This is a genomic window from Desulforhopalus sp. (genome assembly GCA_030247675.1).
Taxonomy (GTDB): Bacteria; Desulfobacterota; Desulfobulbia; order Desulfobulbales; family Desulfocapsaceae; genus Desulforhopalus_A.
Window position 1 is genome coordinate 115,343 of the sequence record JAOTRX010000007.1, and the last position, 57,671, is coordinate 173,013.

54 protein-coding genes (2 of these 54 running past the window's edge) are annotated in these 57,671 nt (G+C 49.6%); 32 read left to right on the forward strand and 22 right to left on the reverse strand.

The annotated features are described in order from the left end of the window. The 4 genes in view from OEL83_15300 to rlmB are tightly spaced (at most 57 nt apart) and all read left to right on the forward strand, a layout consistent with a single transcriptional unit that may run on beyond the window. Positions 1-160, forward strand: partial view of a YicC family protein gene (locus OEL83_15300; GenBank protein ID MDK9708408.1) — the 3' end only. It extends 722 nt beyond the left edge of the window; only the last 160 of its 882 coding nucleotides appear in the window; its start codon lies beyond the left edge, outside the window; its stop codon occupies positions 158-160. A gap of 57 nt (positions 161-217) precedes the next feature. Beyond that, a complete protein-coding gene (locus tag OEL83_15305) occupies positions 218-517 on the forward strand; it encodes a DUF370 domain-containing protein (GenBank protein MDK9708409.1) in 300 nt (99 codons plus the stop codon). Beyond that, on the forward strand, positions 514-1,128 hold the full coding sequence (gene gmk, locus OEL83_15310) for a guanylate kinase (GenBank protein MDK9708410.1): 615 nt from the start codon (positions 514-516) through the stop codon (positions 1,126-1,128). The genes OEL83_15305 and gmk overlap by 4 nt, the downstream gene beginning before the upstream one ends. Beyond that, positions 1,125-1,955 carry a 23S rRNA (guanosine(2251)-2'-O)-methyltransferase RlmB gene (gene rlmB, locus OEL83_15315; GenBank protein ID MDK9708411.1) on the forward strand — a complete coding sequence of 277 codons (831 nt, stop codon included), beginning with the start codon at positions 1,125-1,127 and terminating at the stop codon, positions 1,953-1,955. Before gmk ends, rlmB begins: the two co-directional genes overlap by 4 nt. 141 nt (positions 1,956-2,096) lie before the next feature. Here the strand turns inward: rlmB and OEL83_15320 are convergent, their stop codons facing one another. Next, positions 2,097-2,969, reverse strand: coding sequence for a TIGR02285 family protein (locus OEL83_15320; GenBank protein ID MDK9708412.1), 873 nt, complete (start codon positions 2,967-2,969; stop codon positions 2,097-2,099). Between the two features lie 62 nt (positions 2,970-3,031). After that, the gene (locus tag OEL83_15325; GenBank protein ID MDK9708413.1) at positions 3,032-5,143 is read right to left on the reverse strand and encodes a response regulator; all 2,112 of its coding nucleotides are present in this window, start codon (positions 5,141-5,143) and stop codon (positions 3,032-3,034) included. Positions 5,144-5,307: 164 nt separating this feature from the next. Here OEL83_15325 and OEL83_15330 point away from each other — a divergent pair, with 164 nt between their 5' ends. Beyond that, positions 5,308-6,258: a DUF523 and DUF1722 domain-containing protein gene (locus OEL83_15330; protein MDK9708414.1), complete on the forward strand. Its 951-nt coding sequence runs from the start codon at positions 5,308-5,310 to the stop codon at positions 6,256-6,258. A gap of 96 nt (positions 6,259-6,354) precedes the next feature. On the opposite strand, the gene rpsA is transcribed toward OEL83_15330, so the two are convergent. The 4 genes from rpsA to murI form a co-directional block, all read right to left on the reverse strand. Next, positions 6,355-7,557 (reverse strand): 30S ribosomal protein S1, encoded by a 1,203-nt coding sequence (rpsA, locus tag OEL83_15335; GenBank protein MDK9708415.1) that lies wholly within the window; start codon positions 7,555-7,557, stop codon positions 6,355-6,357. Between the two features lie 282 nt (positions 7,558-7,839). Beyond that, positions 7,840-9,645 carry a RiPP maturation radical SAM C-methyltransferase gene (locus OEL83_15340; protein MDK9708416.1) on the reverse strand — a complete coding sequence of 602 codons (1,806 nt, stop codon included), beginning with the start codon at positions 9,643-9,645 and terminating at the stop codon, positions 7,840-7,842. Between the two features lies 1 nt (position 9,646). After that, the gene (locus OEL83_15345; protein ID MDK9708417.1) at positions 9,647-10,351 is read right to left on the reverse strand and encodes an outer membrane lipoprotein carrier protein LolA; all 705 of its coding nucleotides are present in this window, start codon (positions 10,349-10,351) and stop codon (positions 9,647-9,649) included. A 7-nt stretch (positions 10,352-10,358) separates the two neighbouring features. Continuing rightward, positions 10,359-11,141 carry a glutamate racemase gene (murI, locus tag OEL83_15350; GenBank protein MDK9708418.1) on the reverse strand — a complete coding sequence of 261 codons (783 nt, stop codon included), beginning with the start codon at positions 11,139-11,141 and terminating at the stop codon, positions 10,359-10,361. Positions 11,142-11,454: 313 nt separating this feature from the next. On the opposite strand from murI, the gene OEL83_15355 reads away from it, so the two are divergent. Further along, a complete protein-coding gene (locus OEL83_15355; GenBank protein ID MDK9708419.1) occupies positions 11,455-11,733 on the forward strand; it encodes a zinc ribbon domain-containing protein in 279 nt (92 codons plus the stop codon). Between the two features lie 13 nt (positions 11,734-11,746). Here OEL83_15355 and queA read toward each other — a convergent pair whose 3' ends face one another. Continuing rightward, positions 11,747-12,832, reverse strand: coding sequence for a tRNA preQ1(34) S-adenosylmethionine ribosyltransferase-isomerase QueA (gene queA, locus OEL83_15360; GenBank protein ID MDK9708420.1), 1,086 nt, complete (start codon positions 12,830-12,832; stop codon positions 11,747-11,749). 224 nt (positions 12,833-13,056) lie between these two features. Here queA and mqnB point away from each other — a divergent pair, with 224 nt between their 5' ends. Genes mqnB through OEL83_15375 form a run of 3 tightly spaced genes read left to right on the forward strand, consistent with a single transcriptional unit; the run spans position 13,057 to position 15,523 of the window. After that, positions 13,057-13,719, forward strand: a complete 663-nt coding sequence (gene mqnB / locus OEL83_15365; GenBank protein MDK9708421.1) for a futalosine hydrolase — start codon at positions 13,057-13,059, stop codon at positions 13,717-13,719. After that, positions 13,716-14,561 (forward strand): 1,4-dihydroxy-6-naphthoate synthase, encoded by an 846-nt coding sequence (locus tag OEL83_15370; GenBank protein MDK9708422.1) that lies wholly within the window; start codon positions 13,716-13,718, stop codon positions 14,559-14,561. The genes mqnB and OEL83_15370 overlap by 4 nt, the downstream gene beginning before the upstream one ends. Continuing rightward, entirely contained in the window at positions 14,558-15,523 is a 966-nt protein-coding gene (locus tag OEL83_15375; GenBank protein ID MDK9708423.1) for a molybdenum cofactor guanylyltransferase, read from the forward strand. Before OEL83_15370 ends, OEL83_15375 begins: the two co-directional genes overlap by 4 nt. Positions 15,524-15,574: 51 nt before the next feature. On the opposite strand, the gene OEL83_15380 is transcribed toward OEL83_15375, so the two are convergent. Further along, entirely contained in the window at positions 15,575-15,973 is a 399-nt protein-coding gene (locus OEL83_15380; protein MDK9708424.1) for a transcriptional regulator, read from the reverse strand. A 304-nt stretch (positions 15,974-16,277) separates the two neighbouring features. On the opposite strand from OEL83_15380, the gene OEL83_15385 reads away from it, so the two are divergent. The 3 genes from OEL83_15385 (at position 16,278) to amrS (ending at position 21,249) form a co-directional block, all read left to right on the forward strand. Then, positions 16,278-19,325 carry a phosphoenolpyruvate synthase/pyruvate phosphate dikinase gene (locus OEL83_15385; GenBank protein ID MDK9708425.1) on the forward strand — a complete coding sequence of 1,016 codons (3,048 nt, stop codon included), beginning with the start codon at positions 16,278-16,280 and terminating at the stop codon, positions 19,323-19,325. 91 nt (positions 19,326-19,416) lie between these two features. After that, positions 19,417-20,172 carry an arginyltransferase gene (locus tag OEL83_15390; GenBank protein ID MDK9708426.1) on the forward strand — a complete coding sequence of 252 codons (756 nt, stop codon included), beginning with the start codon at positions 19,417-19,419 and terminating at the stop codon, positions 20,170-20,172. Positions 20,173-20,211: 39 nt separating this feature from the next. Then, positions 20,212-21,249 (forward strand): AmmeMemoRadiSam system radical SAM enzyme, encoded by a 1,038-nt coding sequence (gene amrS, locus OEL83_15395; GenBank protein MDK9708427.1) that lies wholly within the window; start codon positions 20,212-20,214, stop codon positions 21,247-21,249. A 9-nt stretch (positions 21,250-21,258) separates the two neighbouring features. Here the strand turns inward: amrS and OEL83_15400 are convergent, their stop codons facing one another. From OEL83_15400 to OEL83_15410, 3 genes are all read right to left on the reverse strand, one after another. Further along, complete coding sequence (locus tag OEL83_15400) at positions 21,259-22,119, reverse strand: hypothetical protein (protein ID MDK9708428.1); 861 nt, start codon at positions 22,117-22,119, stop codon at positions 21,259-21,261. A 280-nt stretch (positions 22,120-22,399) separates the two neighbouring features. Further along, complete coding sequence (locus OEL83_15405; protein ID MDK9708429.1) at positions 22,400-22,741, reverse strand: PilZ domain-containing protein; 342 nt, start codon at positions 22,739-22,741, stop codon at positions 22,400-22,402. Between the two features lie 183 nt (positions 22,742-22,924). After that, a complete protein-coding gene (locus tag OEL83_15410) occupies positions 22,925-24,259 on the reverse strand; it encodes a replication-associated recombination protein A (GenBank protein ID MDK9708430.1) in 1,335 nt (444 codons plus the stop codon). A 1,211-nt stretch (positions 24,260-25,470) separates the two neighbouring features. Here OEL83_15410 and OEL83_15415 point away from each other — a divergent pair. The 6 genes from OEL83_15415 to OEL83_15440 all read left to right on the forward strand — a co-directional run bounded on the left by OEL83_15415 (position 25,471) and on the right by OEL83_15440 (position 30,996). Beyond that, positions 25,471-26,877 carry a hypothetical protein gene (locus OEL83_15415; protein ID MDK9708431.1) on the forward strand — a complete coding sequence of 469 codons (1,407 nt, stop codon included), beginning with the start codon at positions 25,471-25,473 and terminating at the stop codon, positions 26,875-26,877. Between the two features lie 145 nt (positions 26,878-27,022). After that, positions 27,023-27,376, forward strand: coding sequence for a hypothetical protein (locus OEL83_15420; GenBank protein MDK9708432.1), 354 nt, complete (start codon positions 27,023-27,025; stop codon positions 27,374-27,376). A 54-nt stretch (positions 27,377-27,430) separates the two neighbouring features. Next, positions 27,431-28,939, forward strand: a complete 1,509-nt coding sequence (locus OEL83_15425) for a hypothetical protein (protein MDK9708433.1) — start codon at positions 27,431-27,433, stop codon at positions 28,937-28,939. 134 nt (positions 28,940-29,073) lie between these two features. Next, positions 29,074-29,853, forward strand: a complete 780-nt coding sequence (locus OEL83_15430; protein ID MDK9708434.1) for a hypothetical protein — start codon at positions 29,074-29,076, stop codon at positions 29,851-29,853. Positions 29,854-29,912: 59 nt separating this feature from the next. Beyond that, entirely contained in the window at positions 29,913-30,272 is a 360-nt protein-coding gene (locus tag OEL83_15435) for a hypothetical protein (protein MDK9708435.1), read from the forward strand. Continuing rightward, the gene (locus OEL83_15440; GenBank protein ID MDK9708436.1) at positions 30,238-30,996 is read left to right on the forward strand and encodes a DUF2807 domain-containing protein; all 759 of its coding nucleotides are present in this window, start codon (positions 30,238-30,240) and stop codon (positions 30,994-30,996) included. The genes OEL83_15435 and OEL83_15440 overlap by 35 nt, the downstream gene beginning before the upstream one ends. 87 nt (positions 30,997-31,083) lie before the next feature. Here OEL83_15440 and OEL83_15445 read toward each other — a convergent pair whose 3' ends face one another. Both OEL83_15445 and OEL83_15450 read right to left on the reverse strand, forming a co-directional pair. Further along, on the reverse strand, positions 31,084-31,506 hold the full coding sequence (locus OEL83_15445) for a hypothetical protein (protein ID MDK9708437.1): 423 nt from the start codon (positions 31,504-31,506) through the stop codon (positions 31,084-31,086). Between the two features lie 312 nt (positions 31,507-31,818). After that, positions 31,819-32,568, reverse strand: coding sequence for an SPOR domain-containing protein (locus OEL83_15450; GenBank protein MDK9708438.1), 750 nt, complete (start codon positions 32,566-32,568; stop codon positions 31,819-31,821). A gap of 587 nt (positions 32,569-33,155) precedes the next feature. On the opposite strand from OEL83_15450, the gene OEL83_15455 reads away from it, so the two are divergent. Next, entirely contained in the window at positions 33,156-33,848 is a 693-nt protein-coding gene (locus OEL83_15455) for a glycosyltransferase family 2 protein (protein MDK9708439.1), read from the forward strand. A 1-nt stretch (position 33,849) separates the two neighbouring features. Beyond that, complete coding sequence (locus tag OEL83_15460) at positions 33,850-35,292, forward strand: sugar phosphate nucleotidyltransferase (GenBank protein ID MDK9708440.1); 1,443 nt, start codon at positions 33,850-33,852, stop codon at positions 35,290-35,292. A gap of 83 nt (positions 35,293-35,375) precedes the next feature. On the opposite strand, the gene OEL83_15465 is transcribed toward OEL83_15460, so the two are convergent. After that, entirely contained in the window at positions 35,376-36,062 is a 687-nt protein-coding gene (locus OEL83_15465; GenBank protein ID MDK9708441.1) for a YggS family pyridoxal phosphate-dependent enzyme, read from the reverse strand. Then, positions 36,059-36,898, reverse strand: a complete 840-nt coding sequence (locus OEL83_15470) for a TatD family hydrolase (protein ID MDK9708442.1) — start codon at positions 36,896-36,898, stop codon at positions 36,059-36,061. Before OEL83_15470 ends, OEL83_15465 begins: the two co-directional genes overlap by 4 nt. A gap of 403 nt (positions 36,899-37,301) precedes the next feature. Here OEL83_15470 and OEL83_15475 point away from each other — a divergent pair, with 403 nt between their 5' ends. The 3 genes from OEL83_15475 to OEL83_15485 all read left to right on the forward strand — a co-directional run bounded on the left by OEL83_15475 (position 37,302) and on the right by OEL83_15485 (position 41,644). Next, complete coding sequence (locus OEL83_15475) at positions 37,302-37,700, forward strand: roadblock/LC7 domain-containing protein (GenBank protein MDK9708443.1); 399 nt, start codon at positions 37,302-37,304, stop codon at positions 37,698-37,700. 92 nt (positions 37,701-37,792) lie between these two features. Then, on the forward strand, positions 37,793-38,398 hold the full coding sequence (locus OEL83_15480) for a GTPase domain-containing protein (GenBank protein MDK9708444.1): 606 nt from the start codon (positions 37,793-37,795) through the stop codon (positions 38,396-38,398). A 12-nt stretch (positions 38,399-38,410) separates the two neighbouring features. Then, entirely contained in the window at positions 38,411-41,644 is a 3,234-nt protein-coding gene (locus OEL83_15485; protein ID MDK9708445.1) for a hypothetical protein, read from the forward strand. Positions 41,645-41,867: 223 nt separating this feature from the next. Here OEL83_15485 and coaD read toward each other — a convergent pair whose 3' ends face one another. The 7 genes from coaD to OEL83_15520 all read right to left on the reverse strand — a co-directional run bounded on the left by coaD (position 41,868) and on the right by OEL83_15520 (position 49,161). Beyond that, entirely contained in the window at positions 41,868-42,371 is a 504-nt protein-coding gene (coaD, locus tag OEL83_15490) for a pantetheine-phosphate adenylyltransferase (protein MDK9708446.1), read from the reverse strand. A gap of 55 nt (positions 42,372-42,426) precedes the next feature. After that, positions 42,427-43,008 carry a 16S rRNA (guanine(966)-N(2))-methyltransferase RsmD gene (gene rsmD / locus OEL83_15495; GenBank protein MDK9708447.1) on the reverse strand — a complete coding sequence of 194 codons (582 nt, stop codon included), beginning with the start codon at positions 43,006-43,008 and terminating at the stop codon, positions 42,427-42,429. Positions 43,009-43,038: 30 nt separating this feature from the next. Continuing rightward, positions 43,039-43,683 (reverse strand): phosphatidylserine decarboxylase family protein, encoded by a 645-nt coding sequence (locus tag OEL83_15500; protein MDK9708448.1) that lies wholly within the window; start codon positions 43,681-43,683, stop codon positions 43,039-43,041. 34 nt (positions 43,684-43,717) lie between these two features. Next, positions 43,718-44,203: an acetolactate synthase small subunit gene (gene ilvN / locus OEL83_15505; protein MDK9708449.1), complete on the reverse strand. Its 486-nt coding sequence runs from the start codon at positions 44,201-44,203 to the stop codon at positions 43,718-43,720. A gap of 147 nt (positions 44,204-44,350) precedes the next feature. Then, positions 44,351-46,051, reverse strand: a complete 1,701-nt coding sequence (ilvB, locus tag OEL83_15510; protein ID MDK9708450.1) for a biosynthetic-type acetolactate synthase large subunit — start codon at positions 46,049-46,051, stop codon at positions 44,351-44,353. 187 nt (positions 46,052-46,238) lie between these two features. Further along, on the reverse strand, positions 46,239-47,660 hold the full coding sequence (locus tag OEL83_15515; protein MDK9708451.1) for a DEAD/DEAH box helicase: 1,422 nt from the start codon (positions 47,658-47,660) through the stop codon (positions 46,239-46,241). A gap of 211 nt (positions 47,661-47,871) precedes the next feature. Continuing rightward, on the reverse strand, positions 47,872-49,161 hold the full coding sequence (locus OEL83_15520) for a 4Fe-4S binding protein (protein ID MDK9708452.1): 1,290 nt from the start codon (positions 49,159-49,161) through the stop codon (positions 47,872-47,874). Between the two features lie 450 nt (positions 49,162-49,611). Here OEL83_15520 and leuA point away from each other — a divergent pair, with 450 nt between their 5' ends. The 9 genes from leuA to gspM all read left to right on the forward strand — a co-directional run. After that, a complete protein-coding gene (leuA, locus tag OEL83_15525) occupies positions 49,612-51,288 on the forward strand; it encodes a 2-isopropylmalate synthase (protein MDK9708453.1) in 1,677 nt (558 codons plus the stop codon). Between the two features lie 111 nt (positions 51,289-51,399). Next, positions 51,400-52,623 carry a type II secretion system inner membrane protein GspF gene (gene gspF / locus OEL83_15530; GenBank protein ID MDK9708454.1) on the forward strand — a complete coding sequence of 408 codons (1,224 nt, stop codon included), beginning with the start codon at positions 51,400-51,402 and terminating at the stop codon, positions 52,621-52,623. Between the two features lie 181 nt (positions 52,624-52,804). Beyond that, positions 52,805-53,260 carry a type II secretion system major pseudopilin GspG gene (gene gspG / locus OEL83_15535; protein ID MDK9708455.1) on the forward strand — a complete coding sequence of 152 codons (456 nt, stop codon included), beginning with the start codon at positions 52,805-52,807 and terminating at the stop codon, positions 53,258-53,260. A gap of 2 nt (positions 53,261-53,262) precedes the next feature. Beyond that, entirely contained in the window at positions 53,263-53,796 is a 534-nt protein-coding gene (locus OEL83_15540; GenBank protein ID MDK9708456.1) for a prepilin-type N-terminal cleavage/methylation domain-containing protein, read from the forward strand. A 10-nt stretch (positions 53,797-53,806) separates the two neighbouring features. Continuing rightward, a complete protein-coding gene (locus tag OEL83_15545) occupies positions 53,807-54,238 on the forward strand; it encodes a prepilin-type N-terminal cleavage/methylation domain-containing protein (protein MDK9708457.1) in 432 nt (143 codons plus the stop codon). Then, complete coding sequence (locus OEL83_15550; protein MDK9708458.1) at positions 54,216-54,920, forward strand: prepilin-type N-terminal cleavage/methylation domain-containing protein; 705 nt, start codon at positions 54,216-54,218, stop codon at positions 54,918-54,920. The genes OEL83_15545 and OEL83_15550 overlap by 23 nt, the downstream gene beginning before the upstream one ends. 10 nt (positions 54,921-54,930) lie before the next feature. Further along, positions 54,931-56,016, forward strand: coding sequence for a type II secretion system minor pseudopilin GspK (gene gspK / locus OEL83_15555; GenBank protein ID MDK9708459.1), 1,086 nt, complete (start codon positions 54,931-54,933; stop codon positions 56,014-56,016). Positions 56,017-56,021: 5 nt separating this feature from the next. After that, positions 56,022-57,437 carry a type II secretion system protein GspL gene (gene gspL / locus OEL83_15560; GenBank protein MDK9708460.1) on the forward strand — a complete coding sequence of 472 codons (1,416 nt, stop codon included), beginning with the start codon at positions 56,022-56,024 and terminating at the stop codon, positions 57,435-57,437. Positions 57,438-57,440: 3 nt separating this feature from the next. Then, on the forward strand, positions 57,441-57,671 hold the beginning of the coding sequence (gene gspM, locus OEL83_15565) for a type II secretion system protein GspM (protein ID MDK9708461.1). Its footprint extends 357 nt past the window's final position; 231 of the gene's 588 nt are visible here — the first part of the coding sequence; its start codon is at positions 57,441-57,443; its stop codon lies off the right edge, out of view.

Consider the following 57,671-nt stretch of genomic DNA (forward strand, 5'->3'; position numbering starts at 1 on the left):
TGGCGGCGTGGGAAGAAAGCTCGATTTTCTCATCCAGGAATTTCTTCGGGAGGTTAATACCCTCGCCTCGAAGATTACCGATGCAGCGATTGCCCATCTCACTGTAGACCTGAAAAGCGAGTTGGAAAAAATGCGTGAACAAGTTCAGAACATCGAATAGTCAATTATTTTTTGAGGCTCTGCCGGGCTTTGTCATGATCAAACGAAGTGGTGAAACATGCAGCTGTTGAATGTTGGGTTTGGCAATACGGTGATGGTCGAGAGAATTATCGCTGTTATTAACACTGGTTCCTCGCCCGCTCGCAAGTTGAAGGAAACAGCCAAAAAAGATGGGAAACTGGTGGATGTAACCGAGGGGCGGAGGACGAGGTCGATCATTGTTATGGACTCAAATCATGTTGTTCTGTCGTCGGTCCAACCTGACACTATTAGCCAGCGGTTGATGGCCATGAATCCTGGCTATCATCTCGATGAATATTATGGTCATCAAAAGCCCCAATCTGGAGAGCCCCTATGACCGCCGGAAGATTGTTCGTTATCTCAGCGCCTTCGGGTGCCGGGAAAACCACCCTGTTGAAGCGGGTCATGGCACGGCTTGGCGGGCTGTCTTTTTCGGTATCCCACACCACTCGGGCCCCTCGCCCGGGAGAGCGAGACGGTATAGATTATCATTTCGTATCAAAGGTGGAATTCGTGGATATGATCGCTCAGGGACACTTTCTTGAACATGCAGAGGTCCATGGCAACCTTTATGGCACGAGCAAAGAGGCCATCGACCGGCAACGCATCGCCTGTATTGATGTCATTCTTGACATTGATGTGCAGGGCGCGGCGATACTGCGGCGAAGCAGCCAGCTTGCCGCAACGCATATCTTCATTTCTCCGCCAAGCCTCAAGGAACTTGAGAAACGATTGCGGGGCAGAGGGACGGAAAATGAAGACGTGATCGCCATTCGCCTTGACAATGCTCGTATCGAATTGCAGTCTATCAAGGAATACGAGTACCTGGTGATCAACGATCGATTGGATGAAGCAGTCGATCTCCTTGCTTCGATCATTGTGGCGGAACGCGCGAGAGCCCACCGGTATCCCTCCGGACAGCCAATAGGTGATATTGCGACAGCATGAAAAGACAGGAAAAGGAAAAATTTTCCCCAGGGGAAAAACGAATTCGCTTAAGTGACGATCTGCTGTGGGGCGTTCACCCGATTTTCGAGAGCCTTGAGAAAGAACCCGAGCGGATCACCGAGATTATTCTGCAGAAGGATAAGCGGGGCGGGAAAATCGAATCAATCGTCGAAATGGCCCGCCAAAGAGGCATTAAACTGAGCTTTACTGAATCGTTAAAGCTCACGGGTGAGGGCAGTTCGGAAATTCGCCATCAGGGGGTGTTGGCGAGGATGAGTGAAACTCCGCTCGCCGACTTTGCCAGCTTTCTTGGTGAGATGGCAGAGAAAATCGCTGCAGGACAACCGGTGCGATTGATGGTCTGCGACTCACTTCAGGATCCGCATAATCTTGGAGCGATAATCCGCTCAGCGCTGGCCTCCGGTGCTGCCGGAGTGATTGTTACTCGTGAACGTTCGGCGCCTCTTGGCGGGACTGCGGCAAAGGCTTCGGCCGGAGCAATGGCCCACATCGCCATCTGCCAGGTGACAAATTTGGTTGCTGCCTTGAAGGATTTGAAAAAGGCCGGTTTTTGGATATATGGGGCGGTAAAAGACAGTGATGCTCAATCCCTATATGCCACTGACCTTACCGGCCCAACCTGCCTGGTTGTCGGCAGTGAGGGGAAGGGTATCAGGCCCTTGGTCAAAAAAGAGTGCGACGTGCTCATCTCCATTCCCATGACTGGTACCCTTGATTCTCTCAATAGTTCTGTTGCAGCTGCGGTGATTCTCTTTGAGGCATTACGGCAAACCCTCGGCAAATCCTCTTCTGCCGCTATCCGCTAAATAGGTTTGCAAATTGTTCCGCGGCACCGCCAATCGCAATCATGGCGTCGTCGTTTATCTGCATACGTAGCAAACCCCTGCCAATCCCACACCAATGCATCCGTCAACAATGAGCCAGCCTGGTGCACCCAGTCTGGATTGTTATTCGGTTAAAGACAAAAAGACCTCTTCATAGAGCTTTCGATAGCCTTCAATGCTGCTTGGGTCAAGCCATCTTTCATAGGCCGCCCGGTAGATTTCCGTTGGCCGCTGGGCCAGGAGCACCTGGTTGATTGACTTGATGACGGTTTCTCCCCAGGCGTTTTTTGAGCAGGCAACGTAGCTGAGAGACGCCTCGGGGTTGGCCTGATTTTCTTCAACGGAAAGTGTCATGATCTCGTCGCGAATACCCATGGTTTCCGCAAGATACATCGCTTCCTCGGGCAATCCCGGCAGGGCGTCGATACGGCCGGCCAGCAGCATTTTAAAGAGATTCAACGACAATTCCGGGCTCTCATAACTAAAGGTATTCTTGCTATTGCTATAGGTTTTCAACGAGCTATCAAAGGCCATGCCGTACGACCGGTTGGGTGAACGGCCAATGACCAGGGTGTTTTTCTGGAGAATCTTTGCGAGGTTGACCATCTTCTGTCCACCAAATGCCTCATATCTGTTTTTATGAATGATCAGCACCGGTGGCAGGGTAAACACACTGGGAATCGAATAATAGGCGAATTCCAGCCGTTCCGGGGTTTTGTACATGCCGACACTGCACGCTTTTTCGCCTTGCTTCCACTGCTGGTAATGGCGGGATATATTGGCCTTCATGTGGGTATGATGGTATTGCGGCAGGTTTGCTATCAGTATTTCGGTTATGACATCTTCATACCCTTGCCCTTTGAGATCTCCGTCGTGAATGAAAAAGGGCGGGGCAACAGCTTCCATCCAGGCGAGCGGGTCCTGGGCCTTTAATCCTTGTGGGTCCAAAAAAGCAAAAAAGAGCAATGAGATTGCAATAATAGAGTTTTTCAACATGGCCACGGGCTACCTCCAACTGAGATGACAAAAGAGGGAAGGGACGAATACCAGTTAAGAATTCAAGATGGAGATTGTGTTAAAATATTTTTTATTGCAGAGCCAATGGTTTCAATGGTGTACGGTTTCGAGATAAAGCCGCCTGCCCCCATTGCCAGTGTTGCCCTGACGTCATCATCTTCGGCAAAACCGCTGACTACCAATGCCTTTTGCTGTGGATGAATCTGCAAGATTTTCTCATATGTTACACGACCGTTCTGGCCGGGTGACATGATCATGTCGAGAACAAGAAGATCAGCGCTATGGGTTCCAAGATACTGCACAGCCTCTTCTCCGGAGGGCTTGACGACGACTTGATAATTCAAGGAGGTGAGGATTTCCTGAGCTATTGCCCGCTGTTGAGGTTCATCATCAACTACCAGAACACTTTCGCCGGCACCCTTGAAAATTAGCAATTCGGGTTTTGCAATAAACGCAGTCTCCGGCTTGTCGACGGCGGGGATGTAGATCTCAAAGGTAGTCCCTTGGCAATCACTAACGACATTTATCACCCCACCATGATCCTTCATGGTGTTCCATACCACAGCCAGGCCAAGCCCGGTACCGCTTCGCCCCATGACTTTCTTGGTATAAAAGGGTTCAAAAATGTGCTCAAGTTCATGGGGAGAGATGCCCGAACCGGAATCGGCAATGACGATGGTGATATACCTCCCTTCAGGGAGCAAGGACTTGTCCGCTGGGGGCAGCGGGTTTCTTTTTGTAGAAGAATTTTTCAACTCGCTAATATTTCCCCGTTTATGAGAAATCTGGGTGTGATTACGTGTGGTTATTGAAAGTGTACCCTTTCCTTGAATTGCCTCCATGCCATTGGTAATAAGATTCATCAAACATTTTCTGATATGGATGGGAGAACAACATATATTGAGGATATCGTCTGCCAGCGACTTGTTGATATCCACGAGCGGGAAGCGAATTCGCAGTTGATGAAAATCGTGGGATGCCAGGTAGTCGGTGATGAGGGTGTTGATGTTGACCGATTCCTTTGTGGCGGCAACGCCTCTGGCAACGGTCAGGAGATCAGCGACGACTTCCGCTGCATCCAGGCCGGCCTTGCGGATGGATTCGAGCGGGCGGCGCATCCGATTGTCTTTGTCCATGTCAAGGAGGAGCAATTCCGGGTAACTGATGATTCCTGAAAGTATATTGTTCAGGTCGTGCGCGACCCCTCCGGCCATAAGACCAATTACCTTCATCTTTTGGTCCCGGAGCAGTTGCTCTTCCAGGCGGCGCCGTTCGGTGATATCGATAATTACAAAACGCGCTCCGATTATCTTATCGTCATTTATGATCGGCGTTGAGCGGATGAGTATTGGAAAGGCACGGTTTCTCGGGTCGATAGCGGTAAATTCCTGCAGCCCAGGAGATTGGTTGGTCAGGGTCGCCTGGAAATATTGGCGGGCCTTGTTTTGGTCTTCATCGGCAATACATTGGAGCAGGGGTGCTGGATCTTCTGTGGCCTCCGGGAGCTTCAGTCGCTCTTTCGCGAGCTTATTGCAGTATTGAAGCGTGCCGTTAATGTCGGTTTCCAGGACCATTTCCGGGAGCAGATTGACCAGGTCGTGAAAACGACGCTCGCTTTCCTGTAAGCTTTTTGTCCGTTCCTGAATTTGCTCGGCGAGAAACTTGCTATTGAAAAATAGATAGATGGTAAATGTCGAAGCAAGTAAAAGCAGAAGAAGGAAGACCAGGATATTGAGGAGCGGGAAGATTACCCTGACATACTGCCGGCCATGAAGGGTGCCGATCGTTTGTTGTTCATGGAGAATATCTTCAACGAGATCTTTTTGGCCGATGAGACCAAAATTATACAGAGCTGATGAAATGCCATTCAAGGGTGGGCTGGCTACACGCAGGAATTCCTCTTCACCGGGAATGGAGATGTTGAGATACTGGTAATTGTTGGCCTTGATCGCTAGCTCAAGATAGGCCTTCGCACCGGCACGGTTGAGAGCCCAGGTGTCGTTGGCTATAATAATTGCGTGGGTTTGAAATTGTTTTCGATCGAGTTCGGCGTCGCGTTTAATATAAGCGAGGGAGATGGACGAAAACGCAACCAGAAAGATGATGGAAATGAGCACATAACGACAGATTTTACTGCGTATGGGATGTATCATCACGATTCGCTGGTTATTGTGAGCCGGTCTGCTGGCGCCGGAAGAAACCAGGGACCGGGTTGTGGAGTAAAGTGTCAGAAAAAGTATCCTTGAGCCAGGCATCAATGTCAAGTTTGTTTTTAAGAATAATTAAGCCGTATTAGCCTTGCAACGGATGGAGAAAAATGGAAGAGACGATCAAACTTGGAATCAGTTCTTGCCTACTTGGTCATAAGGTACGGTATGATGGTGGTCATCAGCACGATAGATTTCTCACCGACACCCTCGGCCAATATGTTCAGTATGTGCCGGTTTGCCCTGAGGTGGAGTGCGGACTTCCCATACCAAGAGAAACGCTGCGGTTGGTTGGAGATCCTGATGCTCCCCGGCTGGTAACCTCGAGAGGTGGCGAAGACTGCACCCAGCGGATGAAGACTTGGGCATCCGGCCGCTTAGAGGAGCTTGAAAAAGAGGAGTTGGACGGTTTTATCTTCAAACGCATGTCGCCCAGCAGCGGTATGGAACGGGTGAAAGTGTATTCCGAAGAGGGCATGCCGAGCAAACAGGGAGTGGGGATTTTTGCCAGAGCCTTTATGGAGCATTTTCCCAATTTGCCGGTAGAAGAAGATGGCCGTTTACACGATCCGGTGCTGCGGGAAAACTTCATTCAGCGGATCTTTGTCCACAAACGCTGGAAAACCTTGTTGGCGACGACGAGAAAGAGGGGTGGGCTGGTTGATTTTCATACCTCCCATAAATATCTCATCCTTTCGCACAGCGAGAAGGATTACCGGGAAATGGGGCGGCTTGTGGCGAGGGCCAAAGACATTCCCGATAAAGAACTTTTTGCCCGTTATGAAGAGATGTTGATGGCAGCCTTGCAGAAAAAGAGCACGATTAAAAAACACGTCAACGTGCTCACGCATATCTTTGGCTATTTCAAGAAAAATCTTGCTCCAGACGAAAAGCAGCTGGTGCTGGAGGTCCTCGAACAGTACCACCAGGGTCTTCTCCCCCTGATTGTGCCGATGACGTTGATGAATTTCTTCGTCAAGAAGTTCAAGGATGAGTATCTGGCCAAGCAGCGCTATCTAAACCCGCATCCCTTGCAGCTCAAGCTTCTCAATCACGCCTGAGCTCTGGATAACCAAGGAACGCTGTACCCTCATGAAATCCCTGTCGCAAGAGATCGGGGCAATTCATGAGGGTAGGTATGCGACTGTCGGGGAGGGCTATTTTTTCTTCTCGGCAATCTTTGCTTTCAATAGGGCACCCAGGCTTCCAACCTCACTTGCCGATTTCTTCTTTTTCGCCTCGACAATAAAGGCTTTATATTCGGTGCGCTCTTCTTCGTCTTTATTCTCTGGAGATACATAGTCGACTGGGATGAGACTTATACGTTTCTCGGCAAGAGCGATGCTGTCGATTTTCACCTCAATATTCTGGCCGACCTCCATGACCTCCCGGGGATGGTTGATTCGCCGTCCGCCGCCGAGTTTTGAGATGTGAAGCAGGCCGTCAATTCCTGCAGCCAGGGTAATAAAGGCACCAAACTGTGCCAGTCGTGCCACCGTGCCCACGTGGATTGATCCTTCCGGGAAGCTCTTTATGCCTTCGACCCATGGGTCGGCCATGGTTTCCTTGTAGCTGAGGGAGATACGGTCGTTTTCCCAATCGAGTTTCTTGATGACAACCTGGACCTTCTGGCCGACACTGAAATATTCATCGACCTTTTCCACCCGGCTCCAGCCTATTTCAGAAATAGGGATGAGGCCATCGACACCACCGAGGTCGACAAAGGCACCAAAGTCCCTGATCGAGCTGATAACGCCTTCAACGGTCTGCCCCTCTTTGAGGGTTTCCTGCAGTTTTTCCCGGACCTCCTGCCGTTCTGCTTCTTGAATGGCCCGGGCCGACAGTACGATGTTTTTGCCGTTTTCCTCAAATCTGGTGATGAGGAACTTCATATGGGTTTCCAGATAGGTTTTGGCTGCATCCTCGACCCGGCGCAGGCCCATCTGGGAATATGGGCAGAAGCCGCGGACATTGCCGCCGAGGGTGACTTCGAAGCCGCCTTTTATTTCCGCCTTAACAAACCCCTCAACCGGAATGGCAATTTGGAAAGCCTCGGCTAGATGGCTGTTGCTCGAACCGCCGCCAATAGAGGTGGTGAAAAGCTGTTCGGAGGATTTAGAGCGCAGGAAATAAACATCAATGACATCACCGATTTTATGAGTAAAATTACCCTCACCGTCGCGGATTTCCGAACTATTGATAACCCCCTCGCTTTTGCTGCCCACGTCGAGAAAAGTTGACTCATTGTTTATCCCGACTATGGTGGCTTTAATTTTCTGTCCGGGAGTCAGGTGCCTGATTTTTTTGGTTTCTTCTGCTTTGAACAGATCTTCAAAGCTTTCACTGAGTGTATCTGTCATGTCATTCCATTAACAAAACTGCGATTTACGGTTGCTGTCAGGCAGGAACCCGACACCTTCACCAGGATGGAGCGGCAATATTGCTCAGGTAATCGGCATTTGCCTCATGGTAGCTTCCGATGCCCTGAAGGCTTGGAGTACCTCGGGACCCAAAAACCATCACCCCGCACACCTTGCATCTTCTGGCCGCCAATGTCAAGAACAGCGTAGCGTGTCTGAGATCGACCCCCCTTGTTCCTATTTATAAAATACAAGGCAATCAACCATTTTCCTCTTTTCTGTCTAGTGGTTGGGGAGATGGATCGCCAGCGATATAACCTGATCACCTTCGCGAAACATCAGTCTTTTGTCGGCCATATCCCACAGAAATTTGTCAAGGGCCGGCTTGGTAATGTTTGGGAAAGCCGTGCAAATTGCCGATATGTTGTGCGGCGCACTACAAAACAGGTAGATTCTTCGTGATATCCCGCGGAGACGGTGCTGGAGACACGGGCCGGTCAATTGTTCTTGTGAGATGATCAGAAAATCACCACCATCACGGTAATAAAGCGGCGGCAGGGCCAGGTTTCTCCTGCCTTCGTGGAAGGTCTGCCATTTTTTAAGCTTTTTAATAACCGGTTTCCAAAGCTGGCGCTGTCGTCCCCTGTCTCCACGGTAGCCATTGGTGATCATGGTCATACCGCGCAGGATGTTTTCGGGGAAAAGATTGCGGTTTTTGCCATGGGGGGTTATCGCCTTGATTGAGAAATCGCGTGGTCTTTGGTGGATGGGCGAGCCATAGCCTAGGAAAAATGCTGCCGCCTGCAGAGGGGCGAAGGGGAGGACGAAGTCGAGATTGTAGAGGGTTTCGGCTATTTCCTCGGGGGTGGAGCCGGGAAACTCAGTGATGATGTTGCCCTCAAGGTGTATTCCACTGCTGCAGCATATTTTCATGGCAGCTATCGTATCCATTACCGTGGTGCCTTTTGCCATCTTTTTCAGAAGAGATACCGACAGGGCTTCAATACCCACCTGGACGGTTCGCAGTCCACCACTGCGGTACAGGGCCAGGCGCTCCTGGTTGGTGATTCCCCTGATTTCTGCGAAGAAATCGAGATCCATTAGGCCGGCGGCGATGCTTGTGAAGAAACGGTCTGCCTGACGTGGCGGCAGGGCATTATCGGCAAAGGCAAATTGCAGGCAGCCGTGGGTTTTGGCAAGAGATTGTACCTCCTCCTTCATCCTGTCATCGTCTTTTGTCCGGTAATCCGGCCATTGGAGATTAAGATTGCAGAAGGAACAGCGATTCCACCAGCAGCCACGGGAGAACTCGATGGGCAGCACCGGAATAAACACCTGGTCAGGGAAAAGCTCGCGAACTTCCTGGAAATAGGGCGAAAAATTGGGAATTGGCAGATCATTGAGGACTATTTTTTTTGACGAAACGGCGGGCAATCCCAGCGGCTGGCGGCTGAGAATTTCTTTTGCCAGGGTTTTCTCCTGGCCGTCAAGGTAGCGGCAGAGATGGAGGAGAGATACCTCGCCTTCGCCATCTATGAGATAATCAATATCCCCGAATCTCTCGAAAAGTGATGTGCCGACGGCACCGGAGCACGAGGATCCGCCAAAGACGATTGGCAGATGCGGAACCCTCTCCTTGAGTTTTGCGGCACAGTACAACGAAGGCAGGGTCTGGAAGAAACACACGGACATGCCGACCATTCTATAAGAGTGCCAGTCGGTCGTTGCGAGCCATTTTGCCGTACTGTCGGTAACCAGTTCAATTAATTCCTCGAAGTCCGCTATTTCCCGGTGCTTTTTTCCGATACTTTGGTGAAAGAGGTGTTTTGCCTTGCCACCCATTTCGGGAAAGACAAGTGGCGCAAAGAGTGCCTCGCCTGCCCATCCGGAACGGGCAATGAGCGTGTAGGTGTCGATGCCAATGGCCTTAGCGAGGTGGAGGTAGGGATGAAAACAGTCAGCAGTGCAGGTTGATTTCTCTTCCAGGTAAGCCTTCAGTGTGGCCAGTTGCAGGGACGGCCGATTAAATATCGGCCAGGGCATGGAAACAAGGGCAAGCCTGAATGGGGTGGATGTGTCACCGGTCATCTTATTGGCGGATGATCTCTGTTCCCGGCGGAGGGGCAAAGGTGAAGATGGCCTCGATTTCCTGCTGGGTCTTGTCGGTCATTGCTGTATCAACCTCAATGTCACTGAGATTTAGGACGGTGAGGGTGCCGAAATGATCACGGATCTTGATGCGGCGGATAAGTGAGCTTGCAGACACATAGAGATGGATATCCTGAACCTGGGAGTGCTGTGTCTTTGGAATAATCTTGATGACCTTGAATTCCATCTCGTTGGTGGATTGCTCATCCTCGTTGGCAGGACGGATGTGAAAATCCCGTGCGATATTCCCCCTGCCGGTAAAAAAGGCATAGGTTAGGTCGGTTTCAAGCTGTTCGGCCGGACTGATGATAAGTTGTTTGAGGTTGGCGAAATACATGGAAAAAGTAGTGCCGTCACTGATCAGTACCTGGTGTTCGGGGCTGGTGTAGTCCCAGCGCATCCGGGCCTTGCCGTTATCCTTCAAAAAGACCGCCCGGCCGGATCCCTGGCGCGGCCGTCCTGTCATTTCGCCTTGGATATCCTGGTAGAAATTAAAATTGAGACTCTTCATGGCGTCATAGCGAACCTGTAGCCGTGCGGCAATATCCTCGGGATATTCAACAGGTGGTGCCTCGGCACGAACCATGGTGGTTGTGAAGGTTGCAATCAGGATAATAAGCTGGGTCAGGCGAGCAAGCATTGCCATTGGGTCCTTATACGGGTTGAAGGGCAATTGGACGGTGAAAAATCTGCTCAGCAATAGACTGAGCCGATTCGGTGAGATCGGTGACAAAATATCTGTTTTGGGCCGGATTGTGGGTCATGTCCGGCAATAGTATTGCCTCATCTGCAAGATATCGTAGGAGATATTCTGCAACTGCGACGGAGGAATCGATAAGGCATACTTTCTTGCCGATCCTGGGTTGGATCAGATGTTTAAGGAGCGGATAGTGGGTGCAGCCGAGCACCAGGGTGTCAATCTGCTGGTCTTTCAGGGTATGCAGATAACGACGGAGGATCATCTTCGTTTCCCGTTTGCTGACCCAGCCCTCTTCGACGAGGGGGACGAGCAGGGGACAAGCGGTAGAGCAGACTTTATGTCCAGGATTCTGTGCGAGGATCTTGGTTTCGTAGACACCGCTGCGAATGGTGGCGCGGGTGCCAATGATCCCGATCCTGCCGTTTCGGGAATGGGCAAGAGCTTGTTCGACCGCCGGGCTGATGACCTCGATGATTGGCACGGTGAATTCCTGGCGGAGACGGTCGGTCGCAACGCTTGAGGCGGTATTACAGGCGATGATGATCAATTTCGCACCGTTATCCAGCAGAAATCGCGTGTTTTCTATGGAGTAGTCGATAATGGTCCTGGCACTCTTGGTGCCGTATGGGGTGCGGGCAATATCTCCCAGGTAGAGCAGGGGATAGTTCGGCAAAAGCTGTTCAACGGCCCGGGCTACGGTCATGCCGCCGACGCCTGAATCAAAAATACCAATCATGAAAATTTTAGAGTGTTAAGGTGGGTCCGGCTGCGGAGTGGACATGCAGTAGTCGGCAAAGGGCAACAAAGATAACGCGACAAACATAACAGAAAACCGGGAAGACAACAAGCGGACAGCAGCAAGGGAATGCGGGAGATGGGTGTTTATAATACCGGTTGTTGTCTTACAATATATTGACAGATGATTTCATGAGAATTATTTTGCCTCCATCTCGCAAGGGATGGGAGTGGTTCTGAACACCGTGATTGGCGGGTATGTTCAGTTATATACAAGAGATAGCCAATTATTTAGCGCAATAGGTGGATAGGATATGCCAGTTTACGAATACGAATGCAAGGAATGCAACAAGGTTTTCGAAGTTCAACAGAAGATGGCCGACCAGCCATTAAGCAACTGCCCCGAGTGCCAAGCGCCGGTCAAAAAACTCGTATCCATGAGTTCCTTTCAGTTACGCGGCGGCGGTTGGTACGCTGATGGCTATTCGTCCACTTCCGGCTCCGCCAAGCCTGCCCCAGCCGCTGCCAAGCCCGCCACGCCATGTCAGGCTGGTGCCGGGTGTGCCGGCTGTCCTGCTGCGGCCGGAGCTTGATCCCTGCCGATCCTTACTTCGTTTGGCCGGAGATGATGGCCATCGCATCGCCATAAGAAAAGAATCGATAGCCCTCCTTGATCGCCGTTTGATAACAGTCAAGGAGGGTTTCTCTGCCGCACAATGCCGCAACCAGGAACATCAATGATGAATCCGGCAGGTGGAAGTTGGTGATGAGATTATCGATCACCTTGAAACGGAATCCCGGATAGATATATAGGTTGCACCAGCCGTTCTTGGCTTGCAATCGGCCGGATGCCTGCGCCGCATACTCCAGGGTCCGGACGCTGGTAGTGCCCACCGCCCAGATCTTTCCTCCTCTTTCTTTTGTAGCTTCCACAGCATGCACGGTCTGTTCGGGGATGCTGAAATATTCCTCATGAATGACATGGCGGGTGATATCTTCTTCCCTGACTGGAGCGAAGGTCCCGTAGCCGACATGCAGAGTTACCTGACCGATACGTGTGCCTTTTTTGCCGATTGCCTCCAGTAATTGGCCGGTAAAGTGCAGGCCGGCAGTGGGGGCGGCCACCGCTCCCGGGTGACTTGCGTAAACAGTCTGATAGCGGTGAACATCGTCGGCAGTGCAGCCTTCTTTCCTGGTTATGTACGGTGGCAGCGGTACCTGGCCGCATGTGCCGAGGGTCTTCGTCAGTCCGGTTGCCGCATCAAAATGCAGTTGCAGTTTAACCTTGCCGTTTCCGAGGTCTTCGGTGATGGTGATAGTGAGGGCCGGATTGATAGTAATGCTTGTTCCCGGCTTGGGCCGCTTCGACGATTTGATCAGGGCGGAGGTTGTGGCTATTCCTTCCTCACCTTCTGCAACATTTGGATATTCAAGCAAAAATACCTCTGTTTTGCCGCCGGACTGTTTCTGCCCGTGCAGTCTTGCCGGAAATACCTTGGTATTGTTGACGACCAACATATCCTCTGCGCCAATCAACTCAGTGAGATCACTAAAGCGCCGGTGAGTGAGGCTTCCATCTCTCTGGTCAAGGACCATCAATCGGGATTCGTCCCGCTTGTCGGCAGGGTGCTGGGCAATACAGTTTTCGGGAAGATGGTATCTGTAGGCAGTTAAGGAGTGGTCGTTATTCATGGTGGTACACGAAGGAAAAATGGCGTTCTGCGTATGGCGGGCGATGCAGAGAGTGAATTTATACGTTAAGATATCCCTCGTGATGAGGGATTCAATAACAGCTTTGAGTTAGTTGATCTTCCTCTTTTTGCATGCCGTGGTTGGCAGCTCATGGGGAAGTCATGTTGGTTCCTTTGTCGGACACTATTTCTAATTTTTAACATCGTAAAATTGACCTCCATACCATGATCCTGGCCCTTGCCGCAACCCAAATAGAGATGCAGCCTTTTCTCCAGCAATGGCCTGGGGAAGTGCCACCATGCCTGACCTTGGAGACTGGCGTCGGGCCGACGGAAACCGCCGTTCGTCTGACCAGGTTTCTCTCCATCACCCAGAAGAAGGTGCATGCGGTGGTACATTTCGGTGTCGGTGGCGCGTATCTGCAGGCAAGTACCGAAGGCCAGCCGCAACTCCTCGATATCTGCCTTGCCGAGCAAGAGGTTTTCGGCGATCTCGGTATCTGCTTGCGGGATGGTGTTGATTATCTTCCCGCCGCACTCACCGGCGTGGTGGCGTTTCAGCTTGATACGGCCCTGCACAGGCAAGGTCGGCAAATTTTAGAAAGCCTTGGAATATCAACTTTTTCAGGTACTTTTATCACTGTCAATTCCATAACAGCCACCCGGCAGCGCGGGGCTATGTTGCAGCAGCGCTGGCAGGGACTATGCGAAAATATGGAGGGCGCGGCGGTGGCCAGGGTTTGCCGGGAGTTTTCCATCCCCTGTTTGGAGTTACGGGCTGTTTCCAACTTCGTTGAGGATCGCAACCCGGAAAAATGGCGGTTGCGCGAAGCCTGTCTGCGAGCGGCGGAAGGCGCTGCTCTTCTAATCAAAGGAATGTCCGTATGACCACACCCCTTACTCTCGGCTATTCACCCTGCCCCAATGATACCTTTATTTTTTACGCCCTGGTCCATGGCAAAATCCCCACCAAAGGAATCACCTTTTCCGAGCCTTTGTTGGAGGATGTCGAACAGTTGAATCAATGGGCCATGGCCAGCTGCCTTGATGTCACCAAGATGTCCTTTCATGCCTTTGGTCATGTTCAGGATGAATACTGTATCCTTGCGGCCGGCAGCGCCCTTGGCCGGGGGTGCGGGCCGTTGTTGATTGCCCGGCTGGATCTTGCGGCGGATACCCTGCGAGGCAAGCGGATTGCCATCCCCGGCAAGCTCACCACCGCCGCCTTGCTGCTGCAGTTGTTTTTGCCGGATTGTCTCGAATTGGTGGAGATGCGGTTTGATAGGATAATCGCTGCCGTTGCCAGCGGTGAGGTGGATGGTGGGGTGATTATCCACGAGTCCCGTTTTACCTACCAGGATACCGGTCTTGTCTGTATCCAGGATCTTGGCAGGTGGTGGGAAGAGAATTACGGCCTGCCTATTCCTCTTGGATGTATTGCGGCGCGGCGGAGCCTTGGGAAAGAGAAGATAGCGGCGATCAATCAGGCCATTCGAGAAAGTGTCGACTATGCCTTTTTGCACCCCGATGAGTGTCTTCCCTATATTCGCAGTCGTAGCCAGGAGATGGCCCCGGATGTAGTGCAAAATCATATTGCCTTGTACGTTAATGATTTTTCAAGAGATCTTGGCGAAGAGGGCCTTGCCGCCATCAAGGCCTTCCTGGAGATGGGAAGAAGGGCTGGGATTTTGCCGCAAAGTAAGCGAAGCCTCAGCGAGGATGGGCTATGACTCACCGGAAGGAGGGGCAGGAAAAGGCCCAGGGACCTATTGTGACGGGTTTTTCCCGCCTGCCGATCTTCCGTGTTTGCGGTGGCAGCGATGCATCTCGCGGCGAATTTGTTCGTCGGCTGATGACCGAATTGCCTGCGCGAGCCCTGACCGGGTTTTTTTTGCGGCGAAGTGATGGCAATACCCCGTATACCCTGACTTTACTTGCCAGGCGGTACGATCTGGTTCTTGTAAACAGTGACGTCGAGGCTGCCGATCAGCCGATAACTCTCGTTGCTTACGCTGAAAGAGATAATGGCGAGTCTCCGTGGTTGGTCAGTGAGGCGGAAGGGCTGCCCAGTCTATTGTCTCGATTTCTTGAAAAATTATCGGAGTGTTGTCTGCGTACCCCGGTTTGGGCTTGTGTGTTGATTGGCGGCAAGAGTTCGCGAATGGGCCGTCCCAAACATCTCATTAAGGATAAAGAGGGTAGGACCTGGTTGGAAAATACCATCGCCACCCTGCGGCCTTTGGTTGACGGCATTGTCGTCTCCGGTGGCGGGGTGCTCCCCGAATCGCTCGCCGACACCCTGCGGTTACCCGATATTCCTGGTGTTTCCGGTCCGTTAACCGGAATACTGGCGGCGGGACGATGGCAGCCACTGGTGTCCTGGCTGCTGGTGGCCTGTGATATGCCGCAGGTTTCCGCCGAGGCGGTGACCTGGCTGCTGGCTGACCGCCGTCCTGGCTGCTGGGGGCGGGTGCCCAAATTTGCCGGCAATAAGCGCCTTGAACCATTGCTTGCCTGGTACGATTTTCGCTCGATGCTTCTCTTTGAGGAACAGCTGTATACCAGGAACCTGCGCATTGGCGAATCGGCCGGTGATTCGAGAATTGACCATCCGGTGATATCCGAAGAACTCTGTCGATCCTGGGAAAATATTAATACGCCCGAGCAGTTACAGAAGGTGCAAGAAAGGTAGGAAGAGCTGGCCTGTACCGGGTAATAGTCCCGGTTGAACCTCCGCAAGACGCTACGAGCCGTCGGATTCAGGCTCTTGTTCGCTGAAGTTTTTCATCACCACGCATTTTCTGCAAACCGCCATTTTCTTTTCCCAGGAAGTACAGACAGCACTTTCACAAATGGTGCCGCTGATAAACCAGCAGAACTGTCCAGAGGCAAATTCCCAGGCTGGGCACAGGTTTCTTTTCTCTTCCGGGCAGCTTCGCAGGTCCCAGCAGTTGGCATTATTCGTCTGGTGGTATTTTCTGGCGAGGAGGAAGACGAGCTGTCTCTCGACATGGACCGGTATAGTCCGCCAGCCCTGTTCATAGCTGCAGACGGCCTTGAGGGAGATGCCAAGGAGATTGGCAATCTCTTTCTGGGTCTTGTCCAGTTTTCTGCGGATGTCGAGGAATTCCTTACTGTTCATGAGCCACATGGGGGGAGTGAGGGCGGGTGCTCTTTTTGCGGCATAACCGCTTGAACCATCGCCTTGATGTGCCACACAGTAACACATGAGGAAGGTTGTATGCAAACAAAGAAAGGGCCACACTGTGGGCCGGTAAAATGGGGGCAGAGCAAAAAATAGCAGGCGGCGCTTGGAAATGGGAGGCTCTTGGGAAAAAGTTCGGACCATTTTCTTTTTGTGAAAACAAATATACAATATATCTACGGCTGACGACGGACTCTGCCGCAAGACTCGCACTTCATTTGCCACAGGGAAAGGGGCAGCCATGTTGCTTGATTCCAACGAGGTACTCGCCGATTTTGATCCGCACTTTAAAATCTTCCACGATCTCATGCCGTTTAAGGTGCAGGAGATTCTTCTCGTCTCCAGCCTCTATGATGCCTTTATCATGGAAGAAGACGGCAGCCTGGCAACCCGGCTTATCAATGAATACCATGGACTTAATCTCAGCAAACCTCCCAGAATTACCCGTGCCTCCACCGCAACCGAGGCCTTGAATCTTCTCGACAGGAAGAAGTTCGACCTCGTTATCACCATGCCCTATTTAGGGGGAATGGATGCCTTTGGCCTCGGGGCGGCTATCAAGAAGGTCAATCCTAATCTGCCGGTTATCCTTGTCGCCCACAATATTCGTTCGACCTTTCCGGAAAAGGTCGACAGCGGCTGGATCGACAAGATTTTTCTTTGGTGCTGTGAGGCCGACCTGTTGCTCGCCATTATTAAGAATGTCGAGGATCATCGAAATGTCGATGGTGACACGAAAAAGGCCATGGTCAGGGTTATTATCTATGTGGAGGATTCTCCTCTTTACCGCTCCCTTTTCCTTCCCCTCATCTACAGTGAGGTGGTGCGGCAAACCCAATCGGTGCTGGACGAAAGCCTCAATGAACGGCACCGGATTCTCCGCATGCGGGCCCGGCCGCGAATCCTCATGGCCACCAACTATGAAGAGGCCATGGCCCTTTACCAGGCGTATAAACCCTACGTTTTTGGGGTAATTTCCGATGCCAGATTTCGCCGGAACGGGGTTTTGGATAATGAGGCCGGGATTAACTTTCTTCGTTTCGTCCGAAGTGAAATCGAGGACTTACCCCTTCTCATGGTCTCAACCGAAAATCGCAATCGCCGGTTGGCAGAGGTGATCCCGGCGATCTTTATCGATAAAAACTCTCCGACCATTAGAGATGAAGTGCATGGTTTTTTTCTCAAGCACCTGGGGTTCGGTGATTTCATTTTTCGTCTGCCCAATGAAACCGCTATCGGCTCGGCGGCAAATCTTCAGGAATTTGAAGAACAACTGCGGGTGATCCCAGAGGAATCGCTGCGATACCATACCCTTAGAAACCATTTTTCCAACTGGGTCATGGCCAGGGCGGAGGTTACCCTGGCGCGCCGTCTTCATAAGGACTATGTGCTGAATATCGATAACCTGGCAAGTATCCGCGAAGATCTGATCTATAAGGTGCGCACCCTGCGAAAATTACGCCAGCAGGGGGTGGTGGCCAAGTTTTCCGCCGCGGACTATGATGAAGAGATCATGGATTTCGTGAAGATCGGCGGGGGATCGATGGGCGGCAAGGCGAGGGGGCTTGCCTTTATGTGGGCGTGTTTGCAGGGGGTGCAACGCAAGGATTCGGTATTAAGCACCCATACGGTGACCATTCCTAAGACCTGTGTCATCACCGCCGACGGTTTTGATGCCTTTATAGAGGAGAATAACCTCAATATCAACCACTTGGTCCCAGATGAGCAGGTTGCCGATATGTTTCTTGATGCACCCCTGCCCGCCTGGCTCAGACAGGAACTGCGGGCATTTCTTCAAAGGTTTGACAAACCCCTTTCCGTTCGTTCCTCTTCTCTTCTTGAAGACGGCCATTTTAGGCCATATGCCGGACTGTATTCCACCTATTTCCTGGCCAATAATCACCCTGATTTCAATGAGCGGCTGAGCCAACTGGAAAGCGCCGTCAAGCTTGTCTATGCCTCAACCTGGTTTGAGAACCCCATCGCCTTTACCCGGGTGGCCGGACGTGCCCGGGAAGACTCCATGGCGGTGATCATCCAACAGGTGGCCGGGGGCCATTATGGAGATTATTGGTATCCGGCGATCTCGGGAGTTGCCCAGTCGCGGAACTTTTATCCGGTAATGGATATGCGTGCCGACGAGGGAATTGTCCATATCGCATTGGGAGTTGGCAAAACGGTTGTTGAAGGGGAAAAGTCATTGTGGTTTTCTCCGGCAAGGGCGCAGAAACTGGTACAGTTTGCAAGCGTCGACAATATGTTGAAATCCAGCCAGAGGCAATTTTACGCACTGGATATGACGCCAAAGGGCTGTCTGCAGCGGAAAAATGCCAACCTGGTGCTGCGCAATATTCAGGATGCGGAAGCGGAGATGCCGGTGACCATGCTCGCCTCGACCTACATTGCCGAGGAAGACAGGGTGCGGGATGCCAGCCTGCCGGGTCCGAAGATCATGACCTTTGCGCCGATTCTCAAATACTCCGGCTATCCGCTGCCAGAGATACTCAGCGAACTGCTGAAGATCGGCAAGGCCGGTATGGGCGGGGAGGTTGAGATAGAATTTGCCGTACATCTCAACCGGGAATTGGGCAAATCGGTTTTGTATTTTTTGCAGATACGGCCGATGGTGACCGGTGGCGAGATGGCCGATGTGCAGATCAGCGATCATGAGGTGCAACAGGCCTTCTGTTTCGTCAGTACCTCGCTGGGTCATGGGTGTTACACAAATATTGCCGACATCATTTATGTTCGGCAGGATACCTTCGATATTGCCAGGACCCGGCAAATGGCCGAAGAAATTGGCGCGATGAATCGCAAACTCCGGCGCGACAAGACGCCGTTTCTGCTTATCGGTTCAGGCAGATGGGGGTCGGCTGATCCATTTTTGGGGATCCCGGTACAATGGGCCGACATCTCCGGAGTGGCAGCAATTATTGAGATCAGCGACAGCAAGATCAAGGCTGATCCTTCCCAGGGGACGCATTTCTTTCAAAATATTACTTCCCTCGGCATACCCTATCTGACCTTGAATGAAAGTGTCAGCCGGGCAAAGGATCGGAGAACTGATTTCTTCGATTGGGCTTGGCTTCTCAGTCAACCCATAGAGGAAGAAAAAAAATATATCCGCCACATCCGCCTCCGCCATCCCTTTATTCTGAAGTGTGACGGTATTCGCGCCGAGAGTGTGTTGTTGTGTCAGGACAAGAACTCCGCCGGAGAGGATGGAGTTGCGAAGGTGGAGGGAGATGAAACCCATGGAGCATTTGCTGAAGGCATCGATCAGCATTGAAGCGGTTTTGTGCTGATTGGGTTTTCGCGATGTTGGCTTTTAAAATAGAAATTTTGCAGATGGTCTCAACATGAATTGCCAGGCGAGGAAGATGATCGAAGAAGGTGTGAGCTGCGAATACGACGATCGTTGCAGGAGGGAGTTTCGCTCCTTGCATGCACGGGTACAGCACCTATTCATCGACATTGACATACCCTGTCCCTACGGTTTGCCCTACACGGCGACTTTTCACCAGGCAACCTTCGCACCGCTTGGCGATCGGGCCATGGAGCTGTTTCTGGCCGCCGGTTACCGGCGGAACGGCAATAATCTCTATAATATGTACTGCCGCGAGTGTGCAGCCTGTATCCCCATTCGTCTGCACCCCGAGGAGTTTTCGGCCAACCGCAATCAGAGGAGAACCCTTGCCAGGAATCAGGATGTTGTGAAGGCTCTCTCGCCCTTGCAGCCGACACGAGAAGAGTATCTTCTCTGCGAGAAGTTTCTGCAGACCCGGTATCCCCGAGAAAACAATACGGCTATTGGCTATTTCCGCGACTTTTTTGTCAATAGTATTGTTAACAGTGCCGAATTGCAGTATCGCGTCGACGGGCGGCTGGTTGGCAGCGCGATTATCGATATTGGTTACAATTGGATGAACGCTGTGTATTTTTATTTCGATCCCGATGAATCGAAGAGAAGCCTCGGGACCTACAATATCCTCTGTCTTATTGAATTGTGCCGGGAATGGGATATTGAGTTTCTCTACCTTGGCTACTTTATTCCCCCTGTTCCGGCGATGAGCTATAAAGGGAGTTTTCATCCACACTATCTGCTTGTTGACAACAATTGGCAGCGGAAGGGGTAGTCGAGAAAGATGGTTGATCGTTTACGGTAACTTGCAGAGATGACAAATAATAATGAGCTAAATCCTTCGGGGGCGAGACAGTGGTGGGAGGCACAGGGCGATGGAACTGTGCGCTGCGGCCTCTGCGCCCATCAGTGTTGCCTGCGGGATGGCCAGCGGGGCATATGCGGCGTACGGATCGGCAGAAAGGGCCGGATCGACAGCCTCGTCTACGGGCGGGTGGTTGCCGAGCATATCGATCCGATCGAAAAGAAACCGATTTTTCATATGCTGCCGGGAAGTCTTTCCTACTCAATTGCCACATTTGGGTGCAATTTCCGCTGCATGCATTGCCAGAATGCCGGCATATCTCAAGTGTCCCGCGATATGGCTGTCGATAATTCAGGAACTTACAGAAGTCCCGACGAGATAGTTGCTTTGGCCTTGGCCGGTGGATGTCAATCGGTTAGTTACACCTATGTCGAACCGACAGTCTTCTTCGAATATGCCTATGACTGCTGTTTGACGGCATCTGCCGGTGGGCTAAAGAACGTCTTTGTATCCAACGGGTACATGACAAAAGAGGTTATTGCGCGGCTAACAATGGTGCTGACCGCTATAAATATCGATCTAAAATCTTTTAGTAACGACTTTTATAAAAAAATCTGCGGCGCGCGGTTGTCGCCTGTTTTGGATGCAATAGGCCTTTGCAGGGATGTCGGGATTTGGGTTGAGGTGACGACTCTCGTTATTCCGGGTTTAAACGACAGCGATGAAGAGCTCAAGGGCATTGCATCCTTTTTGGCAAAGATCGATCCTTCTATTCCCTGGCATGTTTCCGGATATCACCCTGCCTACCGCATGGCAGCCCCACCTACGCCGGAGGCGACTCTCCGGAGGGCTCAGGCCATCGGACTGGATCAAGGCTTGCACTATGTGTATACGGGCAACAGGCCGGGGTCCGGAGGTGAGGATACCTATTGCCCGGGCTGTGGCCTTGTAGTGATCTCGCGAAAAGGTTTTCGGGTAGCGGCCAATCGGCTTATTGCTGGGGCTTGCCCACAATGTGGGACATATATCAACGGTGTTTGGCGGTAGCCGTGATGGTTATTTTGTCCCGGAGTTCTTGAGGAAAAGAGTCCGGCTGACCAAGGTGAGGAGGATTGCAAAGAGTGCCGCCGTGATTCCAAGCAATACGTTATAGAAAGGTGGCGCTGCCAGGGCCAGGCGGATTATTAGGGTCGACAAGGCAAAACCCGAGTTGCGAAAAACGGCATAAAAAGATGGTTGAAAACACTGGGAAATGAGAACGACAAGGACATCCGTCAATATCAACAGTGTGTAGAATTCGTGGAAAAAGTCACTGCCTGCTGTACCCCGGATCGTAGCAAAAACATTGAAGATTCCCATCATTGTAAAAATAGTCAGGAGAACCAGGGCTATCCCCTTTTTTGCAGCAACGAAGCCATAGAGATCTCCCGGGCGCATTTTCTCGTCGGATGCCCGATGGTGTATGAGATAGTAATACCCTAGCAGGGCAAATATCAGCAGTGCACCAAATCCGTCGGAGAGAATACGTAATACCGCCTGTTGATTGCCGGCAAATGTGATTGGTTCCGGGAAATAGGACAATTCTTTAAAGGCATTTCTAAGCAGAATGAGAGAAAGAATTTCAAATTGTTTGCCGACAGACCGGCTGAAAGAACAGGGGATGGTGAAGATGAGGCTGATGACCTCGATAATGAGAACGACGGTAAAGGCACCTTGTACAGCAAAGAAATGATTTCTAGGAATAGATGGGGCAAGAGCAGCGGGGAGAAGGCCACGGCGATTGAGCTCAATGCATATCAAGCTCAGCAGAAAAAAAAGTACGAGAGCAATGGAGATCTTTTTATCGATCTTTTCGTGTTCCCAAAGGTGATGTAAGGGATCGAAAATATAGGTAATATACTTGTATAGAAAGTTCATCGGTTCTTTGGAAGGGTGTGTGATAGGAGAACTTAAGGTGCGCAATGGGTCTTGTTCCTACCACAAATTGATGGCAATGGCAATTTTACTGGAAATATTTTTGGATTGTATTGGATAGAACAATGGCTTTGCCTTATTTCTATGACAAAAGCCTCGTCTTCGGCATTTCTTCCCGCGATGCGCGATGAACGCGGACGGCTGTCCGGCCAATTGAGCTGATTGAACGCAAACAGATGACTTTTCAGAAAGTGAAGAAAAATACCGCTCTTCCCGCTTGTGGTTAGATAGAGATATCTCCCCACACATCGTCCCTTGGTGGTTCGTAATTCATTACAAATTCGGTCCATCCCCAGGGGGCGTTGGTGATTTCGATACCAACCATTTTGCAGGCCGGCAGACGAACGCTCCACCTTGGTCTTGCCTTCATCTTGAAGTTTTTCCCCTTGCCGGTAACAACGATTGAAATGCGCTTCGCATTGTCATCGAACCGCTTTGAAATATTTTCAACCTTCATTCCGAAACGGGAAAGGTCACTAATCGTGCCGCTGAAAAAACCCAAACCATCCGAAATATCCACGTCCAAGTTGTTGATTTCCATTCGTTGATGCCGTCGTTTTTCCATTTTGTTTCGTTTCCTTGTGGTAGAAAAATGTTTCTTCACACATAACGAAGACCAGAATCACAGACAACCGTTAAGCAAAACCTGAGGAAAGTGTATCTGGTTCTCTGGAAAAAACAAGGGTGGTTGTGCGATTATTTGTGGTCAGGAATGCGGCGCAAGAAAAATGTTAGGAAATCCCGATGGTTAGTCGTTTGGCGGGTCATTTTTCTCTTGCAGTTGAGCGTCTCTCAGGCGTTTCCACCAATCGAGTCGCTTTTGTATCTCTTTTTCGAACCCGAAAGGTGAGGGGGAATAGTAAGCTTTTTCCGGAAAGGCATCGGGAAAATACTTTTGATAGCTGTAATGATTGTCAAAATCATGAGAATAGCGATACCCCTTGTTATAGCCTAGGTCTTCCATAAGTTTGGTCGGGGCATTGCGAATTGCCAAAGGTACTTTTAGGTGACTCGTTTTTCCAGCGTCATCCTTGGCGGCTAGGTATGCAGTTTCCAGGGCGTTACTTTTAGGGGCGGTGGCGAGATAAACCGTTGCCTGACAGAGTGCAACTGCCGCATCCGGCATCCCGAGGAAATGAACTGCATCTTTTGCCGCCAAAGATTGTACCAGTGCCTGGGGGTCGGCAAGGCCTATGTCTTCCGAGGCGATTCGCACCAATCTTCTGGCGAGATATAAAGGTGTCTCGCCACCTTCCAGCATTCTCGCAAGCCAATACAGAGCAGCCTGGGGATCGCTGCCGCGGATAGATTTCTGAAATGCTGAAATCAAATTGTAATGTTCTTCTCCGTTTTTATCATAGAACAAACATCTGGTATTGGTGGCCTTTTCCATGGCCTCTAAGGTGATAGTGTCCCCTGTCTCGGCATTTCTACAAACCATTTCCAAATCGTTTAGAGCCTTTCTAGCGTCACCTCCGGCTTTTTCCGCGATGAACTGAAGAACAGGGCCCTCACATGTCAGATGTTTGGGAACCAAGGATACTGCACGGTGGAGTATTTTGTGTAGATTTTCTACAGACAATGGTTCAAGGACAAATACGTGACATCTGGAGAGAAGGGCTGGGATAACCTCAAAAGATGGGTTCTCGGTGGTTGTCCCTATAAGCGTTACTGCACCTGACTCAACATAGGGTAGAAAGGCATCCTGTTGAGCTTTGTTAAATCGGTGTATTTCATCAACAAAAACTATCGTTTTGCGATTTTCATAAGAATGACGGTGTGCCGCCTTCTCCATAAGGCCTTTTACTTCGGCTATCTTGCTGAGTACGGCACTGCAGGAGCAGAAGGTGTGTTTGGTTTTTTTTTCAATGAGCCTGGCGATGGTGGTCTTGCCGGAGCCCGGTGGCCCCCAAAGAATGAAGGAGCCATATTGATCGTTCTCAATCATCTGGCGAAGTGAGAAGCCGGGGGTGAGGAGCTGGTCTTGGCCAAAGAGATCTTCAATTTCTATTGGCCGCGCTTTTTCCGCTAGTGGTACTTCCGGTGAATGGCCGGTTTCCTCGAAAACTGAAACTTGTCGCATGGCTGCCTCGTCTTAGCGCTTTGTTAGGATGGGGTGCTGCAAGTATATCTGGCTTGTTCGAATAACCGAAGCAATGCTTTTTTGTCAGACTCTACAGTAATATGTAATGGAAAACAGTCGAGAGGAAATTATGGGTTCCCAAGAGGTTATAGGCAAACATCTGTTATTATGGGAAGAGAGTGACGTTTAAAAGTGAACTATTAAATACTATGCATCTTTTTTGAAAAATGCTCGTTTCACGGGGAATTCTGGCAATTTTATAAGTGCTGCATGGCAAATGATGAATGAGAGGAGGGAAAACGCATGGTGAAGCAATTTGCATACCTGTGGAAAAATCGAATTTGCCAGCAATGTCTTTAAGCTAAACCTCCAAACAAAAAGAAGAAGTATGTGTAGAATAGACCAGGGCAACTGCTTTGATGGTTTTGAAAATGCTTGCTGACGCCGTCAAATCCTTCTTTCCTTGCATTTGCTGAAATAATAAAGGAGGCGAGATAACTGATAAATGTTCGTAAATATAGTAATATATAACTTTATGCGCACCGGATTATTTTTTCTGCTTACCTTGATGTAGGAGGGCGGTTGAGTTATAATTATTAAACGCGCCGTGTATGATGTGGCTTGCGTTATCACGCGGGGAAAACACTTAGATAAGGTGGTGGGGGTATGCGGGTGGATTCTTGCCGAAGAGTGCGGAAAGCATCTGGTTTTAATGTGGTATTGCGCCCACTCTCTCTTCTGTTTCTTTTTTCGCGGTCTCCCCAATCCGAATCGAATATCAAAAAGGTTGTTCCGAACAGTCCCACCAAGCTAGACAAAGTTGTTAATGCTGCAATACTGAGATCAGTAGCGGTTCAAGATACAATATTCAGTGATGCGGTGGTGAGTTTCGCCGGCAACAATATCAAATTCAACCAAGTTGAGGCACTTTGAACAAAAGAGCAGAGGAAGGCGTTGTGGTGAATGCCGGCATTGGTTTTCGGACCGTTAAGGTAGATATGGATAATGAGATTCAGGGAAATGATGCCGATGGAGTTTTGTTGATAAAAACTAAGATTAGTTAATCAGTTGGGATCGCCTGTGAGTTTTGGGCAAAATATAAATATTGCAACGGGAGGGCACGCTTAAATAAAAACTCAGTAGTATTATTGTCGGGAATATGTGTATCGTTGAGCAATTAACCAAAACATATAAAACAGAGGGCACACATCATGAAAAAAACACTGGTAGTTAGCGCACTGGGTTTGGTAATGGCGATGGGTATTTCCACCGGTTGTTGGGCCGCATCTCAAATTGATGGCAAAGTAACCAATACCGGGACGGTTGAGCAGGCTGCCAATATTGCCATTGGCGAGGACAATAAGGCTGCCATGGGATCTGTCAGTATTAAGGACTCAACTGTAGGTAAAACGGGTGTTGTAACAAATAAATCAGATGTCAAGCAGGCTGCCAATATCGCCATCGGCAAAGGCAATGAGGCCAATATGGGTTCTGTCAGCATGAAGAACGCGAAGGTTGATGGCAAGTTGACCAACACCTCTAAAGTTGAGCAGGCTGCAAATATAGCCATTGGTGAGAACAATAAGGCCAATATGGGCTCTGTCAGTATGGAAGGCGGTTCGATTGGGAAGACCGGTGTGGTCACCAATAAATCAGACGTGAAACAAGCCGCGAATATTGCTATCGGTAAAGGTAACGAAGCCAACATGGGTTCCGTCAACATGAAAAACGCTAAAGTTGATGGCAAGTTGACTAATACCTCTAAAGTTGAGCAGGCCGCAAATATTGCTATCGGTGAGAATAATAAAGCCAATATGGGCTCCGTGAACATGGAGGGTGGTTCTATTGGCAAGACTGGTGTGGTGACGAATAAGTCCGATGTGAAACAAGCCGCCAACATCGCCATCGGCAAAGGCAACGAAGCCAACATGGGTTCCGTTAATTTGAAAAATGCCAAGGTTGACGGTAAATTGACCAACACTTCTGATGTTAAACAGGCCGCAAATATTGCCATTGGTGAGAATAACAAAGCCAATATGGGTTCTGTGAACATGGAAGGTGGTTCGATAGGCAAAACCGGATCGGTAACCAATAAATCAACTGTTGAGCAGGCTGCCAACATCGCTATTGGCAAGGGTAACGAAGCGAACATGGGCTCTATCAACATGAAGAATGCCAACGTTGATGGTAAATTAACCAACACCTCTACGGTTAAGCAGGCCGCGAACATTGCCATTGGTGAGAATAACAAAGCCAATATGGGCTCTGTAAATATGGAAGGTGGCGGGATAGGTAAAACCGGATCGGTAACCAATAAATCAACTGTTGAGCAGGCTGCCAATATCGCTATTGGCAAAGGCAACGAAGCTAACATGGGCTCCATCAACATGAAAAATGCCAAGGTTGATGGCAAGGTTTCCAACACCTCCACTGTCAAGCAGGCTGCTAATATCGCCATTGGCGAAAACAACAAGGCGAACATGGGTTCTATTGACCTCAAGAACGCTAATGTTGGTAAAACAGGTGTTATTACCAATAAATCTGACGTTAAACAAGCCGCGAATATTGCCATCGGTAAAGGCAATGAGGCGAGTATGGGTTCGGTTACTGTAGAATAACTGAATCGTTTTGTGGGAAACATCAGGAGCCTTTTATTGCTTATCATTAAAAGATTCGTGAGGAAGGCTCCTGGTGGAAAGATAGATCCTTTGGTGACAGTTACCTAGATTTTCAAGTATATTTATGCCAAACGAGAGACACGATATGAAAACTACACAAGTTTTTTTCCTGATGGCAATTTCCTCCTTTGTAGCTTTGCCGGGGCTAGTTTTGGCTGAAGGCGGGACAAGTGCGGATTTGGACGACGGTATTTCCAAATTTACTGAAGATGGCATTGATAAGTATGACGAGATGGGGAAGCCGGACCAAAACATTAAATTTATTGTTATGAATGCCAAGAGCAAGGCTAATATTATTAAAGGCAACAAAGACGATGTGTCAGGTAAGACAGGCGGTGCAAACATGAACAGTGTGGTCATGGGTGCTGGGAGTAAAGTAAAGGGAGATATTTATATTATCGATCAAAGCAAAGGCCCTAAGACGAATATTTCTGAGTAAGTGATCGGGCGTGTTTGGATTAATGCTATTCCTCAACATATTGGACAACTAAATATGAAACTGAACAAAGCTGTGGTGGCCTGTCAGTCTTTTCGTTTTGCTAAAGCCAGGGTTGGTTTGTATGTTTTTATGTCGGGTCTGGCTCTTGTTTTGCTATCATCATGCGGCGAAATGAATCCGAAGAATGTTAATATTGAGCTGGAAAAAAGCGCACCTGTAGAGAAGGTAACAAGCTATACTCAGGCTCTTCTCGATCTTGGCTTGATGTCGCAGATTTACGACACCGGACTTATGAAGGTGCAGAGTCAAGATATTGCCGATGAAACCGGAACGTCGGTCACCAGTGGTGGGGAGATACAGCGAAACATCACGGAAATTATGAAGAGCACTCTTAATTCCATCGGTGGCAATGTCCGGTTCATTGAATACAACCCTTCTTATATTCAGAACCAGATGGTTTCCGGCTATAGCAGCTTTGATAATAAAGCCATTCCTGATGTTGTCATAACGGGTGGTATAACGGAGTTTGACCGAGGGCTTGAAACCAGGGGTGAAGGGACGAATGCGGATGCCGAGGTCGATTTCCGCGGTTTGCCGAACTGGCTTCCTTCCAAAACAGTCGGAGCCAGCTATGGAGACACCTCGAAATCCGGAAAGGCTCGGATTACTTTGGATTTTAATCTGAAGGACTTTCAAAGCCTGGCAGGTATTCCAAGAATGTCCACAACCAACAGTATGGATGTCTATAAAGGACTCAAGGAAGAAGAGGTCGGTATCACTCTGTTTGGACCGACCTTTGGCTTGAAGGGCTCGATTAAAAAGGTTCAGGGGCGACATGAGGCTGTCAGGGTGCTCGTTCAGGTCAGTATGATTCAGATGATCGGCAAGTATCTGGCCCTGCCCTATTGGCGGCTGATGGGGGATGATGTCACACCGGATAAAGCCGTTCTTGATTCAATATCTGAGACGTATCACCGAATGGGTCGCGAAGACCGTGTCGGCGCCGCCCAGCAGTGGCTTACCTTGCACGGCTATGATGTGTCGATAAACAATAGAATGGACAGCAAAACCGTGGCAGCCTTACAGACTTTTGATCCTGCCCTTGGTTCTGCGGATCCGAATGGCATCAGTGAGGCATTGTTTACCAAGCTGTACCTGACCATTCCAGTAACGCGGGAAGCATTAGGGAAGCGGCAGAAGATGAACGAGTATTTTGCCAAGATGCAAAAAATGAAAGAACCGGAAGAGCGAAAAGCTGCTGCGCGAGCTGAAAAGAAAGCAGTGGAGGCTCAGGCACCACAGGCGGTCGCCCAAAAACAAGCACCATCGAATGGTGGAGAGGTAAGAGCCAGTCAAGCGGTACAGCCACAAGAGGTTGCTCAGGTTCAGGCAGCAGCGGAACCTGCCGCGAAGCGGGGAACAGCACAGGCTGCTACTATCCAGGCACCCGTTGGGACCGCCACGCCAACTCCGGTTGCTGTTTCTCCACCGGCTGCGGCTGCGGCTGCTGCAGCGGCGAAACCTAAGAAGTTTGGTCGCCAACTTACAGCTGAAGACTGGTAATAGCGTTTTCTGAACGTATCGCCAAAAGGGAGGATAAGTACCTTCGCGAAATTCTAGCTCTTAAGCAAGAGTTAGAATTCCTGAGGTTCTGAACTGCATTTTGTTAATCAAGGATACTAGAGGAGTCGACGGTCATGTTATCAAAAAATAAAATTATTCTGGCGATACTGGTTGTGGTGTTCACGGTTACCGGCACCGCTTGGGCGGGCAACAAGAAGATAATGTCAACCCGGGCCGCCAGGGTTTTGGCTGAACGTGCCATTGTAGAATCGGTATACGGCCTGAAAATTAGATCAAGTGAGGAGGTCATTGATATGATCGCCGCAAGTTTTGTCGGCAAGACCGAATCGAAAACCGCCGCTGATATACAAGGCATTAAAATTGATGAGGTTATTTATGATGCCGAAAAAGATATTGCCCAGGCTACAGCTTCGATTAGTCTCGATGAGATTACCAATATTGATGGTCAGGTGCTGAGTCTCAAAGGCAAAACTTTTAAAAGGGTAGGTTTTGCCACATCGACTCCAGCAAACGCCGGGCCAATCAAGGCATTGCGAGCGGCTGAATTAGATGGCTATAAAAACCTGGTAAAGACTGTGGTTGGCTTCACTCTTGAAAGCCAAACAACTGTCGAAAACTACATGTTGAGTTCTGATGTGGTGAAAGTAAAGGTGATGGCGACGACCTATCTCGCTGATTTAGTAGATTATGGCTGGGATCAGGAGGGGAACGCCTATGTGAAATTCAAAGTAAATGTTAAGGATATTGAAGAACTGCTGGGAGCAAAAATACCAGGCGCGACAGATTTTGTTGAAGTGGAAGGGCATGGTGCAGCCATCGATGATTTTTCAACTGCCCAGAAAAAGGTGACAAATGATGAGGGTGGTGCACCGGCACCCAATAAGCAGCTCTAATTGATTTTGGTGTGTCAGGGTGATTTTTATGGTTGGCAGCGGGAAGGAGATTCTTCCCGTTGCCGGAGGAAGATTTCTTCTTACTACTTTTTGATCAGACTATGGAAAACCAAAAAAAAACATTAAAGGAAAGAGTGTTGTATTTTTCCTTGGGGGTTTTGAGTCTTGCTGTTGTGAGTTTTCTTTTAGGGGCTGCTACCGAATACCAGAATAGCAACAATACTACCTTGAATTTTGGGAGATATGCTATCTCCTCGTGGGCGACGCAACTCGACAGCAAAAGTGGTGTGGTCGGGGCTTTCGTATTGGATACGGTATCAGGCGAAACGCGAACAGTTTATATTAGGACCTACGGTGATGTTCCTAAAAGTGAGATAGCAAAAAATGATCTCAAAAAACCATTCAATGCCATTCAGTGAGCTTCTTCCTCGATTTTCTGTGATGTTGGGGCTTTCGTTGGCGAGCTTGTTACTTGTTTTTCCGGTAGAGGCCGTTGAGATCAATATTGGCTCCAATAATCAGGTGAATACAGGGAAGATCGTTAGTGGCAACTGCTTGCAGGGTAGCGGTAAGCTTACGCAAAAGAAACTGCCTGTTGAACAATTCAAGGGTATTGTGGTTGATGGGGTCTTTGACGTTAGTATTAATTGCGGGCAGAGTACCGGCCTTTCGATTACTGCCGACGATAATCTTCATTCATTGATATCCGCTACAACAAAAAACGGCAAATTACACCTTTCAACGCTGGGTTCGTATTGCACTGCCAACTCATTTAAGGCTGATATTTCTCTTGTTGAGTTGGTATCCGTTTCAGCTGATGGCAGCAGTGAATTGGTGGTTAATTGCAATACTGCGGTAAATAGCAAGCTCTCTGTAGATCTTCGGGGTGCGAGCTCAATGACTCTTTCTGGCAAGGTAAAAGATGTTGATTTGATATTGCAAGACAGTACAGAACTCGATGCATCGCAGCTTTTGGCGGAAACCGTGGGGATAAAAATCAGCGATGCCGCTTCAGCCCGGGTCAATGCCTCTAAGAAACTCACCGGTGAAGGCAGTGACGCAAGCGAAATTCACTATTTAGGTCAGCCTCAAGTTGTAAAGGTGAAGACTTCTGATGCGAGTGAATGTTTGCCTGAAGAATGAAAGGATATGGTATATAATGTATACGATCGAAAATCATTTAAGATAATGGTGGGGTGGGCGGTTGACCGAATCTTGTCCGGGGGAAGGTCAAGTTTTTGTGAAATCAACTGTAATCGAAGAAATTTTCTTAATATCACCAACCTTTGCCGTTACTTCGAATTCTACTGTACTCCCGTGGGCAAAAGCCTCCCCTCCGTTTATTTCCTCTTCATAAGAAAGCACTCTATTTCCCTCGCCTGAAAGCAAGTGTATTGTTGCAAAGCCCCTTATCATGGCTCTAGAAACGTTTCTGATTTTTGCCGTTACGGTGATGGTGCCGCTGTCCGTGTGGACTTCTGCGGCAAGGTCTTCAACAACGATGAGCTGTTGGTCAAGGGTTGTTGATGGAACGTTGCCTTGGTTGTGTGCCTGGTGTTTCGGGGTGTGGGTTTGTTTTGCCTGAATGGGAGCAACTACTAATAACACCATCGCCAAAAGGGAAAATATTGCACGAAATAGAATTGCTTTCATGGCTCTGGCACTCCCCGAAAGAATGAATGGAAAAGCTGCAAACGTTCTCACTACGGGCCGGCTCATCGTATAGATGAGGAAGGTTGAACATCTCACTTCCAACCAGCTTAAGAACAAATGACATCACAAGAATGCTTGTCTCCTAACCACTAGCTACTAAATGATAGTATCATCCCAATGTGTATGATGTCAAGGATTTGGGCCTGGGTTTGATTGCCGGGAATGAAATGCTATTCTCTATAATCCATGCAGTACTCTATATCCTTAATTCATGTTTTTAAAATATGATATTTATGTGAATCGGTCGTTTGACTATCGATTTACAACTCTTACTTCGAGGTTTTCTGAGCGCAGTGTGTCAACCAGAGCGGTGGTGTCTTCTTTGCTTTCAAAAGCTCCAAGCAAAAGACGAATCTGGGTCGTGTCGCTTTGTGTATCCCTTATATAGCCAGTGTATGGCATGTAGTGCATGGAAGAGAGTTTTTCGCGGAGTTCCTTGAAACTCTCGATGGTGCCTTCTTTGCCAACTTGTATTGCGTACGGCATATTCTTTACAAAACTATCGGTTATTTCATCAGCTTCAAGGGATTGTCTGGTATTTTCAGCCTCTTGTGCTGTGGCGTACGAGCCAACGAAGATTCGATGCCAAATTTGTTGATCTTTCAATCTGAGTGATGCTGTAAACGCAGGATAACCAGTCCTTCTTAGCATGGCTGCTACCCTGAAGCACTGCTTTTTCGATTGGCTTGCACTAATTTGCACTGTATAGGGAGCTTTTTCATCTAAAGCAAGTATAGTTTTCTTAGTATAATCGATACGTTTTCTGGTAACCTCCTGGGATGCTCCTGTGTCGCCAGGAGTAACCTCTCCCGGACTAACCTTCGCTTCAATTTCGACGGAACCATTTTGGGGTAGTTCGCCAACCTGCTCAACCACTTGTTTGTTAAGCCTGTCAAGTTCTATCAATCTTTTTTCAATAAGGGACAAGTTCCCTGCTGTTACACTATGCACACAGCAAAACATCGTAGAGAAAAAGATAAAAAAAAGTAGAGGTTGCTTCACAATTGTTTCCTCAGGTTAGAGTTCAATTATTGAAATTGCTTTGAGAAAATGAACAGTTATTTTTATGGGGCTCAGCCATCGACAATCATACAGATTCACCTCTGCAGCTGAATCAAGAAGAGCATGTTTTTGTCGAGCTCTATACGAAATTTTACTCTCAGTTTGTAGAAAGTTTAAGACGTTCTGATGCCATGTCCACTTATAGAGCAATATTTGTTGAGGATAATATGCACAACTTGCCTTAGAGTTCGTAAATTACGGTAGAAGCATTTCCCTGATTTTGAAGTATCTGTAGCTAATATATTACAGAAAATGTTAAACATTTTCCAATAGCCTTTCAATGGTCTTTTGCAAATAGAAAACGCTGTTTGGGAGGGAGCAATATTGAATAATATGTTGAAAGTAATGGAATAGGTATGTGGTGATACCTTTGAATGAGGTGGAATACTATGCATTTCTCGGGTTATTTCTTGAAATCTGTTGAGGGAGAGGGGGGGATAAGATAGAATATCTCCTCCTCAAAACATTTGAAACCTTGGCAATTTACTACTGCCTCTCCTCCCTCATAATACAAATTGGATGACCCTATGGCTACGCCACAATATCCCGGATATGTAGATGTTATTGTGCCCGTTTTTAATGAGGAGGATATCCTTGTGGAATTCCATCGGCGTATAACAGCTCTTGGTTTACCACTTAATTTGCTCTACATTGATAATTGCTCAACTGATCATTCTGCTGAGATTATTGCTACATTTCCTGATGTAAGAATGATCAGGCACGATCGCAACGAAGGCTATGGAGGCTCAATTCTCGATGGAATTGCCAATTCCTCCAATGACAAGATCATTATTATTGATGCTGATTGCGAATACCCACCCGAAGCCCTGCCAGAACTCTTGGCGCAACTAGAAACTGCCGATGTTGTATATACCAGCCGTTTTCTTGAGGGACGTAATCAGTTTATGCCTTTTACAAAACGCCTGGGGAATCAGCTTCTTACCAGGATTTTTAATCTTCTTTTTCAACAGAAGCTCACGGATTTGTATACCGGCTGTAAGGGGTTAAATCGTTCAGCGCTGAGGGGAATATCCTTGCAACGCAAAGGATTTGAGCATGTCCTCGAACTAGGCGTTAAGCTTGCCAAGAGAAAGATAGTAATTCAGGAAATTGCCGTTGATTTTTCTCCTCGAAGCACCGGAGAGGCAAAAATGAAGCATATTTCAGAAACCCTGAAATACCTCTATCTCATCGTCTTTTACTTTTTAACAGAGCGATAACATGGGAAAACTTGTCGGACTTATTCCGGCCGCAGGCAAAGGAGTAAGGGCCAGGCCTTACACCTCTTTGGTTCCGAAAGGGATGTTGCAGATTGACGGGCGCCCCAATCTCGAACGAATCATCTGCCAAATGAGGGATGACCTGGGTATTGACGAAATCTTTATGACTGTCGGGTATCTTTCGGCAGTGATTAAGGACTACTTCAAAGACGGAAAACAATTTGGGGTAAAGCTGCATTACATAGATAACTCAGAGTTGGATAAGGGGCTGGGGTGGTCTATCCTCCTTGCTGGAAGAGCCTTGTCTTCTCCATGTTGTGTGATGCTCAGCGACGAATGTTATATAGGTTCAAACCACAAAGAACTCCTAGATTTTCCATATGAAGAAGGGTTGGTCACCTGTTCGGTGATGAGTGCTGATGATACAAAAATGATACAACGCAACTATTCCATCATAAAAGATGGAATTCGTGCCAAGAGACTTATCGAAAAACCGCAAATTCTTGAAAATAATCTGTTAGGTTTGGGTACTTTCATTCTCACCCCCGGTTTCTTCCCTTTACTTGAGAAGGCCTTTGCCCAGTCACAAGACAATTATGTCGAGTTTGTTACCTTTATCAATAGTTTGTGTGGAGGTCTGCCCGGTGTTCTCTGTTTTGAAATGAAGGGCACGTATGTCAATATTAATGACCGTGATAGCCTGAATCTCGCTCGTTTCTATGAAAGAAAGAGAACCTTTGACAACAACAGGATAACGCTGCTTTTATATTCAGAAGGAGTTGAGCAGAATATTGGATTTACAATCAATAGGTACAGAAGAAATCCGGCAATAAATTCGATATATGTTGTCCTGCCCCATGACAATGTAATTGCCGAGAAGGTTGTAGAAAGTGGTGCTGAAGCTATTCTTTGCCCTGCTGATGTAACCCTGTATGGTGAAAAACTTTGCTTTGCCCTTGATCGGTTGCCAGGTGACATCTTTGTACTGGCGGAGGCCGAGTATACGTTTCCTGAACATGATATCAACAAGCTTCTGGAGTATCTTAAGGAAGCCGATATGGTAGTTGGAACGCGGACGACGAGGCAACTCATTGAGCAGGGGTCAGATATGCAGGGCTTGGTGCGGATTGCCAATATTGCTCTTGCCAAATTAATCGAATTGCTCTGGTGGCAGCGCGAGATGCGGATTTCAGATGTCGGTTGTACCTTTAGAGCGATGTGGCGAAATTGTTATGAGGGCATTCGTTGCAACCTGCATGCCCGGGGGCCTGAGCTTTTGGCTGAGATAGCGGTAGAACTCGTCAGTGATCGAAAAAGGCTTATTGAAATTCCGGTAAACTATTATAATCGTAGTAAGGCGATGGACAAAAAATATCGAAACCGGAAAACATTCCTAAGCATCCTGCGCATGCTTTGCCAAAAACGTTTCAAGGTTGCTCTTTAATACCCGCACTGTCTTGTGCCACCAAAAAACTCTTCCACTGGTGGCATTCCATGCCAGGAGGTCTTGGGATGCAGCTCTTGAATTCATGAGCGCTGGCCAAAAATGGCAGTGCCCACGCGAACAATAGTTGCACCTTCGTCGATTGCGATATGATAGTCGTCAGACATTCCCATGGAGAGTTCTGGTTTGGCAATATGAGGAAATAGGCCTTTGCCCATTAGCTTTTCCAACAAAATGCGGAGGTTTCGAAAGTGGGGGCGAGATCCCTCCGGGTTTGCGGCAAGTGGTGGAATGGTCATGAGGCCGCAAACCCGGAGTCGCTGCAGCTCATTGAGTTGAATGAGCAGATGTTCGGCTTCTTCTGGGGGCACTCCAGCCTTTTGTGGGTCATCACCAATATTTACCTGGATAAGTATGTCCAGAGTTTTATTTATTCGCTCAAGATGGTTGTGAAGAGCTTTCCCAAGCTTAAAACTATCAACCGTCTCTACCATGTTGCAGGTTTCAGCGGCAAATTTTGCTTTGTTACTCTGTAGGTGGCCAATAAAGTGGAATATCGTAGTGGCAGGTAGCAATGCTCTTTTGGTTTGGAGTTCCTGAATATAATTTTCACCGAACACCAATTGGCCGGCGGCTAATGCCTCTTTTATCGATTCAACGGGAAAAAGCTTTGACACTGCGACAAGCTTAATATCTTGTGGGTTTCGGCCAGCATTGTGGGCGGCCACGGATATTTTTTCGTGTATTAGCTGAAGATTATGGGCAATCATAGGTTGTGTTTTGTCATGGAAAAAAGTTTTTCAGCGTTGTTGGTAGTCTGTTTTGCTACGACGCTGAAATCTATTTGGCGAAGCTCTGCTATCTTTGTTGCGGTGTGCACCAAATACCCTGGTTCATTCCTCTTTCCCCGGAATGGCTGAGGAGACAGATAAGGCCCATCTGTTTCGAGTACTATGGCTGTAAGGGGAATGTGCCTTGCCACTTCTTGAAGTGTTGTGCTTTTTTTAAAGGTAACGATCCCTGGGATTGAAATCAATAATCCTAAATCGAGAATCTTCTTAGCATAACTGTAGTCACCGGAGAAACAATGCATTATTCCTCCGTAATCCAGGGGTTTTGTTTGATGGAGGATGGTAAGAATGTCCTCGTCGGCATCTCTGTTATGAATAACTACCGGAAGTTTAAGTGTATGGGCTATGTCGAGTTGCAAACGAAAATGACGGCGCTGTTGTGCAGGGTCGGAATAATTCCTGAAATAATCTAATCCGATTTCGCCAAACCCGACAATAACGGTGCTGTTATCCCTGTATATCTTTTCGAGTGCAAGATAATCCTCTTCCCGGAGACCCTCAATATCATGAGGGTGAACACCTATTGTTGCGAAAACCTCTTTGTATTTATTGGCGAGGCTAACCGCAATTTCAGAACTTGTCAAATCGACCCCTACTGTGACGATTTTTTTCACGCCCTGCAAAGAAGAGCGTTCCAGTACCATATCAATATCATCAGCATATTCGGCCATGTGGAGATGGCAATGGGTATCGACTAGAAAGTTTTTGTCGAGAGTAGAAGGCAATGCACTGTCATTTTTAGTTTTGTTATTCATGTTGGATTCTTTAGCAGAAATGGTTGGATGCCGCAATTTCCATTCCCAAACCGAGGTGAAAAATTTCGATATTTAAAGCCGATTAGAAAAATTTGCGTGTTGTGGGAGAGCTAGCGGGATGAATTTGTTATAAAAAGTAAAATAAATCTTCATATAGCAAAGAAACTATCGTATAGTGTGACAAATGATATGTCGTTGGATCACCGCAAAGATTTAAGAAGCAACCGAGAAAGGAGCAACTGGTTCCGGTCGAGAGTATGATTTACGACATTAACACTGGCTCTTTTTTAAGGGTTGGTTTTTATAATGGTTTTTTGTTTTCAGTTATAAAGAGTAATTATGGGCAGATGCGCGGACGTCGCCTTTAGTAACAGCAACCAACATTTACGATGAGGTTTGAGGCATGAATTACGGGATTGTCAGTCAAGAACAACTCGAGCAGATAGATCGGATTTTAGCAGAGAAGTTGATAAAGCTTGGTGTTGATTGCGTTATTATTATCGATATGGCCGGTAATATTATTACTGCCAAGGATAATGGTGAAAGCAAATATGATGTCTATTCTTTCGCCGCCTTGGCCGCCGGAAATTTCGCAACGGTCGATGCCATGGCCAAACTTGTGGGTGAGCAAGAATTTTCGCTGTTGTTTCACAAAGGTCAAGAGTCAAATATACACTTCAGTAAAATTGACGATGAACTGCTTCTGATTTCCATGTTTGGTCGCGATATCTCCCTCGGCTTTCTGCGGTTAAATGTAGTTGATGTTATAGAGAAAATTAGAAAAGTTTGGGAAAAGAAATAGGCCGATTGGCTTAGCTGCTTTGTCTCGTTACAGTATGATGAAGACGGAGAATTCACTCGCGCCAGTAATGATTACCAACAGGGAGTAGAACGTTGAGCTTTATCAATTTAAAAGACAAAATAGTGCAGGTAAAGATTGTGTACTATGGACCTGGACGATGTGGGAAAACCACAAATCTTGAGTACATAAATCGGACGTATCGTAAGCAAATTGCCTCGGAGATGGTGAGCCTGAAGACCCACGGGGATCGGACACTATTTTTTGATTTTTTACCGTTTGATATGGGGCAGATTAAAGGTTACGACATTAAAATCCAGCTTTATACCGTTCCTGGACAGGTAAAATATAATGCTACCCGGAAACTCGTCCTCCGAGGCGTCGATGGTATTGTTTTTGTAGCAGATGCCATGGAGAAGCAACGTGAAAAAAATATTCGCTCTTTGAACCAGTTACATGAGAATCTCCAGTCTTACAAAGAAAGCATATTCAGGATTCCGCTGGTGATGCAATACAACAAAGTTGACCTTAAAGAACATGGTATTCCTATTTTGCCTACCCCGGTGTTGGAAAAGGATCTCAACAGCAGGTTGAAAGTACCCTACTTTGAGGCAAGCGCGATTACTGGGTACAATGTCGCCGCGACATTGAAGAAAATTATCTCTTCCTCAGTGATTTCCATACAGAAAAAATTACTCTAGAGAGAAACTGTGGTGAAACAGTATAGCGAAAACCAATATGATGTTGATTTGACTCTCGGCAATGATGAGTATGATGAGTCATATTATTCCGACGCAGATGATCTCTTTGAGTTGTCAACCGATGATGAATCACCGATTAGTCGCCTAAAAAGCTTGGTGCTGTCTATAGATTGGGAGATAACTGACGATGTTTTGCTTCAGTTTAATGAAGAATTACTTGATCTAAAAGATATTTGGGCGGGGGATAATATCAACCTTGTTTATATCCAAGCTCTTGAAAAAATAAGCAAATACATCTATCAGAATAAGGCCGATTCACACCCCAACGCCATTAAACTCCTTCTTACTTTTTATTATAATCTGGAAAAAATAGTCTCCTCTCAGGATATCACCGAGCAGCAAAAGAAAGAGATCTTGTTGGAGGATGTTAAGAAATTTGAAAATTTAAAAAGGCAGATCAAGCAAAAGACTAGCCCCGCCGAACCAATCCCGGAACCCAAACGGCCGCCACAACCTAAGGCTCCAGTGCAACCTGTAGTCGAAGACGAGCTACAGACGCTAAAAGCTATTGTCCTCGGAATTGATTGGGAAATTACTGAACAAGATTTAAATGAGTTGCGAAAGGAAGTTAACCGGCTTGAGGGGATGTATTCAACAAGCCGGCCCAAACTGATTCTCCTGCAAGGTATTGGAACCCTAGGTGCATACATTAAGCTGAAGAAGAGTAATGCCCATCCTGATGCCTTCAAGGTTCTGCAACTTTTTTATGAAAGTCTTGAAAAGATTGTTCAGCAATCAATGAGCTTGGAAGAAGAAAAAACCATTCTTTTCCCAGCAGTCGAAAAGTTTAATTCCTTCAAAACATTGATCGGTCCAACGATTTCTCCTGAATCTATTTCGCAAAACGACACTGAGGCGGAGGATGAGGAAGATGAAGATCTTGATGGTGACGAAAGTGTTGACGGTGAGCTTTCTCCGGCGTTGGCAGATTTCGCTGAAGAAGAGGGCTCAGGTTTTCAGGCTGAAAAAGAGGCAATGGCCCTGGGGTTGGAAGATGCATCAGGGAATGTTGACTCTCATCTTAATAATTTCTTTGGAGAAACCCCAGTAACTGAATCATCGGAAAAAGAAAAGATTCCTGCTGTACCAGAAGAGGAGTTTTCATCCTTTGATACAATTCAATTTAAAGAGGAGGATGCCGTTCCGGTTGGAAGAGATGTCGCTCTTCAGGGTGTTGATGTTGAAGAGGATGATTCAGATGAGGATATCGAAGCTCATGACCGAGCCGGGGAAGAGGCAATTGCTTCTATGGCCCTTGATGAGGCAGGCAGTGCATCTGGTCCTGTGGCTGGATTTGAGGTTGATGCAGATTTGATGATGAAGGATGCACGGCAGGAGGATGAAGTTGAGATTTCTCACGAAGAGACCATAATAGATGCAACTGAATCTAAGTTCCCAACCGATATGGTCGAACCAATTGCGGCCGGCAGCGAGTTGGACATTCTGGATCGAGAAACAGCTCTCAAGGGAGTGGATGTTGAGACAGAAGCTGATGATGATAGCGATGAGTTGTCTCTGCCAATGGAAGGAGAAGAATTGGCGCCAGCCCTAGCCTCCATGGAGGAGGAAAGTCTCTTTAGTGCAACCACTTTGGAGAAGGCTCCTGCCTCAAGCAGTGTCTCGGAGGAGATTGTTGGCACTATTGATGGTTTGTTTAAAGATCATGAAGATCTTTCAATCGCCCCAGCTCTTTCAAGTATTGCAGAGGAGGAGCCTGTTGCTGTAACGGGGATTGAAGAAAAGAATGAGGAAGAGGAACTCCTCGTTTTTGAAGACTGGTTGAAGGAAGAGAGCAAACCTGAAGAGGCGGTAACCGAGCAAAAAGTTGCGGAAGTACCAGTAACCGAAGAAAGTGTATTTCTTGCCGTACAAGAAAAAACGGAAGAGCAACCGGAGGAGACGCCGGCGGGAAGCCTGATTGAGATTGAACCTGCAGTAAGTTTTTCTGAGGATCAGGAAGAAGATAGTCTCAGTTCGTTTTTTACTGAAAGTGAGCTGGAGCAGAGTGCCAAAGACGGGGCTGAAATTGATGCCCTGTTTGACAGTCTGGAAACAGAACCGACCGATGGTCTTGAAGAGGAGTTCGCTGAAGGAATTCAAGGGAGTGTTGCACCGCTATTGGGTTTCGATACGACTGCGGATGTAGAGCAACCAGAGGAAATATCTTTACCGATTGATTTTAAAGATGGCAGTGGAGAAGAGGAAGTAAAGCAAGAACCTGCCTTATCCTTTATTCCCGGAACCGAGCTCCCAGCGGATGAGGTTGTTTTTGAACTATTCGAAGAAAAACCGACCGTTGAAGTGGTAGCAGGTGATGAATACGTTGAAGAGAAGGAGATGGCTGTTGCAGTGGTGGAAGGCGCGGCCGAGGAGAATCTTCTCCCACCCTCTCAGGAAGAAACTGAGTTGGGTTTCGAAGAAGAATCCTTTGAAGATATTGATGTTACCAGTAGTGAGCCAGCGAGTCTTGAACCCCTCGCAGGGATGCAGGCCTGTATTCATTCTTTGGAACTTGAGCTTAGTGACGGGATTATTGTTGGTTTATTTGGGGAAATCAACCATCTTCGGCAGCTGTGGGCAGATAAGCCGTTAGAAAAATCCTTTTTGCAACTCCTATCGACTGTTGGTCAACATATAGATAATTATAGATACGAGTCCAGCTCTGAGGCCCATGGACTCCTTATCTCGGTGTATCATGCACTTTCAAATTTGAAAGATGATGATATCCACGCCAATCAGGAAGCACTTCTTGCCCAAACTCTCAAGGTCTTGGAGTGGCAGCAGGGCATGTTATCCCGGCAGGCCGTTCAAAAAGGTAGTCAATTGACGTTTTCCGATCCATTACGAACAGAAGCGGTGAACGGGGTTACTGTAGATGCCCAAAAGGATTTTGATGATCTTTTAGGGGAATATGAGAGTGCGACCAAAGATACCGAACCCTCTGGCAGCGAGCCAACCAACCTAAATGATCGTTTAGGGGATGCAGGGCACGAGTCGGTCGATCTGGATGAACCGCAGGTGGCTGCTATGGATGAGGTGGCGAGAGAAGGACAGCAGATCCAAGAGGCAGATGCCGGCTTGAGTGGAGAAGCAATTTCTAATGATTTGAGGAAAGAAATCGCGGCTCTGCGTCAGACATTACAGATGGAGATTGCTGAACTGAGAAAGGAACTAAAGAAAGAATAGCATCGTCTTTGCTCAAATTGCTTTTAAAAAGGGCTTGTCTCACCTGGGGAGACAAGCCCTTTTTAATTACAAGAATAAGTAAATACGAAAGTACGTGAATGGACGTCGATTCAATTCAATGGCTAATGGATCCCTCATCTTTGTGAGCTATCGCTATCGTCCTGTTTCATTTTATCACTGCGCATTAATGCCTTCGTTGGCATATTTGAGTCGAAAATAAGTATCATTTGGAGAATTTCTTTATCAACATCTCATTGACGTGCGGTGGTACCAAATCATCGACATTTCCACCATTTCTCGCGGCATCCTTGATGATCGATGAACTGATATAGATCCAGCGAAATCCAGGCATGAGGAATACAGACTCCACTTCTCGTTTTAATTTCCTGTTCATGAGAGCCAATTGGAACTCATAATCAAAATCGGAAACTGCGCGAATTCCACGAACGATAGCCTTGGCGTTTTGCTGACTTGCGTAGTCGACGAGTAAACCGTTTACGGAACTGACCTGAATACGTTCATGATCTGAAAAAGAATCCTCAATCATTTTCATGCGTTCACTCAGAGAAAAAACGGGGTCTTTGGCAGAATTGACAGCGACGGCTATGATGACTTTGTCAAAGATGTTGAGGGCTCGACTGATGATATCAATGTGGCCGTTGGTGATCGGATCAAATGTTCCTGGATAGACCGCAATCAGTGGTTGAATATCATTTTCTTTCATCATGGCATCCATTCTTGCGAGTTTGTTGAGAGAGGGGGCATCAGCCTATTCGCTAAGGTCAGATAGTCGAACTATAAAGCCAGAGGCCGTTTTCACCGTAGACCCGTTTGTCTGTGAGGTAGAGGTTGGTCAAAGCCTCCGGGAGAGCTGTGTTGTACCTTTCCTCGATAACAATTGTACTGTTTTCGGTGAGCAGAGAACTTGCATCGATAGCTCTTAACATCGACAACGCCATATTCTTGCCATAGGGAGGATCGGCAAAGATGAAGTCGAACCCCGCGCTGGTTTCCAGTGGAAAATGGCTGAATGGCAAGCCCTTGGTTAAATCATGTCGAATGATGCGAAGCCCGCAGTTCCCGGTATACCCGGCAAGACAAAGGGCAATGTTTTTTTTTATGAGATCCAGAGCCAGACTGTTATTTTCAACGAAAACAACAAAATCAGCATTGCGGCTGAATGCCTCCAGGCCGATGGCCCCCGTGCCGGCAAAAAGATCGAGTACTTTTGCGCCCTGGATGGACTTGCCAAGGATACTGAACAGGGCCTCCCTCGCTTTATCCGAGGTTGGTCTGATACTCTTGTCACGAGGAGGGGGCGTGAAGAGTTTTCGACCCTTTTGCGTACCGCTAATAATTCTCAAGATTTCACAAAATTAAAGGATCACAAAACCCTATTGCAAGTAGCCCAGAACAGTTTCTCCAGCGCGAACTTTTTGGCCAATTTCCACGGTGAGGGTGGTTTCAAGTGGAAGATAGAGATCAACCCGTGAGCCGAACCGAATAAGCCCAAATCGTTTCCCCCTGGTCACGGTATCACCGGCTTCAAGCCAACAAACAATTCTTCTGGCGATAAGCCCGGCAATCTGTACAAAGGCGAATTTTTTTCCGGAGGGCGTTGTGACAACGGCAGCACAGTATTCGTTTTGCAGACCTCCCTGTTGACTATCGGCGGAGTAGAATTTCCCGGGCTTATAAAGAATTTTATCCACTTTGCCGTTGTAGGGAATCCTGTTAACGTGGACATTAAAGACATTCATGAAAATCGAGACCTTATGAACATCTTCACCTGTAAACCTGTCATCCGAGACTCGTTCTATGATAATGACCTTGCCATCGGCGGGTGAAAGAAGGGCATCCTCCCGCTCCGGGCCCAATCGTTCGGGGTCCCTGAAGAAACATAAGACGAAGACAGTGGCGACCAGCAGTATTCCGGCAACCATCTTCATTGCGAGAATTCCCGCCAGGAGGGTGGCAAAAGCCAGCGCAAAAATGAAAGGATACCCTTCTTTGGCAACAGGAACTTGGGGAGTGAGCATGGATGATGTACCTTTGTGGGTTTGTTAAATACCGTTATTTCGCCTTATTAGCCCGAGCCATGGCGATCATTCCGGTACGGATAATCTCCTTGATGCCGATAGGGCGAAGGATATCGATAACTGCCTGAATCTTGGAAGCAGAGCCGGTTACTTCAACGGCATAACTTTTAGCACTGACATCGACGACCTTGCCGCGAAAGATATCTACCACTCGCAGTACTTCGGCCCGAGTATGGGCCTCAGCTTTTACCCGAATAAGCGCCATCTCTCTTTCAACGAAGTCTTTGTCGTTGATTTCTGTGACCTTTATAACATCGATGAGTTTGTTCAGCTGTTTGGTGATTTGTTCGATGATTGTTTCATCGCCTCTTGACACCAAGGTGAGGCAGGAAACATTCGGATCGAGGGTTTCGGCGACACAGAGGCTTTCAATGTTAAAGCCGCGACCGCTAAATAGCCCTGTTACCCGGGACAGCACTCCCGGTTTATTTTGCAGAAGCACAGAAATCGTATGTTTCATCTGGATGATCCTGGGTTTGTGAGTTTGGCTTTAAAAAAGATTTTGATCAGGAAATATCAACAATCTTCTCAGTATATTCATTTACTCGTTTCCTGATGTCCATTTGCCGAAAAGACAATAGACCAGAAGTCGGGTTGTAGGTAATAGCTACACAAGCAGCATTTCCGTAGTGGCCTTACCGGCAGGGACCATCGGGTAAACCCCCTCTTCCTTTTCAATCTTGAAATCCATAATGACGAGGTTCTTGGTGGCAAGTGCCTCGCGAATTACCGGTTCAACCTCGCTTTTGTTGGTGGCCCGGAGTCCAACTGCTCCGTATGCCCTGGCAAGTTCAACGAAATCAGGTACTACATTCATAGTAGTTGAGGCATATCGTTTGTTATAAAACAACTCTTGCCATTGCCGTACCATGCCGAGATAGCCGTTATTGAGAATGGCTATCTTAACCGGGCAGTTATACTGCCTGGCCGTAGCTAATTCCTGGATATTCATCTGGATTGACCCATCGCCGGCAATGTCTATGACCGTCCGGTCGGGGAAGGCCATCTGGGCGCCGATGGCGGCAGGCAGGCCAAAGCCCATGGTGCCCAATCCGCCCGAGGTCACGAAATGACGCGGGTAATCGAATTTGTAAAACTGTGCCGCCCACATTTGGTTTTGGCCAACCTCGGTGGTGACAATGGCCTTGCCGTCAGTAAATTTCTGCAGCGTTTCGATGACATATTGAGGCTTGATAATGGTGTCATTTTCCCTGTAGGCAAGTGGATGCTTTGCCGTCCACTCGTCAATTCGCGCTATCCAGGGCTGCAGGCGCTCAGCCTGTTCGGTTGCGTGAAAGCTCGATTCACCGTCAAACCATTTATTAATGGCGGTAAGGGCATGTCGGCAATCGGCAACGATAGGAATATCTACCCGGACATTCTTGCTGATGGAAGTCGGATCGATATCAATGTGAATGATGTCTGCCTTGGTTGCGAAGTCGGACAACTTGCCGGTTACCCGGTCATCAAAACGGGCGCCCACGGCAATAAGGAGGTCGCACTCGGCGACTGCCATGTTAGCGGTATAGGTGCCATGCATGCCCAACATGCCCATGGAGAGCTTCTTGCTCCCCGGGAAGGCACCCAAGCCCATGAGGGTCATGGTAACCGGGATGTTCAGCTTCTCCGCCAGTTCAGTGAGATCTGGGGCAGAATTCGATAAGATAACCCCGCCGCCAACGTAGAGTACGGGTCTTGCCGCCTTCATAATCCGCCGGCAGGCCTTTTCGATCTGTACCGGATGGGGATTGTAGGTCGGCTGATAACTGGATATATGGACTGGAGCCTTTTCCGGGTAGACGAGCCTTGTTGCGACCAGGTCCTTGGGAAGATCGACCAAAACCGGGCCTGGTCTGCCGGTGCGGGCGATATGAAATGCCTCGCGCAGGGTGGGGACCAGATCGTCAACATTGCTGACTAGGTAGTTGTGCTTGGTGCACGGTCTGGTGATACCAACGATATCAACCTCCTGGAAGGCATCATTGCCGATCAGCGGACGGGGTACCTGGCCGGTGAGTATGACTAAGGGGATTGAATCCATGTGGGCAGTAGCAATTCCGGTAACGCCGTTGGTGGCGCCTGGTCCGGAGGTGAGAAGAGCAACACCCACCTCGCCGGTGACCCGTGCAAAGCCATCGGCGGCATGCACCGCACCCTGCTCATGGCGCACCAGCACGTTGGTAATCTCGGAATCCATGAGGGCATCAAAAAGGTCAAGAACCGCACCTCCCGGATAGCCGAAAATAGTATGTACACCCTGCTCCTGAAGACATCTGACGATTGCCTGGGATCCAGTAATTTTTCCCATGAACCCATACCCTTATAAAAGTTGAATCTGTTTTGCGCCACTTGCGGAAAATCTTTAAAAGCCTGGAAAATTTGGATAAACCAGAAATATATATGTGAACACCCTATCTGTCAACGAACAAACAATGGAGGCAGACCACAGCTATAAAAATGCAACCTGTTTACTCTCTTTGAGACTTTAAATAGGCTCACCGCTTGCCTCCTGAGGATTTTTTTAGCGATGTGTTGCGCCTCGATGCAGCCTGAGGGCCGTTACACTCCTTTCTTTGGTGGCGCCGATTGCCTGTTATCCCGGCCGTTTTGTCACTGTTTTCGGCTGCCGCACCTTTTCGCGGTTTGCGGTGGGTATCTTCCCTCCGGCCTGGAGTTGTCTGGTTGACTGCCAGTATCTGCCCCTGCAGATCCTCATGCTGGGGTTTGGACTTTTTCGGTTTTTTTGGTCTGGCCTTCATAGAGCGTGTTATGGGGACCGGATGGCTTGGAATAAAGCCAGCTACCACCTCGCGCGGCAGAAGCTTTTGGAGCAGCGTTTCTATTGCCGAAAGCAGAAGAACCTCATCGGCGCTGACCAGAGAAATTGCCACACCTTCAAGACCGGCACGCCCGGTACGGCCGATCCGGTGGATATAGTCTTCGGCTACTTTCGGGAGGTCGACATTAATAACGTGGGAAAGTTCACTGATATCGATGCCGCGCGAGGCAATATCGGTGGCGATCAGGACACGGATAGCATTTGCTTTAAATTCGGCAAGGGCGCGGCTGCGGGTTCCCTGGCTTTTGTCGCCGTGAATTGCCAGGGCCGTCACGCCTTTATCGGTGAGCCTTTGCGCCAGCCGGTCGGCCCCGATGCGCGTGCCGGTAAAGACCAAGACCTGTTGCCAGTCATTCCTCAGCAGGAGGTGGCAAAGCAATTCAGCTTTCTTGCTTTTATCAACTTCATAGATGATCTGTTTAACGGTCTTTGCCGCCGAGTTTCGGGGCGCGGCTTCTATGAGTAGCGGATGTTTCAGAAGTTTTTCGGCGAGGCTACGGATGGCATCAGGAAAGGTTGCGGAAACAAGGACATTCTGTCTTTTCCCCGGCAAAAAGTGAAGAATTTTGCCGATTTCGTCCAGAAAACCCAGGTCGAGCATCCTGTCGGCTTCATCGAGCACCAACATGTGCACCTGCTCAAACTTCACGGCGTTTTGTTGATACAGGTCCAGCAATCGCCCTGGAGTAGCGATCAAGATATCGACGCCGCCCCGCAGGCGCATCATTTGCGGATTGATTTTCACCCCTCCATACGCCACTGTGGTCTTCAGAGACAGATATCTGCCGCAGGCAGTAATGGCTTCAGCGATCTGTATCGCAAGTTCCCGAGTTGGCGCCACAATGAGGGCACGAATATGGTTCGGTCTGACCTTGCCGGGCCTGCCGGCGAGAAGCTGCAGCAACGGCACGGCAAAGGCGGCGGTCTTCCCTGTCCCTGTTTGCGCTGCCATCATGACATCCCGACCGGAGAGAATTGCCGGAATCGCCTGCAGCTGCACCTTGGTAGCGGCGGTAAATCCCTGATCGGCGAGCGCACGGAGGAGGTCATCAGAAATACCAAGAGAAACAAATGACATAAGGTGAACCACCATACCGGACTGGGAAGATTGTCGATTGGCTCGGATCCCTGCAAATGAAGACCTGAGCTGCGTTGTTTTGCTGACTATACCAGTCCACGTGTCAGACTCAATAGATATCGCCAGGGGGTTCCTGTTGCGACGCCGATCTTGCAAGGAGTGCGATTCTGAAACCGATTGTCCGGGCCTCTTTGTCTGGGGCAATGCTGCCTTAGAGCCGCGCCACCCCGAGAAAGACGGCATGCAGGGCGACAATGATGGCAATAAAGCCCGTGCGCGCAGCTTCAGGGCCAAGTCCTGGAAATTGGTACTGCAGCTGGCCGTGCGGGCAGCCGGAGATGCAGTCACCGCACAAAGAACAGTTCATTCCTGCCTTGCCGCTTGCAATATGCCCGGGGGAAAGGGCGCCATAGCGGCAGACCCGGGTGCAGAGTCCGCATTTGCAGCATTTCTGGCCGATACGAATGCGCCAAGGATTGATTTTGCCGAAGATATTGGCCAGGAGGCCCATGGGACAATAGGTGGTACAGTGGGTCATGATTCCGCTGCGCCTCGACCAGGTGAGCATGACGGCAAGGCCGCCCAGGCCAAAGGCTGCGGCGAGGGCAATGGCAAGCGTTGGCGGCTGACCGCTTTTACCGAGAATCGTTGCTGTGCCAAGGACCGCAAGGCAGAGCAGCCACCTCGCGTGCTTTGTCCAATCGGGGAGAGAGCCTGGTCGTTTTTTGTTGGTTGCCGCCAGGTTGTCCCAGGCGCCGATATAGCAAAGATGGCTGCACCAGGCCGGGCCAACTAAAACGAGGGTCACCGCAAAGAGGATGATCATAAAAAATCCCTCGCCACGGTACAGAGGGCCAGCGGCAATGAGGGCCGGTATCGGCAGATGGAGACTGCCGGTCATCAAAAACCTGCTGAAACCGATTAGCCCGAGGAAAAGCTGGAGGAAGAACACCGCCGAGAAGATTGTCCAGATCATTCGCCGCCATTTCCCGGAAATTTCCGGCTGGAGCATCTTGCCGGTGATCCAGGCGGCATAGATGCCCAGCAGGATGATCATAATCCAGCCTCCGCTTGGGAAAAAACGGTCAAGAAGAATGATGTCGAGAGATGTCTTGTGTTTGGCGATGGCAAGGCCGGCAAGGGTAAGGAGGAAGGCCAGTCCCTGGACCAGATCGTCGGTTTGGCCAGTACGGCGAGCTCGCAAGACATTCATCAGGGCAGCGCTCAGACAGACGAGGCTGACGAGCCCAAGTATTGCCGCTAAACGTAGCCATGGCAGGCCGAGGGCCATGCGCTGCTGGATAAGGCTCAAGGTGATGTCACCCCATAGCCAGGAACCGAAAGCTAAGAGACCTGCCAGGGCGAGACTTTTCCATGACAGCGGCGCAACCGCCAATAGAGCCGCGATCAGCCAGAATATCGCACCGCCGGGACTTCCCACCCGGTAGGCGTGAGCTGCGAGAAAAAGGATGCTCGGAAGGGTAAGTATTGTTGTCAGCATGGTTGTGTTGTATCTGAAAGATGTTGTCGGATCATTGATCTAAATCAATTTGCCGGAAATCTGCGCCCCGAGCGGTGAATACGGCCGGATGTTGCATAGGGGAAACATCCGCCAAGTAACCATTTGCCCATTGCTATTGGTATCTTGAAGAGTTCTCGCTGCCGCTCGGTGAGTTTTTGTACCCGCCAAGAAAACCAGCTTGACAATAACTGATCATGATGTGTACCTTATGTCCTCACACTTTTTACAATCAATTTATTGAGTCTGAAGAACATGGTCACTGCAAACTCGCCTCTAGCACTTCTTCTAGGTTATCCGCTGCCTGATCCCGTGGCTGATACGGAGGGGTTGTAGTTTGTCGTAATACACTCTGTTAGCAAAAAAGGCCACGGTTGAAAAACCGTGGCCTTTTTTGTTTCAGGTATTGAATTTTATGCCCAAGGAGAAAAGATGAAACCCGAATTAGTGAAAAAATACCGACCATATCCGCAGGTTAACCTGGTCGACAGGAAATGGCCGAACAAGACCATCGTCAAGGCCCCCACCTGGTGTAGCGTTGATCTGCGCGATGGCAATCAGGCCTTGATCCAGCCAATGAGCCTTGGCAGAAAGATGGAAATGTTTCATCTGCTCACCGAACTGGGCTTTACCGAGATAGAGATCGGTTTTCCCTCTGCATCCCAGGTGGAGTATGACTTTACCAGGGTGCTCATCGAGGGAAAACTGATCCCGGAAAACACCTGGATCCAGGTCTTGACCCAGGCGAGAGATCATTTGATTGCCAAGACCTACGCCTCGGTGGAGGGCGCCAAGAAGGCTATCGTTCACTTGTATAATTCCACCTCAACCCTGCAACGCAAGACGGTATTTAAGATGAGCCGCAAGGAGATCATAACCCTCGCCGTGCAGGGCGCAAGGTTGCTGAAAGAAGAAGAACGCAAATATCCGGAAACCACCTTCCGCTATGAATACTCTCCCGAGAGTTTCACCGGGACTGAACTGGAGTTTGCCCTGGAGATCTGTGAGGCGGTGATGGAAGTCCTCCAGCCCACCGCCAACAACAAAATCATCATTAATCTGCCAGCAACGGTGGAGATGGCCACGCCCAACATCTATGCCGACCAGATTGAGTGGTTTTGCTCGCATATGGCCGGTCGCGAGTCGGCGATTATCAGTCTCCATGCCCACAACGATCGGGGCTGTGCGGTCGCTGCCACCGAGCTGGCGCTGCTTGCCGGTGGTGAGCGTGTCGAGGGCACCTTGTTCGGTAACGGCGAGAGGACCGGCAATGTCGATATCGTGACGCTTGCCCTGAATATGTTCTCCCAGGGGGTCGATCCCGAGCTTAATATTCATGATATTAACCGGCTGGTTGAAGTCTACGAGCGTGTTTGCGACCTGCCGGTGCATCCCCGTCATCCGTATGCCGGGGAACTGGTGTACACCGCTTTTTCCGGTTCTCATCAGGATGCAATCAACAAAGGGATGCATGCCTATGAGGCCTCCGGAACCGGCCTCTGGGAGGTGCCCTATCTGCCGATTGATCCTTCCGATGTTGGGCGGACCTACGAATCCATTATCCGGATCAACAGCCAGTCCGGAAAGGGCGGGGTTGCCTACATTATGGAAAAAGAATTCGGTTTCCGCATGCCCAAGGCCATGCATCCCGAGTTTGGCAAGATCATCCAGGTCGTTACCGACAAAGAAGGACGCGAATTGGCGCATGGCGAGATCTACAAGGCCTTTGAAAAAGAGTATCTCACCGCGCGAACCCCCTACGAACTCAGGGCGTTTAACGTTATTAAACGGCATGTCAGCGCCGATGACCAGGCATCCTACGCCGATGTTGAGGCAACCCTCCTGATCAACGGCAAGGAGGTGACCGTTGCCGCCTCGGGGAATGGTCCGCTCGACGCCTTCTGCACGGCAATGAAGGAAGGAATAACCGGCGAATTCAAACTCTGCAGTTATGACGAGCATGCCCTGGATGGTGGGTCGAGCGCCAAGGCCGCGGCATATATTGAGATAGAAAAACCAAATGGCACGGTAAGTTGGGGGGCAGGTGTCGATACCGACATCATTATCGCTTCTATCAAGGCGGTTCTGAGCAGTCTCAATCGGCAGTAATGGCGCTCTTTCTGGTCCGGGGATGTGGTATGACGTGGATTTGGGCACTGTTGGCACATTCAGCGCCCGAATCCCTGGCTGATGAACTATTAACTTTTGTTCGACTTTCCCATGCCGGTATATGAATTCCAGGCCCTCGATAAAGCGGGCAAGAAGATCAAAGGCATCATCGACGCGGACAATAGCGCCCAGGCAAGAACGCGTCTTCGGTCTCAGGGTAACTATCCGGTTGCAATAGAGGAAAGCAGAGAAAGGGCGTCAGGGGCCAGGAATCTCCGGCCAGGGCTCGGCTTGTTTGAACGAGTAAGTTCGCAAGAGATCAGCTCGATGACCAGACAGCTGGCGACACTCGTCGGGGCGGGCATTCCTTTGGTGCAGGCCCTTGGATCAATGGTCGAGCAGGCACGCAATCCTGTCCTGAAAAAAGTGGTAGCCGAGATTCGCGCCGGAGTGAATGCGGGCAATACCCTGACAGCGGCTCTTGCTGCCCATCCTCGCTATTTCCCACCGATTTTTGTCAATATGGTACGCGCCGGAGAGGCCTCCGGCTCCCTTGATGTCGTGCTTGAACGGCTTGCCGACTTTCGGGAGAAACAGGAGATGCTGAAAGGAAGGTTGCGGGCGGCCCTGGTTTATCCGGCATTTATGGCGGTCATCGGCACGGCCATCCTGTTTTTTCTCCTCACCTATATCGTGCCGAATATTATCCAGGTATTCAATGAGATGGATCGGGTCCTGCCGACGCCGACCCTCATTCTGTTGTCGCTCAGCACTGCCCTAAAGGATTATTGGTGGGGCCTTGTGGCGATTATCGGTAGTACCGTTTTTGTCGCCAGGCACTATGCCAATACTGCTCGTGGGCTGAGATTATGGAATACTGTGCAGCTGCGTTGCCCAATTATTGGCCCGGTGATTCACAAGATCATCCTGGCCAGATTTGCCGCGACCCTCGGCAGTCTTCTGGAGAGTGGGGTGGGGCTGCTGACCTCCATGCAGATCGTTCGCGCCCTGGTTAATAACGTCCAGGTGGCTGAGGTTATCGATGTTGCGATGGAACAGATCGAAAAGGGCCAGAGCATGACCGGGGCCTTATCAGCCTCGCCCTGGTTCCCACCAACCCTCGTGCAGATGGTGGCCGTGGGAGAGCAAAGCGGCAGCCTTGAGAAGATGCTGAAGAAGGTTGCCGTTGCCTACGAAAGGGAGGTGGAAACGGCGATCGTGGCCATGACCTCGCTGCTGGAACCGATCATGATCACCCTTATGGGTACGGCGGTTGGCTGTATTGTTTTGTCCATCCTTCTGCCGATCTTTGAAATGAATCAATTGATCAGGTAAATCCTCGATATAGTCATGCCAGGCTACCACGGCAGCAGGGACCTTCGGCGTACCGTCCATGTTGCAAGTTGCTGTCGCAAAGCGTAGAAATCTCGGCTATGCTGCACACAGTTGCCGGCGTGGCTATCTTCCGGCTTTTCCCAATTTCAACTGAAGGCATTTTGTCATGAATCATTTGCCAGTGTCAGGTTCAGCACCCGTAACTCGTTGTAAGGAGGGTGGTTTTACCCTGATCGAGCTCCTTGTTGTCCTGGTTATCATTACTATCCTTGCCGGGTATATCGGGCCGAAGATCATGGGCCATCCGGAGGAAGCCAAGAGAACCAAGGCCGTTATTCAGATCCAGGCCCTGGAAACCGCCTTAAAGATGTATAAAAACGACAACGATGTTTATCCCTCCACCGATCAGGGACTGCAGGCCCTGGTGGAAGCGCCCACCTCCGGCAAGCTTCCGGCCAAGTGGCGCAAAGGTGGCTACCTGGAGCGAAACAAGGTCCCGGCCGATCCCTGGGGGCATGCCTTTATTTACCTGGCACCGGGAGTGAAAGGCGATTTTGATCTCAGCTCCCTTGGCGCCGATGGCGAGCCGGGCGGTGACAATTCCGCCAAGGATATCAATAACTGGGAAATTGAATAGCCTTGACTGGAGAAAATGCCCGCCGCATCCCCTGGAACCCTTGGAACGGGAAGGGGTTTACCCTCATCGAGCTGCTGGTGGTGTGTGCCTTGATCGGTCTTATGGCAGCTGTCAGCGTCCCGGCATTGCGCGATGTCTTTATGAGCGATCCCTTGAAAAAGGCGGCGCGCAAGACCATCGGTTTGGTCAATGGCCTGCGCGAATTGGCGCTCCGCAGCGGCCAACCCTTCTTCCTGTATATCAGCCCCTTGCAGAATCGGCTGTGGTTTGAGCAGGATCCCAAACCGCCGGAGGACAATCGCGCCCAGGCGACAAACCTGCAGCTTCCCCATGGCGTGCGCATTGAGGAAATAGTGACCGCTGGCCATGACCTCTCCGCCGAGAAACAGGTGGCGGTGTGGATTACCCGCCAGGGCTTCATGCATCACACCACCATCCGTCTGGCAGATACCCAGGGCAATGCCCTGCATTTGCAATTTTTCCCCCTGGTCGATGCTGTTCAGGTGTCCGATCCGGCCGAAACAGCCGTCCCTTAAGGTCATGGGCATGCAAAACGGCAAGAATCTTCTCTGGCCTGCTTTCCAAGCCTCTACGAGAATGGGGGGATTTACCCTTCTTGAGGTGCTGATCGCCATGGCCCTCATCGCCATTGGTCTGGTGAGCCTCTTTGGCCTACAATCGTCAAGTCTGTCCCGGGCAATGGAGGCAAAGTTTAATAATATCGCGCCGCTATTAGCATCGGCAAAACTCGCCGAAGCGGAGGACGGGGAAATTTCCATGGCCGGCGAGAACGGCGATTTTGGTGATGATTACCCCGGATATACCTGGCACATCCTCGTCGAGGATGCACAATTTCCCGAAAGAAAACCTGCCGCAATTCTGAGGGGCAGGTTGCAGCGTGTCAAGCTGACGGTTTCCCAGAACGACACGAAATTCTTCTACACCCTCACCGCCTATGTGCCGCGTAAACAGCAATAGTGTCGGGAATCCCCCCGCCGCAACAAGGCACCACCAAGGCTTTACCCTGGTGGAAGTGCTCATTGCCGTATTCATCTTCTCCTTGGTGATGGCCTCGGTATATGGCGCCTATAGGGCCACCTTTGCCGTCGTCCACGGCTCCGAGCACGAGGTGATGCTTGCCGATCGGGGTGGATTTATCCTTTCCCGCCTCAGTGACGACCTGGACTCTTTGGTCCTCGGCAAGAATAGCTATTTACGCGGCGAAGAGCACTCTGTCAGCGGGGCGAGGAGTGACAGCATTGCCTTTCTCTCCAGTGCCCGGATTATCCTGGGCAAATCCGACCTGCCGCAGGGCCGTTTGCTGATCATCTATACCGCCGAGCCGGATGACCGGACTGGCCTGCTGCAGCTGTACCGCACCGAGACGGAGGTCTTGCCCGGGGTCAAGCTGGGCGAGGGCCCAAGCCGAAAGCATCTGTTGGCAAGCGGCTTGAAAGAGGTCCGTTTCGTCTATCAAGATGAAGGCGGGAGCCATACATCCCATTGGCAAAAAGGCGGAAATGACGTCGACCAGGGTCAGGAGACAGCGGTGCTTCCGGCCAGGGTCGGGGTGGAGCTGTTCTTCCCGAAAAAGGCTGCCGAAAAAAAGATGCAGATATTCAAGACCATCGTCAATATAGCGCAGCAGGATCTGCGGTGAGCGGGCACCGATGACAGGTATAAGGAGCAACGAAAAAACGGGGCGACTCGGCACCGATGCACCGCGATGGAGTCTGCGGGACCCGTGGCGGAATCAGCGCGGCATGGCCCTGCTCATCACCATCATGGTCTTGGCCCTGATGGTTGTTATAACCATTCAGTATCACAAGACTATATGGCAAAAGTATTCGGCATCGCATACCCGGAAGGTGGCCACCCAACTCAAAACCATTGCCGGGTCCGCGGTACAGATCGGTTGCGCCCTTCTCCGGTATGATGGAACGGCTGCTACCGTGGATTCCTTTCTTGATCCCTGGGCAAGCGTCTGGGAAGATGATTTTCATGGTCTCTTTCCCACTGGGGCCATGCACCTGGAGATTATCGATTTGTCCGGGCGGCTCCAGGTCAACTCCCTGGCGGCGACCAAGGGCGGCAAGGGCACCAAGACTGCCGGTCAGGGCAGGAATGCCCAGAACGGATCCCAGGCCATCTTGCTGCGGCTCCTCCAGTCCGGCGCCTTTGCTGTTGCCGATGAAACGCAGGCACGGCAAATCGTCGATGCCCTGGTTGATTGGCTCGATACCGATGAGCGGGAATCCGACCATGGCGCCGAGAATAGCTATTACCGGTCGCTAAATCCTCCGTACAGCTGTAAAAACGGCCCAGTCGAATATATTGAGGAACTGCTGCTGGTGAGAGGCATGACCCCGCAACTGCTGTTCGGCACCGGCACGACCAAGGCCCTGGCCGACTATCTGACGGTTTTTGGCGACGATGGCAAGATCAATATCAATACCGCCCCACGGCTTTTGATCAAAAGTCTTGACCCGCTCATCGGCGAAGAAGTGCTTGATCACCTCGATGCCTATCGCCGTGATCCCAAACATGCCGAAAACCTCGGAGATCCCCAGTGGTATAAAAATATCGGCGGCTGGCCAAGTGATAGTATGCTATATGACAAGATGCTGACGACGCAGAGTGTTTTCTTTCAGGTGACCGGCGCCGGGCGTCTTGATGCAAGCGAAAAAAAGATGACCATCGTCGTTGAACGGGTCAGTGGAGGAAGATTGAAGCTGTTATCGAAGAATGTTGATTAGGCTGTATGGGAGAAGCATTGCTTTGTCTTGATATCCATGAGGAGATGGTTGTCGCCGTCGCCATAGAACACAGGGCTGGAATTGCTCGGATCCTTGGCTGTGTCGAGGCCGATACCGTCCGGCAATCCTTCACCGCGGCCATGGACCAGGTGAAACTGCAACTGGGCAATATACCGGGGAAATGCTCCATAACCCTTGGCGCCGAGCTGTTTTCTTTTCGCAACCTCTCCCTACCCTTTACCGATAAAAAGAAGATCGACCAGATCCTCCCCATGGAACTGGCCGAGCAGACCCTGGCAGAAATCGACGATCTGGTTTTCGACTATATGGTGGCGAAAACCGGGGCGCAGGGGGCGGAAATTGTCGCGGCGATGCTTGACCGGGCTGGTCTCGCCGAGCGCCTGGCCGTTTTGCGGGCGGCCGGGCTTGAGCCTGACAGCATCGGGGTCAGCGGCCTGGGGCTTGTTGCCAATCTACTTGGTTCAGGCGAGGAGAGTTTTGTGTTTCTCGATATAGACCGCTCCTGGGCAACACTTTTTCTGGTGCGGCAAGGCCGGTTGGCGGCCATCAGATCCCATAGCAGAGAAAGGAGAGAAGGCGGGCAAGATGCTACCGATGCGGAACTTAACCTTTTCATCAAGCAGACCCTGCTAGGTTGCCGCATGCCCGAATTGCGCCGGCCCGGATGTGTGGTGTATCACAATGGTATTCTTCCGTATTTGCCGGTTCTTGGCGATTTTGTGGTGAAAAATTATCCGGCGGACCGCCATGCCCTGTCGCAGAGAAATTACCCGACCCCCGGGACCTGCCGCCCGGAACGTCAGGCGCGAGCAGCTGCCGCTGGTCTTTTTCCGGATACTAAAAACGGTTTTAACTTCTGTAAGGGAGAGTTTCGCAGGGGAAAAACCTTTGGCGATTACCGGCGCCGACTTCTGGTGTTCGGGGTTCCTGTTCTCCTTGTCCTTATTGCTATCGGCATTTACTACCGTCAGGATTACCGGGCCCTTGCTCGTCAACAGGAGGTCTTGAAACAGCAGATAGCCGAGGTGTTCACCAGGACAGTACCGGCGGCGACGCGGATAGTGCATCCCGTTCAGCAGCTGCAGGTGGCCATCAACGAGATCAAAGCAACATTTCGACCGGGGGGAATTTCCACGGAGAGATTATCAGTGGTCGACTTGCTGGCTGAGATTTCCGCCCGTATCCCCATTGCCAGCAAGGTAAAGGTGGTTCGGCTGGTGGCCGATGCCGAGACCCTGCAGGTGAAAGCGGTTACCGGCGATTTCAATACGGTTGATGTTGTTCAGAAGGAGCTGAAGAAATCACCGATTTTTAAAGAGGCGATCATCAGTTCGGCAAGTCAGAACCCGCAGGGCGATGCGGTGAGTTTTGAATTGAAACTGGTACTGGCCGGGAAATAGCCCATGTTTGATTCGTTTAATAAAATTGATCTGATGAAGATCAGGAAGATCTCCGGTATCGATAGTCTCTCGGTCCGGGAAAGGTGGGTGCTTTTTGCCGGACTGGGTTTTATCCTCTGTTTTCTTGCCTTTCAGCTGGTTGTGGCGCCTTTTTTTGAGGCCAGGGCTAATCTCCAGCAGGCTGTTGAACGCAAAAAACAGGAGCTGGTAAAAATTACCGAACTGCAGCAGGAA

Excerpts from the sequence above, each read along its gene's own strand:
- OEL83_15305 (MDK9708409.1), top strand. The coding sequence starts at position 218 with ATGCAGCTGTTGAATGTTGGGTTTGGCAATACGGTGATGGTCGAGAGA.
- gmk (MDK9708410.1), top strand. The coding sequence starts at position 514 with ATGACCGCCGGAAGATTGTTCGTTATCTCAGCGCCTTCGGGTGCCGGG.
- rlmB (MDK9708411.1), top strand. The coding sequence starts at position 1,125 with ATGAAAAGACAGGAAAAGGAAAAATTTTCCCCAGGGGAAAAACGAATT.
- OEL83_15320 (MDK9708412.1), bottom strand. The coding sequence starts at position 2,969 with ATGTTGAAAAACTCTATTATTGCAATCTCATTGCTCTTTTTTGCTTTT.
- OEL83_15325 (MDK9708413.1), bottom strand. The coding sequence starts at position 5,143 with ATGATACATCCCATACGCAGTAAAATCTGTCGTTATGTGCTCATTTCC.
- OEL83_15330 (MDK9708414.1), top strand. The coding sequence starts at position 5,308 with ATGGAAGAGACGATCAAACTTGGAATCAGTTCTTGCCTACTTGGTCAT.
- rpsA (MDK9708415.1), bottom strand. The coding sequence starts at position 7,557 with ATGACAGATACACTCAGTGAAAGCTTTGAAGATCTGTTCAAAGCAGAA.
- OEL83_15340 (MDK9708416.1), bottom strand. The coding sequence starts at position 9,645 with ATGACCGGTGACACATCCACCCCATTCAGGCTTGCCCTTGTTTCCATG.
- OEL83_15345 (MDK9708417.1), bottom strand. The coding sequence starts at position 10,351 with ATGGCAATGCTTGCTCGCCTGACCCAGCTTATTATCCTGATTGCAACC.
- murI (MDK9708418.1), bottom strand. The coding sequence starts at position 11,141 with ATGATTGGTATTTTTGATTCAGGCGTCGGCGGCATGACCGTAGCCCGG.
- OEL83_15355 (MDK9708419.1), top strand. The coding sequence starts at position 11,455 with ATGCCAGTTTACGAATACGAATGCAAGGAATGCAACAAGGTTTTCGAA.
- queA (MDK9708420.1), bottom strand. The coding sequence starts at position 12,832 with ATGAATAACGACCACTCCTTAACTGCCTACAGATACCATCTTCCCGAA.
- mqnB (MDK9708421.1), top strand. The coding sequence starts at position 13,057 with ATGATCCTGGCCCTTGCCGCAACCCAAATAGAGATGCAGCCTTTTCTC.
- OEL83_15370 (MDK9708422.1), top strand. The coding sequence starts at position 13,716 with ATGACCACACCCCTTACTCTCGGCTATTCACCCTGCCCCAATGATACC.
- OEL83_15375 (MDK9708423.1), top strand. The coding sequence starts at position 14,558 with ATGACTCACCGGAAGGAGGGGCAGGAAAAGGCCCAGGGACCTATTGTG.
- OEL83_15380 (MDK9708424.1), bottom strand. The coding sequence starts at position 15,973 with ATGAACAGTAAGGAATTCCTCGACATCCGCAGAAAACTGGACAAGACC.
- OEL83_15385 (MDK9708425.1), top strand. The coding sequence starts at position 16,278 with ATGTTGCTTGATTCCAACGAGGTACTCGCCGATTTTGATCCGCACTTT.
- OEL83_15390 (MDK9708426.1), top strand. The coding sequence starts at position 19,417 with ATGATCGAAGAAGGTGTGAGCTGCGAATACGACGATCGTTGCAGGAGG.
- amrS (MDK9708427.1), top strand. The coding sequence starts at position 20,212 with ATGACAAATAATAATGAGCTAAATCCTTCGGGGGCGAGACAGTGGTGG.
- OEL83_15400 (MDK9708428.1), bottom strand. The coding sequence starts at position 22,119 with ATGAACTTTCTATACAAGTATATTACCTATATTTTCGATCCCTTACAT.
- OEL83_15405 (MDK9708429.1), bottom strand. The coding sequence starts at position 22,741 with ATGGAAAAACGACGGCATCAACGAATGGAAATCAACAACTTGGACGTG.
- OEL83_15410 (MDK9708430.1), bottom strand. The coding sequence starts at position 24,259 with ATGCGACAAGTTTCAGTTTTCGAGGAAACCGGCCATTCACCGGAAGTA.
- OEL83_15415 (MDK9708431.1), top strand. The coding sequence starts at position 25,471 with ATGAAAAAAACACTGGTAGTTAGCGCACTGGGTTTGGTAATGGCGATG.
- OEL83_15420 (MDK9708432.1), top strand. The coding sequence starts at position 27,023 with ATGAAAACTACACAAGTTTTTTTCCTGATGGCAATTTCCTCCTTTGTA.
- OEL83_15425 (MDK9708433.1), top strand. The coding sequence starts at position 27,431 with ATGAAACTGAACAAAGCTGTGGTGGCCTGTCAGTCTTTTCGTTTTGCT.
- OEL83_15430 (MDK9708434.1), top strand. The coding sequence starts at position 29,074 with ATGTTATCAAAAAATAAAATTATTCTGGCGATACTGGTTGTGGTGTTC.
- OEL83_15440 (MDK9708436.1), top strand. The coding sequence starts at position 30,238 with ATGATCTCAAAAAACCATTCAATGCCATTCAGTGAGCTTCTTCCTCGA.
- OEL83_15445 (MDK9708437.1), bottom strand. The coding sequence starts at position 31,506 with ATGAAAGCAATTCTATTTCGTGCAATATTTTCCCTTTTGGCGATGGTG.
- OEL83_15455 (MDK9708439.1), top strand. The coding sequence starts at position 33,156 with ATGGCTACGCCACAATATCCCGGATATGTAGATGTTATTGTGCCCGTT.
- OEL83_15460 (MDK9708440.1), top strand. The coding sequence starts at position 33,850 with ATGGGAAAACTTGTCGGACTTATTCCGGCCGCAGGCAAAGGAGTAAGG.
- OEL83_15465 (MDK9708441.1), bottom strand. The coding sequence starts at position 36,062 with ATGATTGCCCATAATCTTCAGCTAATACACGAAAAAATATCCGTGGCC.
- OEL83_15470 (MDK9708442.1), bottom strand. The coding sequence starts at position 36,898 with ATGAATAACAAAACTAAAAATGACAGTGCATTGCCTTCTACTCTCGAC.
- OEL83_15475 (MDK9708443.1), top strand. The coding sequence starts at position 37,302 with ATGAATTACGGGATTGTCAGTCAAGAACAACTCGAGCAGATAGATCGG.
- coaD (MDK9708446.1), bottom strand. The coding sequence starts at position 42,371 with ATGATGAAAGAAAATGATATTCAACCACTGATTGCGGTCTATCCAGGA.
- OEL83_15500 (MDK9708448.1), bottom strand. The coding sequence starts at position 43,683 with ATGCTCACTCCCCAAGTTCCTGTTGCCAAAGAAGGGTATCCTTTCATT.
- ilvN (MDK9708449.1), bottom strand. The coding sequence starts at position 44,203 with ATGAAACATACGATTTCTGTGCTTCTGCAAAATAAACCGGGAGTGCTG.
- ilvB (MDK9708450.1), bottom strand. The coding sequence starts at position 46,051 with ATGGGAAAAATTACTGGATCCCAGGCAATCGTCAGATGTCTTCAGGAG.
- OEL83_15515 (MDK9708451.1), bottom strand. The coding sequence starts at position 47,660 with ATGTCATTTGTTTCTCTTGGTATTTCTGATGACCTCCTCCGTGCGCTC.
- OEL83_15520 (MDK9708452.1), bottom strand. The coding sequence starts at position 49,161 with ATGCTGACAACAATACTTACCCTTCCGAGCATCCTTTTTCTCGCAGCT.
- leuA (MDK9708453.1), top strand. The coding sequence starts at position 49,612 with ATGAAACCCGAATTAGTGAAAAAATACCGACCATATCCGCAGGTTAAC.
- gspF (MDK9708454.1), top strand. The coding sequence starts at position 51,400 with ATGCCGGTATATGAATTCCAGGCCCTCGATAAAGCGGGCAAGAAGATC.
- OEL83_15545 (MDK9708457.1), top strand. The coding sequence starts at position 53,807 with ATGCAAAACGGCAAGAATCTTCTCTGGCCTGCTTTCCAAGCCTCTACG.
- OEL83_15550 (MDK9708458.1), top strand. The coding sequence starts at position 54,216 with ATGTGCCGCGTAAACAGCAATAGTGTCGGGAATCCCCCCGCCGCAACA.
- gspK (MDK9708459.1), top strand. The coding sequence starts at position 54,931 with ATGACAGGTATAAGGAGCAACGAAAAAACGGGGCGACTCGGCACCGAT.
- gspL (MDK9708460.1), top strand. The coding sequence starts at position 56,022 with ATGGGAGAAGCATTGCTTTGTCTTGATATCCATGAGGAGATGGTTGTC.